Origin of the sequence: Pantoea dispersa (genome assembly GCF_014155765.1) — a bacterium.
Lineage (GTDB): Bacteria > Pseudomonadota > Gammaproteobacteria > Enterobacterales > Enterobacteriaceae > Pantoea > Pantoea dispersa.
The window spans coordinates 547,145-603,856 of the sequence record NZ_SCKT01000003.1 but is presented as its reverse complement, the minus strand read 5'-3'; the positions used below and the strand labels follow the sequence as shown (position 1 = coordinate 603,856).

Sequence of the window (56,712 nt, the reverse complement as noted above, 5' to 3'; positions counted from 1 at the left end):
CGTGATGCCGGAAGTAGAGAATATCGGTCAGGTGCAGGCGCTGGCGCAGCGCATCATCACCGCGCTGGGCGAGCCGTATCAGCTGGTGGGCAACGAACTGTGGGTTGGCGTCAGCATTGGCCTGGCGCTGGCACCCCGCGATGGCATTGACCGGCTGGAGCTGATGCGCAAAGCCGACATAGCGCTGTACGAGGCGAAAAATGGCGGACGCGGTCAGTATCGCCAGTTTGAAAAGGTGATGGATGAATCGCTGCGTACGCGGCAGCAGATAGCGGCGGATCTGCGTCAGGCGCTGGTCACGTACGACGGTCTGGCGGTGTGGTATCAGCCGCTGATGGAGATCAGCGGCCAGCGGATTGTCGGACTGGAAGCGCTGCTGCGCTGGCATCATCCGCAGCGCGGCGATGTGTCGCCTGCGGACTTTATCGCCATCGCCGAAGAGACCGGCATGATTATTCCGCTGGGCGAATGGGTGCTGCGCGAGGCCTGCAAAACCGCCCTGAAGTTACCGCAGGTGATTGTGGCGGTGAACGTTTCGCCGGTGCAGTTCCGCGCCAGCGGGTTTGTCGAACGCATGATTGAGATTGTGCAGTCGGAAGGTGCCGATCCGCAGCGGCTGGAGCTGGAAATCACCGAAGGCGTGTTGATTGAGGATGAACACGAAGCGCGCAACAGCATTATCGCGCTGCGCGACGCCGGGTTCCGTATCGCGCTGGATGATTTCGGCACCGGCTATTCGAGCCTGAATTATCTCAGCACGTTTCCGGTCGACAAGATTAAAATCGACCGGTCGTTTACCCAGTCGCTGGGCGTGGCGGAGAACTCCACCGCGATTGTTGAATCCGTGGTACGCCTCGGCCACGCCATGGGCCTGACCGTCACCGCCGAAGGCGTCGAAACCGAGGGCCAGAAAAACGCGCTGGCCGATGCCGGGTGTAATGAGCTGCAGGGATATTTGTTCAGCCGGGCGGTGCCGTTGAGCGAGATTGAGCGGATGGTGTGAGGATGCAGAAGAGACGCGATAAACTGCGTCGCTACGATTTGTGCGGGAATGTATTTACGTGCAGATCTATGACGGACATCGTAGCGGCGTTATTTGTCGCGCTTTTCTGAATCTGGATCGGAGAAGTTGAAAAAAAATCTGAAAAATTGATTCGGATAGCAGATGCTCTGTGAAAGGAGGCTGTTATGCAATTCAGAAAACAATTACGACTGTTGCATTACGATTACGCTGCAGCGGGAGCTTATTTCATTACCCTCGTTACGCGACAACGGTTATGTCTGTTTGGCCGTATCAGGCAGGCGCAACTGATTCCCAGTAAAACAGGGAGTGTTGTATATCAGGAATGGCTTAATCTGTCGTTACGTGTTCCAGGATTGATGACAGATGCATTTGTTGTGATGCCAAATCACCTACACGGCATTTTGTGGCTGTGTGGCGAGAACAATAATTCCTTAAGCAGAATCGTATCTGGTTATAAGGCAGGCGTTAGTCGGGTTATCGCAAACAGAGTGTGGCAACACAATTTTTATGAGCGGGTTATACGCAATGAAAAAGAGCTGTTTTTCGCACGGCAATATATTGAGCAAAACCCGTTGAGGTGGGAGCTGGATCATTATTATCAACAAGAGTGATGCCGGTTATAAAGCGCAATGAATTGCGCCGCTACGATTCGTGCGGCATTGTATTTCTGCGCCGCCATCCTGCACACATTGTAGCGGCGCGATTTATCGCGCTGAGTTAAACACTGCACACCTGCCCGAATGCGCAATGAATTGCGCTGAGTTAAACACTTCACAGTTGCCAGAATGCGCAATGAATTGCGCCGCTACGATCCGTGCGGCATTTTATTTCTGCACCACCATCCTGCACACATTGTAGCGGCGCGATTTATCGCGCTGAGTGAAACACTGCACAGCTGCCCGAATGCGCAATGAATTGCGCCGCTACGACTTGTGCGGCATTTTATTTCGGCACCACCATCCTGCACATATTGTAGCGGCGCGATTTATCGCGCTGAGTTAAACATTGCACAGCTGCCAGAATGCGCAATGAATTGCGCCGCTACGATGCGTACGGCATTGTAGTTCTGCACCACCATTTTGCACACATTGTAGCGGCGCGATTTATCGCGCTGAGTGAAACGCTGCACAGCTGCCCGAATGCGCAATGAATTGCGCCGCTACGATTCGTGCGGGATTGAATTTTTGCACTACTATCCTGCACACATTGTAGCGGCGCGATTTATCGCGCTGAGTGAAACACTGCACTGTTGCCAGAATGCGCAATGAATTGCGCCGCTACGATTCGTGCGGCATTGAATTTTTGCACCACCATCCTGCACACATTGTAGCGGCGCGCTAACTCTTGCTGTGCAGCAACTGGCTGGCGGTGTCGCTAATCACCTGCGCCATGCCGCGGTCGCCCTTCGCCATTGACGACATAAAGGCTTTGGCCTGCTTAAGCGTGATATGCGGCGGCAGTGGGGCCACTTCCGGATCGGTTTTCACCTCCAGCACTACCGGTCGGGTGGCGCTGAGCGCCTGCTGCCACGCCGCCGCCAGATCCTCCGGCCGGTCGACATAGATGCCCTGCAAACCGAGGCTGTCGGCAAAGCGCGCATACTGCACATCCGGCAACTGCTGCGAAGCTTCAAAGCGCGGATTGCCTTCCATTACCCGCTGTTCCCAGGTGACCTGATTAAGATCCTGATTATTGAACACGCAGACAATCAGGCGCGGATCGGCCCACTGCTGCCAGTATTTCTGAATGGTGATCAGTTCGGCGAGGTTGTTCATCTGCATCGCCCCGTCGCCCACCAGCGCCACCACTGGCTGAGTGGGAAAGGCAAATTTCGCGGCGATGGCAAACGGGACGGCGGCGCCCATACAAGCCAGCCCACCCGACAGCGTGGCGCGCTGACCCTGCTTCACCCGATAATCGCGCGCAAACCAGTTGGCGCAGGAGCCCGAGTCCGAGGTGACAATCGCATCTTCCGGCAGCTGCGGGGACATCTCCCACACCACGCGCTGCGGATTGACCGGGTTGGCGGGCGCCATGGCGCGCTGTTCCATCAACGCCCACCAGTCGCGCACCTGCACCGCGATCTCCTCCTGCCAGCGGCGATCCGCTTTATGCGTCAGTAACGGCAGCAGCGCGCGCAGGGTCTCTGCCGCGTCGCCGTGCAGGTTGACCTCGCACGGATAGCGCAGCCCCAGCATCGCCGGATCGATATCGATTTGTACCGCGCGCACTTTACCTTCCGGCGGCAGAAATTCGGTCCACGGAAAACCGCTGCCAATCATCAGTAAAGTGTCGCAATTCTGCATCAGCTCCCACGACGGTTTGGTGCCGAGCAGGCCGATCGAACCGGTGACAAAAGGCGCATCGTCCGGCAGCACGTCTTTGCCCAGCAGCGCTTTGGCCACGCCCGCGCCGAGCACATTGGCAATCTGCACCACTTCAACCGCAGCACCGCGCGCACCGGCGCCAATCAATACCGCAACTTTTTTGCCGGCGTTAAGTACCTCAGCGGCACGGCGCAAATCCTCGTCGTAGGGCACAATCTTCGGCCGCTGATAGCCCGGCCCGGAATGGGTAAATCCGTGCGCATGCTGCGGTGGCTGCCAGTTCTCATCCTGCAGATCTTTCGGCAGGATGATCACCGCGACGCCGTTCTGCGCTTTGGCAATGCGCACGCCGCGATCGACCAGATGCTGGACCTGCGCCGGGGCTGCCGCTTCCTGCACAAAGTTCGCCACATCGGCGAAGATGCGGTCTAAATTCATCTCCTGCTGGTAGCTGGCGCCGCGCGCGGTGGTTTCCGCCTGGCCGGCAATCGCCAGCACCGGCGCGTGATCCATTTTGGCATCGTACAGGCCGGTCAGCAGATGGGTGGCACCGGGGCCGCCGGTCGACAGACAGACGCCGAGCTCCCCGGTAAATTTGGCGTGACCGGCAGCCATAAAGGCCGCCATCTCTTCATGCCGCACCTGAATAAATTCGATGCCTGCACCGGCTTTATTGGCTCGCTGGATAGCGCCCAGCACGCCGTTGATGCCATCGCCCGGATAGCCATAAATGCGCGTGACGCCCCATGCCTGCAGGCGTTCAACAAAGAAATCGCTGGTTTTCTTGCTCATGACGGGCTCTCCCTTAGACGTTTGCAATAAACGTTAAGGGTAGCCGACGAAATGGAATGTGACAGATTACGCCTGTTCGGCGACGTTCGCCGCGTCTGGCTTAGAAATCACCGCCGTTACGCTTAGTTAACCCAGCGCAGGCGAGACCAGCGCAAAGGTCTGCGGCCCGTTCGGTGCCGCCCGCCACGGTATGCCGTGTACCATCGCATAAGGCGCATCGACCTGCGCCAGCCCAAGGTTGAGCAACCACGCGCCGAGCCGGGCATCGGGCGTGTCCAGCCGGACAAACTGCTGCGTCAGATCCTGCATCAGCTGCGACACCAGCGCCTGCGCCGCCGCAACATCGGCAGCAATCACCGGGCCGATGGTCCAGCCGTGCCCAAAGCGGCGGCGACTGGCAAACCCCTGCAACCTGCCCTGTGCATCCTGCAGCACCACGCTTTGCGCCAGCAGCTGCTGGTGCAGACGCGTTCGCCGCAGCCCGTTCGCCTGATAATCCAGTGCGTCGATGGCGGCCGCATCCGCTTCAACGGCCGGCCGCAGCGTCAGGCCATCCGGTACGATTACCGCAGGCTGCTGCGCCAGCGCGCGCGTCTGATGCTGCGCCACGCGATCGCAGGCCTGGAAGCCGAGCTTCTCATACAGCACCTGCCCCATATCGGTGGCGTGCAGCCGCACGTTGCAGCCGGAGAATTTTTCCAGCATGGCCTGCATCACCTGGCGGCCAATACCGCGTCCGCGCGCCTGTTCGCTCACAATCACCAGACCAATAGTGGCGGCATCCGGTCCCCAGCGCCAGCCAATCGCCCCGCCGAGATAGTCGCCCTGCGCCTCAACCACCACGCCTTCACCCAGGGCGATGAGCTGCTGCCAGTCTTCGCGGCGGTGCGCCCAGCCCAGTTGCTGAGTCAGGCGATAACCCGCTTCGGCGTCCGCGAGGGTCATGGCGCGCAATATCGTATTCATTCTGTTCTCCCTGAGAGGCGTTCTGCCCGCCAGCTTGCCACGTCCGTTTGCGGAAGCAAATAAAAAAGGCCCGCACCGGGCCAGAGAGGAAACTCAGATTTGGAAATCGATGGCGGGTTCGTCGTCGGTTTCGTAAGAGAGCGCCTGCCGTTTGATCTCTTCCAGTGACAGGTTAGCGTTACACAGTTCAAGGAACTGCCAGACGTAGTTGCGCTGGAGCTGGCCGCGCTTCAGTCCGAGCCACACGGTGTTGGCATCAAACAGATGGTGAGCATCGATCTTCACCAGGTCTTCGCCATCGTAAATATCGCATGCCTGATCGGCGAGGATACCGACGCCCAGCCCGAGTTCGACATAGGTTTTCACCACGTCAGAATCCTGCGCGCTGAGCACGATATCCGGGCGAAGGCCAGCAGCCTGGAATGCACGGTCCACGCGCGAGCGACCGGTGATCCCCTGACGATAGGTGATCAGCGGATGGCGGCTGAGGCTGGCGAGCGTGACCGGCTGATTCGCCAGCAGCTCGTGATCGTGCGGCACCAGCAGCGAGTGGTGCCAGCTGAACCACGGGAATGCCGCCAGGCTGGTGTTATTTACCAGTTGCTCCGAGGCGATGCCGACATCGGCCTCACCGGCCAGCAGCATGGCGACTATTTCCTGCGGTGAACCCTGATTGAGTTCCAGCCGCACGTTGGGATAGAGCTGGCGAAACGCTTTGATGACGCGCGGCAGGCTATAGCGCGCCTGGGTGTGCGTGGTGGCGATGGTCAGCACGCCGCTGGTCTCATTGGTAAACACATCCGCCAGCCGGCGCACTTTGCCGGCCTCATCAAGGATGCGTTCAGCAATGGTCAGCAGCGCTTTGCCCGGTTCGGTCATGCCTAACAGCCGCTTGCCACGACGAATGAAGATTTCCACGCCCAGTTCATCTTCCAGATCGCGAATATGCCGGCTCACCCCCGATTGTGAGGTAAACAACGTATTGGCGACTTCTGTCAGGTTGAATTCGCAACGGGCCGCTTCGCGTATAATTTTAAGTTGCTGGAAATTCACACCCTTTTCTCCTGTTTCCTGCCCCTGTTTCGTCCATGTTATGAAGTTGGTGTGATTGCAACAAATAATAAAAAACGGTGTGTTATGCGGAATAGTAATAAGCGTGAGGTTGGGGATGGGTGCGATTTGCCGCCCTCACCCCGGCCCTCTCCCATAGGGAGAAGGAGTGGATCGCGCGCAGGAGCGGATAAATGTGATGCGATTTGCTGCCCTCACCCCGGCCCTCTCCCATGGGGAGAGGGAGTGGATCGCGCGCAGGTGCGGATAAATGTGAAGCGATTTGCTGCCCTCACCCCGGCCCTCTCCCATAGGGAGAGGGAGTGGATCGCGCGCAGGTGTGGGTAAATGTGCTGCGATTTGCCGCCCTCACCCATGAGGAGAGAGCGGATCGCGCGAGATTGAGATGGCGTGCCGGGATAGATGGCCGCGCCAGACGGTTCCCTCTCCCGCAGGCGGGAGAGGGTTAGGGTGAGGGAAAAAACCTCTCTATCACCCCACTAACATCAGTTCGCGCTCCTCCACCATCGGCTTATTCAGCAGCGACAGCAGAATATTTTTGACCGCCTGCGCCGATGGCGACAGCGGCAGGCGCGCTGAGACGTTCAGCGACAGCGGCAGATTCAGCGACGGACTGTTAATGCGTGCCATCCACGCATGCGTTGAACTCACCAGTGCGCGTGCCGCCGATTCTGGCAGTACGGTAACGCCCATGCCGCTCGACACCGCCGCGGTTAAGGTTGAGATCGACTCAATTTCACCGATGATTTTCGCGCTCAGACGACGCAGCGAGAACGCTTCGTCCACGCGTTTGCGCACTGCGCTGTAGTCACGCGGCAGGAACAGGTTCATCTGCGCCACGTCAGCCAGATCCACCGTAGCACCCGGACAGGCCGTCGCCCCTACCAGATACAGCTCCTCTTTCATCAGCGGAATGCTGTTGATACCGGCAGTCGGCGCGCGATCGTACAGCACGGCCATATCCAACTGGCCATTCATCACTTTCTCATTGAGCGAAGTGCCGCTGTTCTCGTGCAGATACACCAGCACGTCAGGATACTGCTCGCGTACCGTTTGCAGCAGCGGCATGGTGAGCGAAGAGGCTGCCGTGCCCGGCGCGAGGCCAATCGATACCTGACCATTGAGCGCCTGGCCAGCGTTGATCACTGCTGTCTGGGCCTGTTCGCACTGGCGCAGGATGGTGCGTGCGTGAGCATAAAGAATTTTACCGGCTTCGGTTGGCGTTACGCCGCGCTTGGTGCGGATCAGCAACTGCTGGTCGAGTTCGTTCTCCAGCGTCGCCACCTGTTGGCTGAGTGCAGGTTGTGCGATATGCAGGACTTCTGCTGCCTGCGTCAGGCTGCCGATATCGACGATTTTTACAAAGTATTTCAGTCGTCTTAAGTTCATATTGCCTCCGTCACGGATCCCCGAATGCCCAAATGATGAGTTCTCAGCCTGCTGGCTTGTGACAAGGAAATTGCAATATGCAGGCCAGGTTTGATCTTTACCCGGCGGGCACTGACCAGAATTTTCCTAACGAACGGGAAAATAAGCGTTTCTGATTACCCCAAATGGGTTAATAAGTGCCGCACATGACCCATAACGTTTATCCGCTGGCGATGGCGCACCCTGATGGTGCAGCATTTGCGAGGCAGATGTGCAAAAAAGTGATGACTGCGCGTGCTGCTGTGGTGCAAAACGGGCAGAAAATGCACGGATTGCGGGGGCAGAAAGGAGAATAAAGAGAAATTGCGCGGTGGCTATCAGTGGGAAAACTTATTGTGTCTGACGATGCCGGCAGTCCGGCAGCGTGCAATTACCGCCTTTACCCTGCTCCTCTCCCGGAAGAGAGGAGCAGAACGGGTTAGCGTTTTTTGCGGTTGCGGTGCATATCGATTGAAACCGCCGCGACAATGATCATCCCTTTGATGATGTCCTGCACGTAAGCATCGACGCCAACAAAGGTAAAGCCACTTTTAATTAAGCCGAGGATCACTGCGCCGATCAGCGTGCCGGTAATCCGCCCGACGCCGCCCATCAGGCTGCTGCCACCGATAACTGCGGCGGCGATGGCGTCGAGTTCATACGCCATGCCCATGCTCGACTGGCCGCTGCTGACGCGCGCCGCCAGCACCACTCCCGCCAGACCCGAGAGCGCCCCGGCGATGGTATACACGATGATCAGGTATTTATTAACGTTGATGCCCGACACTTTGGCGGAGGTCATGTTGCCGCCAATCGCATAGACATATTTGCCGTAGCGGGTGTGTTTGAGTGCGATGTGGAACAGGAAGGCGACCACCAGGAAGATAATCACCGGCATCGCGCCCTGACCGATGGAGGTGAAACCGTCCGACAGGAAGCTGATCGGGTTGCCCTGGGTGTAATACTGAGCCAGACCGCGCGCCGACACCATCATACCGAGCGTGGCGATAAACGGCGGAATACCGGTTTTGGTGATGAGCACGCCGTTGACCACGCCGCACAGCAGGCCGACGCCGATGCCGGCGACGATTGGGATGGCGGCGGGCAGATTGACCAGCGACGGATACATCGGCGACAGGCTGTCAGACGTCTGCGCCAGGCTGGCGGCAACCACCGCCGTCAGGGCGATAACCGAACCGGACGACAGGTCGATACCGGTAGTAATAATCACCTGAGTGACGCCGACGGCGATGATACCGATGATCGCCACCTGCAACACAATCAGCACTAAACGGTTGGTGTTGAGCAGAAATGACTGGTCACGCACGTACCAGCCGGCTATTTCAAAAATCAGCGCAATGCCTAACATCACGACAAAGATGCCGGTGTCTTTCGGCAGTTTATGGCGCAGATTGCCGAAGAAGGAGCTCTGTTCGGTGGCCTGCGGGGCCGTTACTTTTACGTTACTCATAGGGGTCTCGTGCCTCACTCGGATGCCAACGACAAAATGGTTTCCTGGTCGGCCTCTTCTTTATCGAGGATGCCGGTTATACGTCCGCCGTGCATCACCATCACCCGGTCGCTCATGCCGAGAATCTCCGGCAGCTCAGAGGACACCATGATGATGGCCACGCCACGGTTAGCCAGTTCACTGATCAGGCGGTAGATTTCGGCTTTGGCGCCAACATCAATGCCGCGGGTTGGTTCATCGAGGATCAGAATCTTCGGTTGCGCCAGCAGCCAGCGCGCAATCAGCACCTTCTGCTGGTTACCGCCGCTGAGGTTATTGATGATCTGATCCATGGTCGGCGTTTTAATATTGAGTTTGCGGATCTGCTCCATACAGTCCTGCGCCATCTTCATGTGGCTAACGAAACCGCTTTTGCCGATGTAATCGGGCATATTGACGATGCTCATGTTCTCCAGCACCGACAACACCAGAAACAGCCCGGACTTTTTGCGATCTTCGGTGAGGAACGCCATGCCCTTCTCAATCGCCGTTGACGGCGAATCGATTTTCACCGGCACACCATCAATCAGCACTTCACCGCTGTCGAAGCTTTCCATGCCGAACAGGCTCTCCATCACCTCGCTGCGTCCGGCACCCACCAGCCCGGCCACGCCGAGGATCTCGCCTTTGCGCACGCTGAAGCTGACATCGGTAAAGCGATCTTTGCAGGTCAGATTGCGCACCGTCAGCACTTCTTCGCCGATGGCACTGTTGAATTTAGGGAACAGCTGCGTCAGTTCGCGTCCCACCATCTGGGTGATCAGCGACTGACGGGTAAAGGCGGTGGTGCTGTTGCTGCCGACCCAGGTGCCGTCGCGGAAGATGCTGATCTCATCGGTGATGGCGAAAATTTCATCCATTTTATGGCTGATATAGATGATGGCTTTGCCCTGGGCACGCAGGTCGCGGATGATGGTGAACAGATGCGCCACTTCGGTTTCCGTCAGCGCCGAGGTCGGTTCATCCATAATCACGATGTCGGAGTTCCACGACACCGCTTTGGCAATTTCCACCATCTGCTGGGACGCAATGCTGAGCTCGCCGACCAGCCGATCGGCTTTCAGACGGATATTAAGTTTGTTAAGCAGTTCCTGCGTCTGCTGATTGAGCTTGCCGTGATCGACAAAGCCGTATTTCATCGGTTCACGACCGAGCCAGATATTCTCCGCCACGGTCATGTAAGGCACCAGATTCAGCTCCTGGTGAATCATGGAAATGCCGGAACGCAGCGCGTCCATGGTGTCCTGAAACTGCACTGGCTCCCCTTTAATGCGGATGGTGCCCTTATCGGGACGATACATCCCGATAAGGCATTTCATTAAAGTGGATTTGCCCGCGCCATTTTCACCCATCAGGGCATGTACCGACCCCGGCTTAATACGCAGTGAGACATTGTCGAGTGCCTTCACTCCGGGGAAGAACTTGCTGATGCCTTCGGCTTCAAGCGCAAAAGCGGTCATACATCACCTCCGTACGGCTTAAGGGGGAGCGATTATTTCTGGTTACGGTTTTCGAACTGCGCCATGTTGTCTTTGGTGATCAGCTGGTAAGGGATGTTGATGATTTTTTCCACTTTTTCGCCGTTCGCCAGTTTCACCGCAGTCTGTACGGCACCTTCGCCCTGACCTTTCGCATCCTGGAATACGGTGGCAACCATTTTGCCATTCTTCAGCATTTGCAGCGCATCAGGCGTACCGTCCACGCCGGCAATCAGGATGTGGTTCGGGTTTTTACCCAGCGCCTGCAGCGCACCAATCGCCATTTCATCGTTGTTTGAGGCAATGGCCTGGATATCGTCACCGGCGGTCATCCAGTTGCTCACCACGTCTACCGCATCGTTACGCGTAAACTTGGCGGTTTGCTTCTGTACCACCTTAATGCCCGGATATTTGGCGACCACCGCTTCGACGCCTTTAGTACGGTCACGGGTTGATTCGTTCGCCAGGTCGCCCATCAGGATCGCCACGTTGCCTTTGCCGTTCATCGCTTTGGCCAGTGCTTCCATCTGCAGACGGCCCGCCAGTTCAGAGTCGGAGCCGACGTACGCCATCTTGTCGGTCAGCTGACCCGCCGGTTTGCGGTTGACGAATACCAGTGGAATACCGGCTTTGGTCGCGGCATCCATGATCGGCTTCACCGCGTTAGTATCGACCGGGTTAACGACGATGGCGTCGACGCCCTGGCCGATGAAGTTTTGTACCTGCTGCAGCTGCTGAGAGACGTCGCCTTTGGCATCTTCCACCTGGCCTTTCACGTTGTCTTTTTGCATCTCTTTTTGCATGGCTGTGCGCAGGATGGTGAGGAAGTTGTCATCAAACAGCGCCATAGAAACGCCCACCTGGATATCTTTTGCCATCACAGCGGCAGGTAACATGCAAGCTAACAGGGAAGTCACTAACGCTTTTTTGAATTTCATAGGTAACCCTTCTTATTTGTTAACGTGCTCAGGTTGGCTGAGTCCGCGAATGAAAAATATCTTTTACATTCACTCAACGTCGCTGGCGTTTTTTTTCTGTTCGTAGAGGTAAGGCTTCTGGTCTGACGCTATCGGTACCGTGCTGCTCCTTTTTTCAACATCTTCCTTATCAATATGTTACTTTCGCAAGAAGCGTTGAGCGGACAAAACTCGTTTCGGGCGTGATGATAAGCAGTTCATTTGTTTCATCATATCTTCTTTTGAAATTTTCATCATAAAAGCACTGAAACGATTGTTTTAAAATCGGCAAATAACAAAACTTTGACCCGCATCTAACATCTCAAAGGAAATGCCTTTAAAGTGAGATCTTGCTGGCAGTTTGAAATCTGCCCATTCAAGGCAGAAAAGCAGCAATCCGCTGCTTTTACGCGCACTTAAACCAGAAGTGTGCGATCGGGCTTTGACAACGGGGATCGGCATCGCTAATATTCGCCTCGTTCCAACGATTCCTCTGTAGTTCAGTCGGTAGAACGGCGGACTGTTAATCCGTATGTCACTGGTTCGAGTCCAGTCAGAGGAGCCAGATTTAAAGAAGCCCGCTTAGGGAAACCTGAGCGGGCTTTTTGTCTTCTGCGTCCCCCCCCTTCTCCACACCACCATCCTGCCATGGCTTGCTGGCTGACCAGCGCTGTATTCGCCCTGTCCTCAGTCGCAGGCATGTGCTCCCCGGGGATGCTCCGCAAAAACTCTGTGCCGCTTACGGAATTTAATGACCATTTTTTGTTCTGGCACCAGGCAGTGAGGCGGTAAAACCCGCAGCATGGGCAAATCTGCGCATTCATGTGTGTTTCAACAGGGACAAACACCAGCAAGGGAGCACTTTCTATGAGTGATGCTGTATTTCCAGCAACGGTTTTCACCACCCAGCGGCGTTTTAATGATTACTCTTCTGACGACATGCGTTATGGGGATATCCCGGAAGAGAGGCTGAAAAGAGAGTTTGGACTGGTCAACATATCAAACGTGGTGGATCCTTACACCCTGACCCGATTGACTGCCTTTGATACTCCGCAATCGAGGTTCGCAGGGGCATACAATGGCATACACCGTGGTGGCAAACTCAGCGTTGAACAATGTGCGCAACTGCTGTTTGAAGAGATGCAGGTAACCTCTCTGCCTTACTCTTTCATCGGTCCGCACAGATATCTTATCAATCAAATGCTGAGGCATTTTCAGCTTTCACGCGGTTCAGCATTCTATAACGCTCAACTCAATTTAGCGTACCGTGATAAGTTACATTCTGATTATGATGCCAGAAAAACAACGTCGATCATGCGTGAGACCATTGGGTTATTTATTGACTATAACAGCATGGGATTTCCTCAGGAAAAATTAGAGCAATTAACTTCAGCCATTAAATTGTCAATTCTACCGAAATTTGACTCGATGCTACTTGATAAAATCAATGGCATGGGGATTACTGTGCATGATGTCCATGCAACGAAAATAGAAATTATCCGTCTTAATGTTAACAACGCTGGATGGCATGCGAGTATCAAATTTTCCGGGCAGGATCATTTTGGGCTTGACGCCCGTGATATAGGTAAGCAAAAATTCAGCCAGTTCCAGTTTTTCAAAATCTGGTTTGTCTTGCAACATTTTGACAGATTCGGCTTCCGTCCATTTCTCACTAACATGGAAGCGGTGGTCGATATCGAGGGAAAGCGATGATGCGTAAGTTAGTTATTCCAGCCCTGGTGATAGCTTTATGCAGCCTCATTTATCTTTTTTTCGGAAATGATAAAGTTTCTGTTATTGATGCTCATTATGATGGCAACACTGCACAGATTATTGTTAATAATTTACCTTCCGCTGAATCCAGAAAAATTGAGTGGTGGACAAATAATCGTGAAAAAATACTGGATAAATATAATATTCCATCTGGAAAGAACACGCCGTTCCTGATTGCTATCTATGCATTGGGAAAAGGCTATCAAGCGCAAGGTAACGAAGACAGGCTTTGCTTCTCTGATATGAAACCGCCAAAAAATTGTATCGACAAAAATATTCTTATGATGATTTGGCGTACCCGCGAAGGCGGCGTTAAATATCAATTTTAATATCCGGCCAGATTTAAAGAATCCCGCTCAGGGAAACCTGAGCGGGCTTTTTGTTTGTCGGTGGTCGGCGGGAAGATGAAGGGAGATACGCGCCTTCAAGAAAAACCCGCCAGACTGATGGCAGCTAATCGCGCAGTTAAAGTGTCTTACCCAGGCAAATGGCCTCTTCCCGGCCGCGGTAAGGCCCGTAATTTTCAATTTGCCGGTAACCCTGCTTCAGATAAAAATCCACGGCACGCTGATTAACATGCCGCGTTTCCAGCCACAGTTCACGATATCCCAGAGTTTTTGCCGCGGTTTCCAGAAACGCCAGCAAAGCGCGTCCGATGCCCGGTAAACTGCGGTCGGAGAACATTCTTTTCAGTTCGGCGATCCCGGGTGCCAAAGGCCGTAATGCGCCGCAGCCGACGGCACTGCCCTGCGCATCTCTGGCGATCACCCACAATGCGCCTTCACCCTGGAGGGTGTCCACGCTGGCGCGGCTGTTCCCGCCATCGCCAGTAATAGCCGCAAGCTCGGCGGAGAGTTTTTCAATCAGCAACTGTGATTCCGCCGAGCGCGGGTCTGCATGTTCAATCTTTACCATCGTGATACCTGTATAGCAGGAGGCTGCTGGGCCGTTAGTGGGTTGACATATCTTGTGCTGCGGGCCAGTCAGGCCACCCAGGCTTTTATACGCGGTGCTTTTCTTCCTTGCCGGCCTGCGCTTCCTCGCTCTCAATCATGGCAAAAAATAACTCCAGTTGACCCAGCATCATTGACGCGGCGACGGATAACTGGCGTTGGGGTGCCACACACAGCGACAGGGTAAAGGGTTTTAATACCGTGTCGATCAACGGAATGAATTTCAGTTCACCGCGACGATATTCGTCCACGATATCCAGCCAGCACATCAGGCTGATCCCGACATCATCACGCACTAACGATCGCAGCATATGAATGTTATTGGTGCGTCCCACTTCCTTCAGGCGTATGCCGGAACTGTTTACCAGCGCGTCCAGTGGATCGGCCAGCATTAACGGCGCAGCGGGCACAATAAACGGCCACGGCTCGCAATGGCTGAAGCGAATAGATTCCAGCGCTGCCAGCGGATGGTGACGGCTTACCACAATTCCCAGACGAAGATCGGCGAAGGATTTCACCAGCAGTTCACGCGAGCTTTGCGGATTTAGCATGATGCCAAAATCCGCATCGCCGGCGGTCAGCGCATTGGCGATATGGATGTTACTCATGGTAGTGAGGGTAAACGAAATGCCGGGATAATCTTCACGTATGCGCTGCAGGATGGATGAGAAGAAGCCACGATTTATGGCATCAATGGTGGCGATATGCACATGGCCATGTCGCAAACCACGCAGATCCTCTAATTGCGTACAAACCCGGCCAAAATCACGTTGCCAGTTTTTAGCCGCATTAAACAGGATCTCCCCCGCTGCCGTCATACATAAACCTGATGGATGACGTTCAAACAACGGCATATCCAGCTGTTCTTCCACACGTAAAATCTGCCGGTCAATTGAAGAGGCTGAGACGTGTAACACCTCGGAAGCCTTACGGAGCGAACCCTGACGGGCCACTTCGGTGAAATAAATCAGAAAACGGGAGAAGGCAAACATAGTGGGTGCTCTCTTTTTTGCAACGCATCATGCGAATTAAACAGATGGACGCTTACACAACGGCAAAATAATAATCGCCTCCATGATAAAGACAAGGGCATGCGCGGCATTAACGCTGATGACAGCCCTGTAAAGACAGGCTGATTATGAAATCATCACACCTGGCCGCCACCGTCATCGCAAAGCAGTCCAACGGTGCTGGCAATCTGTTACTGACGCTGGAAAGTGCCAGCGGCCAACCGCTCCCGGCCTTTACACCGGGCGCGCACATTGATGTCCATCTGCCAGCCGGCGGGGTGCGCCAGTACTCCCTGTGTTCGCCAGCCAGTGCGGCTGGCTATGAAATCTGCGTGCGTCTTGATCCCGCCTCGACGGGCGGTTCCCGCTGGTTGCATCAACAGCTGAATGTCGGCGATACCTTAACCCTGTCGGCACCGCGCAACCATTTTCCCCTGCCGGATGCACCGCGCACCTTACTCTTTGCGGCCGGTATTGGCCTCACGCCGCTGCTGGTGATGGCGGAAGCCCTGGCCGCGCGGCAGGCGGCGTTTACGCTGCATCTCTACCTCAAACGTCATGATGAACTGGCGTTTGCACCGCGTCTGGCGCAACTCGGTGATCGTGTCGTTATTCACTACAGCAGCGAAGGTGACAGCCTGCGCACCCGTATACCTGACGATCTGGAAACATCAGCCAATAGCGCGCTGGTAGCCTGCGGCCCGGCTGGCTTTATGCAACATCTGCAGCAGCGGGCGCTGGAACAGGGCTGGCAGCCAGAACAATGGCACAGCGAACGTTTCCATGCTGATGCGGCAATCCCCCCTGCAGGCGACAGCTTCGAGGTGGAGATTGCTTCTTCCGGCGCGCGTTTTCACGTCGGGAAGACGCAAAGCATTGCCGGGGTGCTGGCAGCGGCAGGCATCGACATCGAACTCTCCTGCGAACAGGGCATGTGCGGTGCCTGCATTACCGGGGTGTTAGCGGGTGAACCCGACCACCGTGACGAGGTGTTAAGCCAGAAAGAGCGTGCCGCGAATGACTGCATCGTGCTGTGCTGCTCACGTGCGCGATCTCCGCTGCTGGTGCTGGATTTATGAAAATCTATCCGGGCGCGACCGGCGCACGCTTACCCCGCTGGCTGCTGCCAGACAACTGGCCGATGCAGGGCCATCAGCCGCAGCTGGCGACGTTACATTTTCACCCTGACGGGCTGAAATTCGCGCCCTGTGAAGGAGCATGTGCCGATTATCTGCCGCTCAATGGCGCGCTGGTGCTTCCCGCACTGATCGAACCGCATGCGCATCTGGATAAAACGTTCACCTTTGAGCGTAGCCCGGCACGCCAGCCCGGTTTACTGGCTGCGATTTCCGCGATGCATCAGGATCGCGTGCACTGGAGCCGTGAGGATTTGCAGCAGCGCGCTGAGCAGGCGTTGCGCTGGGCGGTGGGGAGTGGCGTAGGTGTATTGCGCACCCACGTCGACTGGTTCAGCCCTGAAGCGCCGCTGGCGTGGCAGGTGATCGGTGAGTTACAGCATCCGCTGTGCCGTATTGAACGCGTGGCGCTCGCCCCGCTGAGCTTTTTTGCCCGCCAGGATGATGCGCAGCATATTGCCGCCCAGGTGGCCGTCAGCGGTCCGGGCGCGCTTCTCGGCGGTTTCATCCACAGCAGCAACTGGGATGCAGTCGCCTTCGCCAATCTGCTGCACGCGGCCGAACAGTGGCAGCTCGATATCGACCTGCACATAGATGAAGAGTTGAATGCCGATGCGCAGGGCATGCGCTGGCTGGCGAACTACCTGCAACAACATCCGTTCAGTGGCCAGATTACCTGCAGCCACAGCTGCGCGCTGTCGCAACAGGAAGATGCCCTGCAAATTCTTGACCGGCTGGCCCTGCACCGCGTGACGCTGATCGCCCTGCCCCTGACCAACCTGCTGCTGCAGGACGCGGTGCCTGATCGCACACCGCGTCAGCGCGGATTGACGCTGGTGAAAGAAGCGCAGGCGCGGGGGCTTTCACTGCTGCTGGGCGCTGATAACGTGCAGGACGCTTTCTGCCCCCTCGGCAGTTATGACCCGCTCGATACCCTGTTCAGCGGCGTATTGAGCCTGCAGCTGGGTTCTGCCTTTGATGAAGCCTCTCAGCTCATCTGCCAGCCCGATGCGCTTTATCACAACGATGTGGTGATTTTTCCGTCTGCCGATGCGGCAAGCTGGCCGCTGCGCCAGCGCCAGCGCTATCGGCTCAAACAGGGTGTGCGTTATGGAGACGAAACAGATGACGCTTGATGATGGCGCGGGTAAACCGCTGGCCAAATATGCGGCGTGGCGACGCGTCGGCGACTTTATTTTTCTCTCCGGCATTATTCCGGTGAATCCGCAAACCGCGACGATCGTGCGCGGTTACAGCGATATCCCCGAAGCAGCGCAACGGCTGCTGGGACGCAGTGGTGAATTCTCTACCGATTTCAAAGAAGGTCCAATCCTGGCACAAAGCTGGTATGTGCTGGAGAGCATCCGCACCACCCTTGAAAGCGCCGGTGGGCAGATGAGTGATGTTTTCAAACTGGTGCAGTACTTTCGCAATCTGGACCATTTCCCGCACTACAGCCGGGTGCGCAAGCAGTTCTTCCCGGACGAACCGCCTGTGTCAACCGTGGTGCAGGTCAGTGAAATGCTGCCGAGCCCGGACGTACTAATTGAAGTTGAAGCCACGGCGTGGTTGCCACAATAACGCGAGGAAACAGTATGTTGCATGGTTATATCCCGGCAAACCGCTTTTTGCCGTACCTGAGCTGGACCGACATCGCCACACTGGATAATAAAGCCAACACGGTGATTGTGTTACCGACCGGCGCCATCGAACAGCACGGTCCCCATCTGCCGTGTGCCGTCGACAGCGTCATTTCATCGGGCGTGGTCGGGCATGCCCTGGCACGTTTACCCGCGGATATCCCGGCTTATGCCATTCCGCCGATCACCTATGGCAAATCCGATGAGCACCTGCACTTTCCCGGCACGCTGACGCTGACCGGGGAAACCTTGTTACATACCATTCTGGAGATTGGTGAATCTCTTTATCGCGCCGGTTTCCGCAAGTTTTTAATGGTGAATGGCCATGGCGGGCAGCCACAGCCGCTGCAGATGGCCGCACGCGAACTCCGTCTGCGACACGGTGACATGATCATCATCATGCAAGACACCTTCAAAGTGCCCAACTGTGCCGAAAGTTTTATGGACGACAAAGAGCGTCAAATGGCGATGCATGCCGGTCATGCGGAAACCGCACTGATGCTGGCACTCGCCCCCGACACCGTGCAGATGAGCAAAGCCGTGGCGAATTATCCGCCTGCCTTCCCCTGCCCGACACTCTCGACCAGTAAACCCATGGCGGCATGGGCTTCTTATGATTTCGGCCCCAGCGGCGTGATTGGCGATCCACAGCCGTCCACGCCCGAACAAGGCGCGGCGATTCTGGATTCGCTGGCGGAAAGTTGGGCACAGGTGATCACCGAAATGCATCAAATGAGCTGGGTAACCCGCGCTGAACCGGCATGGGGCACAGGTCACTGGCAGGGCAAAGTATTAGACCACAACGACGCTGCATCACTCTTAACACCGCGCTAACCGGGGGATCACGATGAATAAAAAATTAAACATGATTGCCGCACTGTCGCTGGCGCTGTCGGCCCAGAGCATGGCGGCGGAGAAATTCACCTTTATGACCAACTGGTATGCGCAAGCAGAGCATGGCGGTTTTTATCAGGCACTGGCGCAGAACCTGTATAAAGATGCCGGGCTGGACGTCACCATTAAAATGGGTGGTCCCCAGGTTCACACCATGCAGCTGATGGCGGCGGGTCAGGCAGACTGCATCATCAGCGATAACATGCAGGCGCTTGAATCCTGGCAGCAGGGTGTTGAAGCCGTGCCCGTTGCCACTACGTTCCAGCACTCGGCAATTGCTTTTCTCACCCATCCTGATGTGAAAGATAAAGCGGATCTGCAGGGTAAAACCTTCCTGCTGGCGGCGGAAGCTTATACCTCCTACTGGCCGTGGGCGCAGAGTGCGCTCAGCCTGAAGAATGCGCGCGTGCGCCCGTACACGTTCAGCATCCAGCCATTCCTCGCAGACAAAACGCTGGTGCAGCAGGGTTATATCACCTCGGAACCTTTTGCTGTGCAGAAAGCCCATGCGCAAGCCAATGTCTACCCGATCAGCGAATGGGGTTACCCGCCCTACGGCAACAGCATTGTGTGCATGAAATCAACCATTGAGAAACGTCCGCAGGCGGTAGCCGCATTCGTTAAAGCCTCAATGCAGGGCTGGAAAAACTATCTGCAGGATCCGAGCGCTGGCAACGTCCTCATCAGGAAAGAGAATCCCCAGATGAGCGAGGAGCAGATCGCCTTCGGTATCGCTCAGATGAAGAAATACCAGATGGTGACGGGCGGCGACGCGCAAACGGCGGGTATCGGTATTATTACCGAGCCACGGCTAAAACAGACATGGCAGTTGCTGGTGGATAACAAGCTAATCGATCCGGCCAAAGTGCCGTTTGCGGGTAGCTACACGCTGCAGTTCATCAAAGACGTTAAGGTCATGCCATGAACACCGCCAGCAACATAACGCCGATCAATCCGGACAGCCAGCCACGGCCTGCCGCGCCGCCGGCGATTGAGGTGCTCTCCGCGGAGAAAATCTATCCCAACGGGACGCGGGCACTGCTGCCGGTGGAACTGACCGTGCGCCAGGGCGAGTTTGTTTCACTGCTCGGCCCTTCCGGCTGTGGCAAAAGTACCTTGCTGAAAATGATCGCCGGCTTAATTGAACCCAGTGATGGCAAACTGATGCTATTTCGTCGCGATCGTCGGGAGAATCAACGCGATCTGCCGCTTTCCTTTGTGTTTCAGGAAGCCACCCTGATGCCGTGGAGCACCGTGCATAAGAATGTACGCCTGCCGTTGGATCTGGCGGGGGTACCACGCGGTGAAGCCGACACCCGGGTGCGCGAGATTCTGGCACTGGTTGGCCTGGGCCAGTTTGGTCATGTACTGCCACGCGAGCTTTCCGGTGGCATGCAGATGCGGGTGTCAATTGCCCGTGGTTTAGTGACGCGTCCCCGGGTGCTGTTAATGGATGAACCCTTTGGCGCGCTGGACGAAATCACCCGCAACAAACTGGACAGCGACCTGCTCGATTTGTGGCAGGAGCAAAAGCTTACAGTAGTTTTTGTGACCCACTCGATTCAGGAAGCCGTATTCCTGTCGCAGCGTGTGATTATGATGGCCGCGCGTCCGGGTCGCGTTGTTGATGATATTCGCATTGAAACCAGCCTGCCGCGTGATGATGCGTTTCGTGTCAGTCAGCCGTTTACCCATTATGCGCAGCTGTTGCAGCGCGGCCTGCTCGCAGCCAGTCAGGAGAGCAAAGCATGAAACCGCTTGCAGCAAACCGTAAATTTCAACAATGGCTGTTTCCGGCGGTGGTCGCCATTGCCATGCTGTTACTGTGGCAGTTTCTGGTCACCGCGTTTAAGGTGCCCGCCTTTCTGGTCCCTTCTCCACTCGTCGTGGCGCAAAGCCTGGCGCAAAACTTTCCGGCGTTGTTTATGTCCTTACTTTACACGCTGAAAATCACGGTGATCTCGTTTGTGCTGGCGACGGTTATTGGCTCCATCATTGCGTTTTTACTGGTGCAGAATCGGTTTATCGAGACGGCGTTATTTCCTTACATCGTCTTTCTGCAAGTCACGCCGATCGTGGCCATTGCACCGCTGATCATTATCTGGGTGAAAGACACCACCGCATCGCTGGTGGTGTGCGCCACCCTGATGGCGGTGTTCCCGATCATCTCCAGCACCACCCAGGGTTTACGCAGCGTGTCGCCGGGTCTGCTGAGCTACTTCAGGCTGAACCATGCCTCGCGGCTGCAAATTTTACTCCGCCTGCGCATTCCATCTGCATTGCCCTACTTCTTTGGCGCGCTGCGTATTTCCAGCGGTTTGTCACTGATTGGTGCCGTGGTGGCGGAGTTTGTGGCGGGCACCGGCGGCACGGATACCGGGCTGGCCTACCAGATTTTACAGGCTGGCTATCAACTCAATATCCCGCTGATGTTTGCCGCATTGTTACTGATTTCTCTGGCCGGCTTTCTGCTGTTTGCCCTGATGTCGTGGCTGACGCGCCGCGTATTAGCCGCCTGGCACGAGAGTGAGTTAAGCCCGAATTAATGCCAAACGGGCGGAAAACCTCCGCCCTGCGCCCCCTACGAACAGGAGCATTACATGTCTGAACCCGATCGCCAGTCTGCCCTGGCGGCGCTGGTCGCGGCGTTGCCGGAACTGGAGTGGATTAAAGAAGCGCCGAAAGTGAAACGTCTGTCACGCGACTTTCACTGGTTCAGCCCGGTGCTGAAATCCCAGCTGGAAGAGAAATTTGCCGAGCTGGCCGTGCGTCCTCGCGATGAAAACGAGCTGCTGGCGGTGGTGGCCGCCTGTGCAAAAGCCCGTGTGCCACTGAACCTTCGCGGTGGCGGTACCGGCAACTATGGCCAGCTGATTCCGCTCAATGGCGGTGTGATAGTCGACATGACACGCCTGAACAGCGTCACCGCGCTGGGCACCGGTACGGTGCGCGCGCAGGCGGGTATTCGATTAGGCGATCTCGAAGCCCACACGCGCCCGCACGGCTGGGAGTTACGTTGCATGCCCTCAACCTGGAAACTTGCCACACTTGGCGGGCTGTTTGGCGGCGGTTTTGGCGGGGTGGGATCGATTAACTACGGTCCACTGGCCGCGCCAGGCAACGTGCTGTCGATTCGGATGATGACCATGGAAGAGACGCCGCGCATCATCACTTTACAGGCACCGGATGCGCTGCTATTGCATCATGCCTATGGCAGCAATGGCATCGTGCTGGAGATCGAACTTGCGCTGGCGCCCTGCCATGACTGGATCGAACGTCTGGATACCTTTGCCGATTTTCCCTCCGCGATGGCTTATGCCGATGCGCTGGCGCGGTCGCCGGGCATCGTTAAACGCCAGATTGCCGTGTTTGCCGCACCGGTACTGGATTATTTCAGCGATTTAGCGGATGCGCAGGTTAAGGGGCAACACGGTGTCATTTCGGTAACAGGAAGCGAGAGTGATGGTCTGCTGCCCGCCCTTGTGGCGCAACACCATGGCCATAATGCATTGCACTTTGCCGAAGGTGAAAATAGCGGCCACTCCCTGATTGAATATTGCTGGAACCACACGACCTTGCAGGCATTGAAGATCGACAAGACCCTGACCTATCTGCAAACCGCGTATTCCCCGGATAATTATTATCAACAGGCACTGGCGATGGAAGCCGAATTATCGGATGAGGTGATGTCACATATTGAATTTCTGCGCGACATGAACGGTGCGCTCACCTGTAGCGGCCTGCCATTAATCCGTTACAGCAGCCCGGAACGGCTCAACGCCATTATGGATATTTATCGTAGCCATAATGTGAAAATAAATAATCCGCATGTCATTCATATTGAGGATGGCAAACAAGGTATGGTGCGGCCTGATGTGGTTGCCCTAAAATCCGCCTGCGATCCTTACAACTTATTAAACCCCGGCAAGCTACGTGGCTGGGAAGTACGTGAAACCTTGCCGGCGGTACATATTCCCGGCGTTAATTGATCATCACTTTTTATTTACGGCATAACTCACCGCCGGGTGATCCTCTCACCCGGCTGGCATCGTTACGCTTTCCTCATCGGGTGTGTTTATTCAGGGATCATGCAATGAGAGCACTAAAACGTGTCGGTTTACTTGCGCTGTTTTTCCCCTTCGCGCCAGCAACACTGGCTGCGACACAAAGTAATATCAGCGACTGTCATTACGATGCCAGCGGTGTAGACAGCTTCAGCGATATATTCACCTGCGGTACCGTTAGCGGCAGTTTACGTACGCTCTACTACTCCACGCACAATGCCTATTTTTCCAAAGGCTTTAATCAGGACACCACCAGTTACGGCGGCAGTGTGAAATATGAAACGGCTCCCGCGTATGGTTTTCGTGCTGGCGTGAGCGCCATCTTTTTGCGGGGGATTGATCACCCGGATGAAGCGCATACCATCAGCGACATTGGTGATAATCAGACCAATATCGGGGAAGCTTATTTAAGCTGGCAACAGGATGATTTTAAAATTACTGCCGGCGATCAACGCATTAACATTCCCTTCGTCGGTGACTATGACTGGCGTATTACACCGATACTCTTCAGGGGCGTTGATGCCAATTATGGCGACAGCACCCAGTATTTACATGCGACCAAAGTCTGGCGCTACAAGCCCTGGGGCGACGATCAGTTCCTGGATACCACGGCCTATTCGGATATCGATGAGCGCACTAACGGCATGTGGGCGATTGGTGGCGGACAGGGCACGCAGTGGGGTAACAAAAAACTTACCGGACAAGTGTGGTATCAGGAATATGCTGATTATTCCCGCGTTGTCTATGGCGAAAGTCATGTGCAGTGGCAGGATACATTGTTGCAGCCGGATGTGGCTCTGCAGTTTATTCGCGGTACCAGCTTAGGGAAAGCGCTGGCCGGAGAGGTCAATAGCACCTCTTACGGTGCTCAGCTCGCGCTGAGTTTCACTCCTGCACTGAACTGGAAATTGGGCTACGACCATATTGCTGCCAGCCCCAATAGCTGGGGTAACGGTTCACTGGTGGTGCCTTATGCCCACAACAGTTCATCGGGTCCCTATTTCGCCCAGCCGTTTTTCACCAGTACCCAGGATCTTGGCAGTGGCAATGCATATATGACCAACCTGAACTACGTGCTTAATGAGCATCTTTCTCTGGGTACACAATATTCGTTTATGGATTTAAAACCCTCGGCACAGTCTGCCAGCATTAATCAGTCGGAATATCTGGTGTATTTCACCTGGGCGTTCAGCGGTGTATTAAAAGGATTAAGCGTGACCGATTTTGCCGGCGTGCAGACATCGCCTCTGTACGATTCACATTTCTGGCAGAATCGTTTGAGTTTGCAATACGACTTTTAATCATTCATTCCATCAGAATTAACTGTCTTTACCTGCTGCCCAGGATGGATGAATTGCTGATTAACCCATAGGCCCCTTTAACAGGGGCCTGTTGAGTTTTTGTACAATATTCACCGCCAGCGCCTGATGCGAAGCATTTGTCTGCAGGAGAGCGTACTGGCGCAGACGTTTTTCTCAGTGCCGCCTGTCAATGCGCTGCACCAGCCGATCGCCGAGCCACTGGATACCGCACACCAGCACGACAAGCACGGCGATCACCGCCACCATCACCGCCGTGTCAAAACGCTGATAACCGTAGCGAATTGCCAGATCGCCCAGACCGCCCGCCCCGATGGCACCCGCCATTGCCGAGGCGCCAATCAGCGCCACCAGCGTGACGACAAAACCGGAAAGAATGCCCGGCAGCGCTTCAGGAATCAGCACCTCCCAGACAATACGTAATTTGCTGGCGCCCATGGCACGCACCGCATCAATCAGCCCGCGATCGACATCGCGCAGTGACACTTCCGCTACCCGGGCAAAATAGGGCGTGGCGGTGATCGATAACGGTACAATTGCGGCCCAGGTGCCCAGAGAGGTGCCGACCAGCAGACGGGTAAAGGGAATCAGCGCCACCAGCAGAATAATGAACGGCAGCGAGCGAAAGCCATTGATCACTACGCCCAGCAGACGATTGATGCTCCGGTTTTCAGCAATGCCGCCGGGGCTGGTGGTCACCAGAATCAGTCCCAGCGGTAATCCGGCCAGCAGCGAAAACAGGCCGGCCACCGCCGTCATCAGCAGCGTTTCACCCAACGCATTGAGCAGTAAATCAATCATCACTGGCGACATAACCGACCAACTCCACCTGTGCCTGCTGCGTACGCAGCCAGCTGAGAACCTGATACTCATCGGCAGCGTTGGCGGCCGGGAGCGCAATAAAGAAACGCACTACCGCGTAGTGCTGAATGTGGTCGATGCCCCCCTGCAGCAGGCGAAATTTACCGGGCAGAGCGCTGGCAAACTGCGTCAGCAAATCCCCCTGCGCCGCCACACCAGCAAAGTGAACGCTATAGATCGCCTCACCTTCACGCTGTTCGCTGAGCCGCGCTGCGAGATTCTCCGGCAGCTGCGGCAGCAGCCCGCGCAGCAGCGTGCGCGTCAGCGCGGATTGCGGATGGGCGAACACCTGCCACACCGGGCCCTGCTCGACAATCTCCCCGGCGTCGATGACGGCCACGCGATGCGCCACGGATTTGATCACCTCCATCTCATGCGTGATCAGCAGAATGGTGATACCAAGCTGCTGATTGAGCGATTTCAGCAGCGCGAGAATCGAACGGGTGGTTTCCGGATCGAGCGCCGACGTGGCTTCGTCACACAGCAGCAGCGCCGGGCTGGCGGCCAGCGCGCGGGCAATGCCGACGCGCTGTTTTTGTCCACCGGAGAGCGCCGCCGGATAGTGTCCGGCCTTGTCGCTCAACCCCACCAGCGCCAGCAGTTCCGCTACGCGCTGGTTGCGCTGTGTCTTTTCCATGCCAGCTATTTTCAGCGGCAGCGCCACATTCTGCGCCACGGTTTTTGCCGACAACAGATTGAAGTGCTGAAACACCATGCCGACGCGACTGCGCACCGCCTGCAGCTGCTGTTCTGACAGACCGGTAATACGCCGCCCTTCAATCTCGATTACGCCTTCGTCGGGCTGCTCCAGCCCGTTGAGACAGCGAATCAGCGTCGATTTTCCGGCGCCGCTGCGCCCAATCAGGCCAAGGATTTCGCCTTTTTGCACTGTCAGTGAGACATTGCGCAGCGCCTGTGTCTGGCCGAAACGGCGCGACACGCCCTGCAAACGCACCACGTTGCTGTGCTGCGCCACGCGATCGCGTACTGTTGCCTCTTCGATCACGCCGCGCGCCACGGCGGTCAGGGGCACAGTGGCCTCGGAAAATAGCGTCATGGATGGGTTCCTTACCAGGCGGTTTCGCCCGTGCCTTTGTAGACCTTGTCGAACACCGTTTTGACGGCATCGTTCTGGTACGATGCCACCAGGGTTTTCACCCACGGGGCGCTGGCGTTCTCTTTTTTCACCGCGATAAAGTTGTTGTACGGATTGTCTTTCACCGGCTCCTGCGCGATACGATCCGACGCGGTCAGGCCGCTTTTCAGCGCCCAGTCGGTATTGACCACTGCTGCATCAAGATCCGGCACCGAGCGACCAATGATGCCGGAATCCAGCTCTTTGATTTTCAGGTGATGGGGATTGTCAGTGATGTCGGCCGTGGTCGCGGCAATGCCGACGCCCGGTTTGAGTTTGATCAGCCCCTGTTGCTGCAGCAGCACCAGACCGCGTGCCTCGTTCGACGGATCGTTAGGCACGCCGATTACCGCTCCGTCTTTCAGAGCGGCGGCGCTTTTCACTTTCTTCGAATAGAGACCGATCGGCCAGACGGCGGTATCGCCGACGCGCACGATATCGTAATGATTGACCTTGATTTGATTATTCAGGAACGGCTGATGCTGGAAGGCATTGGCATCCACTTCACCATTCTGTAACGCTTCGTTGGGCTGATTATAATCATTGAAAATCACGGTTTTCACCGTCAGCCCTTTCGCGGCGGCCTGCTTTATTACTTCACGCCAGACGTCTTCGTCCTCGCCGCTCATGATACCGACCTTCACCACGGTTTTATCCGCCGCCTGCGCCACTGAAAACGGCGCGACCACGCTGCCAGCAACCAGTAACGCGCCGACGGTTAACAACAATTTATTTTTGGCTGATACAAAGCGTGTGTGCATAAATTATTTCCTGAGTGTTATTATTACGCGAGTCAAAATAAGCTGCCGTGATCGACAGATACGCGCAGTATACGCAGTTGCTTATTCCAGCATTATGATTTATCCGGGAATGCTATTCCTGAAATGAATAAAGCCATGCCGCCGCTCATCGCGCCAAAAGGCCCCGGGCGGCTGTGCTACCATGCCTGTTTGATTGACCGTTATTGAGCGCTATGTCGGATACCACACCCAAACGTAAAAATGACCCGGAAGGGTTGAAAAAACGCATCCTGGCGGGTGCGCTGCAAACCTTCGCCGAATACGGTATGCAGGGCGCGCGAATGGAGCAGATTGCTGAACTGGCACAGACCACCAAGCGCATGGTGGTATATCACTTCATCAACAAAGAGAAGCTGTATATTGAGGTGCTGGAGCAGGTGTATCAGGCGATCCGCCAGCATGAAACCGGCCTGAATCTTACTACGCTGGAGCCGGAAGAGGCGATGATCAAACTGGTGGAAGCCAGTTTTGACTATCACGTCACGCATCCCGATTTTATGCGCCTGGTGTGTACAGAAAACCTGCTGCGCGGGCGTTACATCATGCAGTCGGATCGCATCAAAGCGATGAACAAAAGTACCCTCGATTTGCTGGATGACATCCTGTCCCGCGGCCAGCGTCAGGGCATCTTTATCGACGGCCTGGATACCGTGGACGTACACCGCCTGCTCAGCAGTATTTGTGTGCATCACGTCTCCAACCGCTACACCTTCCACACGCTGTTTACCCCCCACGACAGTGAAGAGGACAGTATTCGCCGCAACCGTCAGCTGGCGGTGACGGCCACGCTGCGCTATATCCGCAAAGCCCCGTAATCTGCGGGTTCGCTGTGATGGTCTACGCTTGATCAAATAAACGGGACCGTGACAGACCTCAGATTAAGGAACGCTGTAGTGAAGAAAGATGCTCTCCTCTATCCGTTACGCAACACGCAACATACCGATGACACGCCTGCGCTCTGGAACTGGGCGCAGAATTCGGTAGTTGGCCAGCGCCAGCAGTTGCATCAGCCGCGCAGTGAAGCTGAGTTGCAACAGCTGTTGCGTGACTCGCACGGCAAAGTGCGCGTGCTCGGCAGCCGTTTGTCGCCCGGTCGCATGCTGTGCGTACAGCCGCAGGACGTACTGCTGGATCTCAGTGCGCTGCACGGCATCCTCGCTCAGGATGAAGAGAGCGTCACGTTTGCCGCGGGCACGCCGCTGCAGCAGGTGTATGACAGCCTGACAAAGATGGATCGCATGCTCGCCTCCTCGCCCGGCGTGATAGCGGTGCAGACGCTGGCCGGCGCGCTGGCAACCGGCACCCACGGTCAGGGCCTGGCACAGAGTTCGCTGGCGGACGAAGCGCTGCATATCCGCATGGTGCTGGCCGATGGCAGCGTGCGCGAGTTTCAGCGCGGTGACGCCGATTTCCCGGCGGCGATGGTGTCACTTGGCGCGCTCGGCATCGTCACCGCCATTACCTTGCGCACTCAGCCATTTCGCCTGTTTACCTGCCATAAATTCGCCGCGTCTGCCGATTCACTGGAGCAGGATTTGCTGACGTGGAATGAGCAGCACGAACTCAGCAAAGCCTGGTGGTTTGTCGATGACAACCTGATGCATGTCTGGAACGCCGATGTCGCCAGTGCCGAGGACAGCCAGGCGTGGTACGACCATCAGCGCGAAGTGATTGAGCACGGCGATCAGGCCGACAGCAGCCTCAACGACACCATTGATCAGACGCTGGAACACATGCATCGCGACACGCAGATTCACGGCAAAGGCGGCAAACAGTTCCGTACCGTCACCCGCTTCCGTGATTTCACCGACATCAGCGGCGATATCTACCAGCTGTTTTGTCGGGGCATCGCCGTACCGCAGATCAACGTTGAGATTGGCGTGCCGCTGGCCAAAACGCCGGAAATTATCAGCAAGATCAAAGCATGGTACGCACAGAATCGTCCGCACATGCACTATCCCATCATCCTGCGCTGCACCGGCGCTTCACAGGCGTGGATGAGCCCGGCGCATCAGCAGCCGACCTGCTTTTTTGGTTTCGTGGTGTATTACGCGGATGACGGCTCGCTGTCGCAGGACGGACTGCATTTCCTCACCGAAGTGGAAAAATTGCTGGCGGCGGAAGGTGGACGTCCACACTGGGGTAAATATTACGATCCGCAGCGCTATCAGTGGCGCGCCATCTATCCGCAGTGGGATGCGTTTCGTGCAGTGCGTGAACAGCTGGATCCGACGCACCGCTTTAGCAATGACTATGTCACGGCTTTGTTTGATTGAGTTTGATGGGGAGAATCTATGTACGCCTGGGTAACGCTGTTAACGCAGCCGGAATATTATGTCGGGGTGAAAGCGCTGCATCGCTCACTCAAACGCAGCGAAACGCGCTGGCCGCTAATTGTGATGGTCACCGATGCCATCGACCTGAGCATGCGCGAAGCATTACAGGCGCTGGGCTGTGTGATCCATCCGGTCCAGCCGCTGATGCCGGACGCCGCGCTGGAGCAACATTATGCCTCGGCACAGTTTGGTGAAGTGTGGAGCAAGCTGCGCGCCTGGGAGCTGACCGGCTGCGAGCGCGTGGTGTTTCTTGATGCCGATATGCTGGTGCTGCGCAACATGGATGAGCTGTTTACGCTCGACCTCGGCAAGCATGCGCTGGCGGCCTGTCACGCCTGCCGCTGCAACCCGAATCAAATCGCCAGCTATCCAGACAGCTGGCAGCCGGAGCATTGTCACTACACCTGGCAGGCGCGCGGTGAAACGCCTCCCGCCGATCTTGATAACTATCTCAACGGCGGCTTTCTGGTGCTGCAGCCGGATCAGGCGGTATTCGACTGGCTGCAGCAGAAAGTGGCTGAGATTGACGACCTGCGCCGCTATCCGTTCTCCGAACAGGATTTGCTCAATGAAGTGTTTGCCGGGCGCTGGCTGCCGCTGCCGTACATTTATAACGCGCTGAAAACCCTGCCGTTCCAGCATGCCGGCTTATGGCATGACGATGAGGTGAAGAATCTGCACTACATTCTCGCCAAACCGTGGAAGCGCGACCTGAACCAGCCAGAGGCGCAGCGCGACCGTTATTACGCGCTGGATAAGCTGTGGTGGGAGCTGGGCGCAGATTAATGGCTGTTAACGGCGCGATTTATCGGGCAATAGTTGGTCGCCATGAATGGCGACCCTACAGAATCTAAAACGGGTTAAAGCCTTTGCTGAATTTCCCAGGGTGCGCATTTATGCGCACCTGGTCGCGGCGCGATTTATCGCGCAATGGGTTGGTCGCCATAAATGGCGACCCTACAGGGTCGAATGCGGGTTACAAGGTCTGGGTGCGTTCGTGAAGGACGCATTGTCGCCATCAATGGCAACCCTGCAGAATCTGATACACGTCAAAAGACCTTGCCGCATTTCCCAGGGTGCGCATTTATGCGCACCTGGTAGCGGCGCGATTTATCGCGCAATAATTGTGCGCTTCCCTGCGCACTGTGGCTTAACGCCAGCCGAGCTCTGGCGCGACGTGGGTCAGAATGCTGTCGATCACGTGCGCACAATAATCCACGCCAAGCTGATTAGGGATAGTCAGCAACAGGGTATCCGCTTCCGCGATCGCTTCATCCTGTGCCAGCTGTTTGATCAGCTGCTCCGGCTCTGCGGCATAGCTACGCCCAAAGATGGCGCGGGTTTTCTCATCGAGGAACCCGACGGAATCCTGCTCCTGTCCGCTGCGACCGAAGTAAGCGCGGTCGGTGTCGTTCATCAGGGCAAAAATACTGCGGCTGACCGACACGCGCGGTGCACGCTGATGCCCTGCCGCCTGCCAGGCTTCTTTATAGGCGCGAATCTGCTTCGCCTGCTGCACATGGAACGGTTCGCCGGTCTCGTCATCCTTCAGCGTCGAACTCTGCAAATTCATCCCCAGCTGGGCTGCCCAGATCGATGTGGCGTTCGAGCCAGAGCCCCACCAGATACGCTCGCGCAGGCCTTCGGAATATGGCTCCAGGCGCAGCAGCCCCGGTGGATTCGGGAACATCGGCTGCGGATTGGGTTTGGCAAACCCTTCGCCACGCAGCACTTCCAGCAGCTCTTCGGTGTGACGACGTCCCATATCCGCATCGGTTTCCCCTTCGCGCGGATTAAAGCCAAAGTAGCGGTAGCCTTCAATTACCTGCTCCGGCGAGCCACGGCTCAGGCCGAGCTGCAAACGGCCGTTGGCGATCAGGTCCGCTGCCCCGGCGTCTTCCGCCATATACAGCGGATTTTCGTAACGCATGTCGATCACACCGGTACCAATCTCGATGCGGCTGGTTTTGGCACCGACCGCCGCCAGCAGCGGAAACGGTGAACTCAGCTGGCGGGCAAAGTGGTGTACGCGGAAATAGGCACCGTCGGCACCCAGTTCTTCGGCGGCGACAGCCAGGTCAATCGACTGCAGCAGCACATCCTGCGCCGAACGGGTGGCCGAGTGTGGTGACGGGGTCCAGTGACCGAAAGATAAAAAGCCAATTTTTTTCATGCTAAATGCTCCTCGCGGGCCAGAACGGCGCCGGCGTCATCAATCAGAATTCGATGAGGTAAGGTTACGCCTGTGCGAAGAGGACTGATAGCCAATAGTTTTCGCGCGCTTCTTCAACTTTTTTGCATAACAAAGCAATTTTCCGTCTTTGTGTTTATCACGCGTATCGCGCATCGTGAGCGCATCTTTTCCCGTCTCGCTGACTGAACACATGAACATGGTCAAAGGAACCTCCGCCTACCTCAGTGCGCAACAGCGCGAAGTGGTGCATCAGCTGGCGCGCAGCTGGCTCTGGCGCAGCGAATTGCCGACCTGGCTGTTAATCATTACCGTTTATAGCGGCTGGTTCGCCAGCGTGCTGTACTGGCAAACGCTGGGCCTGCCCCTCGCCACGCTGCTGCTGATCCTGTTCACCACCTGGTATTTGTCGCTGCAGCATGAGTTGATTCATGGCCATCCGACGCGCCTGCCGCGCCTTAATCAGCTGTTTGGCACGCTGCCGCTGGCGGTGTGGTATCCGTATGGTCTGTACCGGGATTCGCACCTGGCGCATCACCGCAACCACACCCTGACCGATCCGCATGATGATCCGGAAACCTATTATCTGTCGCCGGCGCACTGGGCTCGGCTCAAACCCTGGCAGCAGCGCGTTATCCATCTGCGCAACACCTTTCCGGGACGTCTGCTGCTGGGACCGCTGCTGGATATCCTCGCCACGCTGCGCGCGCTGACGCAAAGCGTGGTGCAGCGCGACGTGCCGGCGATGATGATGTGGCTGGTGCACCTGCTACTGCTGGCCGGACTTTTTTACTGGCTCAGCCTGCACGGCTTTTCCCCGCTGTGGCTGGTGCTGGCGGTGAGCTATCCGGCGCTGATGCTGACCAAGGTGCGCTCATTTTACGAACATCGTGCCGATGAGGCGCCGCTGGCGCGCTCGGTGAATAACGAAGCGGCCTGGCCGTGGCGCCTGCTGTTCCTGAATCTCAACTATCATTCTGTACATCACGATCTGCCCGGTTTACCCTGGTACGGTCTGCGCAAAGTCTATTTGCTCTACCGCGACGGCTACTATCAGCGTAATCAGGGTTTTCGCGTTGCCGGTTACGGCGAATGGATGAAGCGCTTCTGGCGTCAGCCGATCGACGTTAACGCCCACCCGGGACACCACAAGGACGCACAGAATGCACATCATCTCTTTACCGATGTACGACATCGACCACCCGAGCACGCTGGCCATGACCTCAGTGCTGACGCGGCTGCTGGCGAAGCGCGGCGTGCAGGCTGAGGTGCAGTGGCACGACGACCTGCTGCCACACTGGCGTGATGACAATCTGCTGCTGAGTCAGACCTGCGGCTATCCGCTGGTCGCGCTATTGCCTGACGTGCAACTGGTGGGCACGTTTCAGTCCAATGCGCCTGGCTGCCATGATCTGCGCTATCGCAGCTGGCTGGTGGCACGGCAGGAAGATGAGAACCTGAGCCTCGCCGATTTCCGCGACCGTCGCGCAGTGTGCAACAGCAATGACTCACACTCCGGATACAATTCGCTGCGCTACGTGGTCGCGCCGCTGGCCCAGGACGGCAAATTCTTCGCCACTACCCGGTTCAGCGGCAGCCACCGCCAGTCGCTGGCCGCGCTGCGCGCCGGACAGGCCGACCTCGCCGCCATTGATTGCATCACCTGGGCGCTGCTGCGCAAATACCGGCCGCAGGAGCTGCAGGGCTTAGCCATTATCGGTGAAACCCCGCTGTGTGCCGCGCTGCCGCTGATAACCTCGGCGAAAACCGACAGTCTGCTACTGGAAAAGCTGCGCAGCACGCTGTTTGAGCTGGCCAATGTGGAGGATTACAAGGATGTGATGAAGGCCAACCTGCTGGCGGGCTTTTCTGTGCCGCAGCGCGACTGGTTTGACGAGGTTAAACGCTGGGAAGATGACGCCGCCGCGCTGGGCGTGACGGCGCTGTAAATAAAGCACTAACCGGCGGCATCCCTGCCGCCAGCGGACTTACTGTGCGCGAGCCGCGATAATCGCCTCTGCGACGTTACGCGGTGCTTCGGCGTAGTGGGCAAACTCCATGCTATACGTGGCGCGGCCCTGAGACATTGAGCGTAGCGTGGTGGCGTAGCCAAACATCTCGGCCAGCGGCACTTCAGCACGGATAATGCGCGCGCCGAAACGCTCGTCCATGCCCTGCAGCGTGCCGCGCCGGGATGACAAATCGCCCATCACGCCGCCGGCATACTCTTCCGGCGTCTCCACTTCCACTTGCATCACCGGCTCAAGTATCACCGGATCGGCCTGCTTCGCTGCCGCTTTGAAGCCAAAGATCGCCGCCATGCGGAACGCCATCTCGGACGAGTCAACGTCGTGATAAGAGCCAAACGTCAGCGTGGCTTTGATGTCGACCACCGGATAACCGGCCAGCACGCCGCTGTTGAGCGCTTCGCGAATGCCCTTCTCCACCGAAGGAATGAATTCGCGCGGCACCACGCCGCCTTTGGTCGCGTCTTCAAAGGCGAAACCGCTTCCAGCCGCCTGCGGCTCCAGCGTCAGCACCACGTGACCATACTGGCCCTTACCGCCTGACTGACGCACGAATTTCCCTTCCACCTCGCGCACCGTTTTGCGGATGGTTTCGCGGTAGGTTACCTGCGGCCGGCCAATATTGGCTTCCACGCCGAACTCGCGTTTCAGACGGTCGACGATGATCTCCAGATGCAGTTCACCCATGCCGGAGATGATGGTCTGACCGGACTCCTCATCGGTGTGCAGCCGGAACGACGGATCCTCTGCCGCCAGCCGCTGTAGCGCCAGCCCCATTTTTTCCTGGTCGCCTTTGGTCTTTGGCTCTATCGACAGCGAAATCACCGGATCGGGAAATTCCATGCGCTCCAGCGTGATTACCGCATCAGGATCGCACAGCGTTTCGCCGGTGGTGACCTCTTTCAGCCCGACGCAGGCGGCAATATCGCCGGCGCGGATCTCATCAATTTCGATGCGATCGTTAGCCTGCATCTGCACGATGCGGCCAATGCGCTCTTTACGCCCTTTCACCGCGTTCCACACGCTGTCACCCTTGCGCAGCACGCCAGAATAGACGCGCACAAAGGTCAGCTGACCGACGTAAGGATCGCTCATCAGCTTGAACGCCAGCGCCGAGAAAGGTTCCTCATCGTCAGCATGGCGTTCGTCGTGTTCGCCGCGCTCGTTGATGCCGGCGACCGGTGGCACGTCGAGCGGTGAAGGCATCAGTTCGATGACCGCATCGAGCATGCGCTGCACCCCTTTGTTTTTAAACGCGCTGCCGCACAGCATCGGCTGGATTTCGCCCGCCAGCGTGCGCTGCCGCAGCCCGGCAATCACCTCGTCTTCACTGAGATCGCCCTGCTCCAGATAGCGATCCATCAGCGTTTCGCTGGCTTCTGCCGCTGCTGCCACCATGTTTTCCCGCCACTCCGCCGCCTGCGCCTGCAGCGCGTCCGGAATCGGCGCATAGCTAAAGCTCATGCCCTGGCTGGCGTCGTCCCAGTAGATGGCGCGCATTTTGTTGAGATCGATGACCCCGCTGAACTGCTCTTCAGCGCCGATGGGAATGACAATCGGCACCGGATGCGCCTGCAGGCGATCTTTCATCATCTGCACCACGCGGAAAAAGTCCGCGCCCTGGCGGTCCATCTTGTTGACGAACGCAATGCGCGGCACGTGGTATTTATTCGCCTGCCGCCACACGGTTTCTGACTGCGGCTGAACGCCACCGACCGCGTCGTACACCATCACGGCACCATCCAGCACGCGCATTGAGCGTTCCACTTCAATGGTGAAGTCAACGTGTCCGGGCGTATCAATGATGTTGATACGGTGCGGCGTGAAGCTGCCGTCCATGCCCGGCCAGTAGCAGCTGACCGCCGCCGAGGTGATGGTAATGCCGCGCTCCTGCTCCTGCGCCATCCAGTCGGTGGTTGCCGCGCCATCGTGCACTTCACCCAGCTTGTGGCTCATTCCGGTGTAAAACAGGATGCGCTCAGTGGTGGTGGTTTTACCGGCATCGATGTGCGCGGAGATGCCGATGTTGCGATAACGTTCGATGGGGAGGGGTCGGGGCATGATGCGTCCTTAGTCTGTTGACGAAAAAAACCGGCAGGCACCATTGCCCGCCGCTGTGCCCCAGCATAAACCCATTGTACGAATGAATACGAACAGTTTGAGCTTTTTTTGCTCATCGCTGAGATTGTCACGGTTTTCCGCATTTGCGGTGTGGCGCAGTGACGCGCAGCGTTTTAAGGTAAGGCTTTCATGCTTAACGGGAAAACAGTCCATGCGTATTCTGATTGTGGGAGCCGGTGCCACCGGCGGGTACTTTGGCGCGCGCCTGGCGCAGGCCGGCCGTGATGTGACCTTTCTGGTGCGCGAGCGCCGCCAGCAGCAGCTGCAACAGACCGGACTGGTGCTGCAAACGCCGGAGGGCAGCACGGTGCTGCAGCCGCAGCTGGCGCTGGCCTCGACGCTGACCGGTGATTACGATCTGATCATCCTGACGGTGAAAAGCTTTGCGCTGGAACAGGCGATGGAAGACATCGCCCCGGCGGTTGGGCCGCAGACGCTGATCATGCCGATCCTCAATGGTATGCGTCACATTGATACGCTGCGCGCACGTTTCGGTGACAAGGTGATTGGCGGGCTGTGTAAGATTCACGCCACGCTGGGCGAGCACGGCGAAGTGATGCAGCTGTCGCCGCTGCACGTGCTTTACTACGGCGCGCTGGACGGCAACAACGATGCCCATCTGGCGCGCGTGGATGCCGCGCTGCGTGACGCGCAGTTTGACAGCGTGTTCGCCGATAACATTATCAGTGAGCTGTGGGAGAAGTGGCTGCTGCTGAGCACGCTGGGCGCCGTGTGCTGTCTGGCGCGCGGCAATACGCAGCACATCCTGCGTTCAGCCGGTGGTGAAGCGCTGCTACAGGGCATTTTCGCTGAGGTGCTGGCGGTGATCACCGCCGATGGCTACCAACAGCGTCCGGCCGTGACGGCGAAGATTTATGAGACGCTGAACAATCCTGATGCGGCGATGACCTCATCCATGTACCGCGATTTAACCCAGGGCTACGATATCGAAGCCGATCAGATCATCGGCGATTTGCTGGTGCGCGGCGCGCGCCATGCGGTGGCGACGCCGCTGCTGAACGCGGTGTATGTGAATTTGCAGGTGTATTTGCAGACGCGGTGATCAGTCCGGTGCGTGGCGTGCCAGGTGCGCATGAATGCGCATCCTGTTATTTGTGCGACATGTCATTGCGGCACCAGCCAGTCGCACAAACCGTAGCGGCGCGATTTATCGCGCAATGTGCATTTCCGCACCGCGGCCGGTTGCGCAATAAATTGCGCCGCTACGGATAAGGCAGAATATTCTCTTTACTCAATCACATATGCTTTTGGTGACGGCTCAACCCAACCGCGACTGCACACCGGGCAGCTGCATCAGGCGCTGCCAGGCTGCTTCGACCGCGTCGGGTACATCAACGTGACCGAAGAACCCCTTGCCGTTCGGGCCATAGCCGCTGGCGTCGTCACGCAGGCGCTGCACCTCGCCCATCAGCAACGACAGGAAACGCTCCACTGACCACAACCCCTGCGGCGGCGCGCCAACGATGCGCAGCATGCCCGCATCCATCATCACCTGCGGCACAAACACCGGCCAGCTGATGAATTCCGGCGCATGCTCGCGATCGCGCCACTGCCAGCGGAAGGTTTCCCAGCTGCGGCGCTGCATCAACGGATCCTGCACCAGCAGCACGCGCTGCGGCTGCCACTGCTGCTCATCCAGCAGGCGCTGGCTCAGGACGGCGTTTTCGCCACAGTTGCGTGAGGCGGTTTCCAGCAGCAGCTGATCGTCAGGCAGCTCAGCGAACACGCGCGCCATCTCGCCCAGCAGCTGCGCTTCGCCCTTGCCGGCGGTGTCGATCTGGCGGTAGAGCGGATGGCTGGCAATCATCGCGGCCAGCAGCGCGGTTGAGTGACCGATGCCGCCGCTGATCAGCAACGGCAGCTGATATTTCTTCGCCAGCGCAATCACCGCTTCGACGTTCGGCAGCACCGCATGTCCGGCAAGTATGGCTAAATCGACCTCCAGCGTACCGTCCTTTGGCAGCTGATCGAGCGCCAGCCAGGCGGCAATGGTGTTGATATCCTGAATTTGATGGTCATTGAGCTGCATCACTTTCTCCTTGCGTTATCACTGGCAGTGTAACGCCTTAATACCGCGACGGCAGGGAAAAATTTGCTACACTCGCCGCATTCTCATCAGGAGGGATCAATGACAGCGCGTTCCGTAACGCTTGACGATGTCGCCCGGCTGGCTGGCGTCTCCTATCAAACGGTTTCCCGGGTGCTGAACCATTCGGCGCAGGTGTCACCCCGCACCCGCGCGCGGGTGGAAGCCGCGATGCAGCAGCTCAGCTACGTGCCAAACCGGGTCGCGCAGCAGCTGGCCGGCAAGGCCACGCGCACGCTCGGTCTGGCGACCAGCGATCTGGCGCTAATGGCGCCAGCGCAGATTGCTTCGGCGATTCAGCAGCGCGCGGCGGCGCAGGGCTATCATCTGGTGATCGCCATGGCCAATGCCACCAGCCACGCGCAGGACACGGTGCATGAACTGCTGGCGCAGCGCGTCGATGCTCTGCTGATCAACCTGCCGCTGGATGCCGCGCAGGCGGCGCAGATTCAGCAGCAGTGCGGCAGCAAACCGACGCTGTTTTTAGATGTGGAGCGCAGCGCGGCCGTGGCGCAGTGTCAGTACCGGAGCACCAGCGGTGCGCAGCAGGCGGTGGATCATCTGGTGGCGCTCGGCCACCGGCAGATTGGCGTGCTGAACGGGCCTGCAAGCTCCGCGTCAGCGCGGGCGCGATTTAGCGCCTGGCAACAGGCGCTGGCGCGTCATCAGCTGGTGCCGGACTGCGTACTGAGCGGCGACTGGAGCGCAGCGTCCGGCTATCAGGCGCTGCTGACCCGGCTGCCCGACCAGCTGCCGCAGGCGCTGCTGGTGGCTAACGATCAAATGGCGCTGGGCGCGATGCGCGCGCTGCATCAGCATGGCGTACGAATTCCGGCGGAGATGTCGATCATCGGTTACGACGATACGGCGGAGAGCGCGTGGTATCAGCCACCGCTGACCACGGTGCGCCAGGATTTACAGCAGTTAGGCACGGTGAGCGTCGATCGTCTGCTGGCGCAGCTGGAGGGAGAGATACCGGACAGTCAGCCGCTGGAGACCGAACTGGTCCTGCGCGCCACCACGGCGGCGCCGTTGCAGCAGCAGGTGGATGTGGCGGAGATTGCGCAGCAGTTACAGCAGCTGGCGCGGGCATTAAAAAGGTCGCCGTAAAGGGCGACCCTGGAGCAAAACGCGGCTATCAAGCCCGTGAGGCTTACTGCCCTTTTGGTTCGCCCATCGCTTTGAGCTTTTTCGACAGCTCGCGACGCTCTTTCGACAGATCGGCGTTTTTGATGATGTACTCGTCCACGCGATCTTCATAATCCACGCGCATGCTGGCGATGATTTCCTGAATCGCTTCCACGCTCATACCAGGTTTGATGTACTCGCTCAGGTTGTCCAGCAGCAACACACGTTTCTGGTTATCACGGATTTTCTTTTCGTTGTCCGTAATTTCGCGCTGCAGTTTGTTTTTACGACGAAACATACGCACAAACTCCAGTACGTCCTGAAATGATTGCTTGGCATTTTCCATGTTGGCACCTTTCTTGTGGCCTGCCGCGGCAGGCAAAATAGTCATAAACCGGGAAGACATTTAGCTTAGCGGCTTATAAGCCGGGTTCGCAATTTTCACCGCTAAATTCGGACTGGCACTTATCTTAGCGCAAAGAAAGGGCAATTCGCACTAAGTCATTGCCTGAGAAAACTATTTGCGCAGCGCCAGACGCACCAGGTCTGTCATGCGCTCCAGCTGACGCGCCTGCTCCAGACTCAGCCAGACGTAACCGTAAATCGCGGTGGTCTCCAGCCGCGCGCTGCCGTTGGCGATCAGCGCTTCCAGCTCCTGGGTGATGGCTTCCAGCTCGTGGCTGTTGGCAATCACCTGTTCAGTCTCGCCTTTTACCATCAGCGCTGACAGCGCGTTCAGGGTGTTCTCGGTCATCTGTTGCGTGCGGCGCAGCGTCGGCGCGTTAAGTAAAATCAGATGGCTTTCGCGCGACGCCCACCAGGCTTCAATCTGCATCTGCATGGTGTTAACCATATTACGGTTAATGGTCTGAATGGCTTCAAACACCGATTTAGGGATGCGCGTCTCTTTGCTCGCCGGCTCCAGCAGCGCGCGCATTTTGATCACGCTGGTAAGCAGCTTCTGGAAGCGCGGATTGAGGCGCGGCTTCTCCACCAGATTGGCAGAAAAGCCGGCGTGATGAATCTTCGCCATGTTGATAAAGGCGTCCGACAGCTGAATGCGCCAGTGAGTATAGGCGCGCTGCGCCCAGATGGCGCTAAACAGTAAAGCCATCAGCGAGCCGAGGATCACATCGCCGCCGCGCCACAGCGCCACGGTGAAATCGCCGGCCGGCGCGCCGACCACCACGCCGAGCGTAATGCCGATCAGCAGTGCCATATACGGGTGTTTGCCCAGCGTCAGATAGCCGCAGACGATCATCACGATAAAGCACCACACCAGCATCAGCGGCAGTGACAGCAGCTCCAGCTTCAGCGCGATCAGCCCTGATATCAGCCCGGCAAAGGTACCGCTGATACGCTGCACCACGCGTGGCAAAACATTGCCCCAGGTGGAGATCGGTCCCATCACCACCACCAGCGTGATCAGCGGCCAGGTGCCTTCCGGAATATCGGTGAGACGGACAAACAGAAAGCACAGCACAAAGGCGATAGCAATGCGTACGCCGTGCACGGCGCGGTAGTGGCGGTAAAACCAGAACTCAATCGGAGAGATGGGCTTGTCAGCGCGTAACATGGTGGTCCGGGTGCGAAAAAAATTTGCGCGCTATGTTACCCTGGCGCAGCACGAACATTGAGGGGCTGGCGCAACTTTTTGCGCAATAATACAACTGCGCTACATCTTGTTTTCTCAGTGCACACAAGGATGTAACGCAGCGGTTGCTTATTGCCCGACGGCTTACAGTTTCTGTTTCACGTAATCGCTGATGCGCGTGATGATGCCTGCTTCATCGACCGACTGCAGCGCGTACAGCGGATAGCTAGCCAGCTGCTTGTCTTTATCCAGCACCTGAATTTCGCCCACCTGCTCGCCAGCTTTGAGTGGCGCTTCGAGGTCTTTACGATTGATCACGTACTTCGCCATCACGTTCGACACTTCGCTGCGCGGCAGTGACAGATAGATATCGTCGGTGGTACCGACGTCCACTTTGTGCGGGTTGCCGTACCAGACGTTTTCGCTGCCGATCTTTTTCCCGGCGTGGAACAGCTGCACGGTGTCGAAGTTGTTCTGTCCCCACACCAGCAGCTTACGCGCCTGCTCTTCACGTCCCTTCGAACTTTTCCCGCCCATGATCACCGCAATCAGACGATGGCGACCGACGATGTTCGAGGCGACGATGTTGAACCCGGCGCTCTCGGTGTGGCCGGTTTTCATGCCGTCGACGTGCAGATTCTGATCCCACAGCAGGCCGTTACGGTTGTTCTGGGTAATGCCGTTGAAGCTGAGGGTTTTCTCGCTGTACATGGCGTAGAAATCCTGCTCACCGTTGATGATGGCGCGCGACAGCACCGCCAGATCGCGCGCGGTGGTGTGCTGCCCCGGTGCATCAAGACCGTGCACGGTTTCGAAGTGGGTGTGCGTCAGACCGAGCTTCTGCACGTAGCTGTTCATCATGTTGACGAAGCTCTCCTGACTGCCGGCCACATAGTCGGCCAGCGCCACGCAGGCGTCGTTGCCGGAATCGATGATCACGCCGCGCATCAGATCGCGCACGGTGACTTTATCGCCCGGCTTAAGAAACATCAGCGACGAGCCTTTAAACACCGGATTGCCGGCGGCCCACGCATCTTTGCCCACCGTGACCACATCGTCGCGGGTGATTTTCTTCTGATCGACCGCGCGATCGACGACATAACCAGTCATCAGTTTGGTCAGGCTGGCCGGGTTGCGCTCCGCGTCCGGGTTGCCCGCGGTGAGGATCTGCCCGGTGGTGGCGTCCATCAGCACCCAGGACGCGGCATCAATGGCCGGCGGCGTCAGGGGAAACGGCATGCTGTCATCCGCGTGCGCCAGCGATGCCCAAACAATCATTCCAGATACAGTTACCAACAGACGCCTTTTCAACACTTCTTCCTCAACATCAAATAAATGAATTTACCGCCGCACGTTTTACGGCAAATAGCGCTTTGATATCTGAATAAATTGAAAAAAAGTATGAACCGCGGACAAATGCTGCGCGCCCGCTCGCAGCGATGGCGATCGAGGTTGTGCTGTACCGGGCTGACGACTATTCTGTGCGTTGATTTTCCATAGCCAGGATAACGCCGTGCCCGCCTCTGAGTTCACTTTTCTGTTCCACGATTATGAAACCTTCGGCAAAAGCCCGTCGCTGGATCGTCCGGCGCAATTTGCAGGCCTGCGCACCGACAAAGCCTTTAACGCCGTGGGCGAACCGCAGGTGTTTTACTGCCAGCTCGCGGACGATTACCTGCCGCAGCCAGAAGCGGTAATGATCACCGGTATCACGCCGCAGGTGGCCAACGCGCGCGGCGTGCCGGAAGTGGAGTTTGCTCAGCGCATTCACGCGCTGTTCAGCGAACCGCAGACCTGTGTGATCGGTTACAACAACGTGCGCTTCGATGACGAAGTGACGCGCAATATCTTCTACCGCAACTTTATCGACCCGTATGGCTGGAGCTGGCAGAACGGCAATTCGCGCTGGGATCTGCTCGACGTGATGCGCGCCTGTTATGCGCTGCGCCCGGAAGGCATCGTCTGGCCGGAGAACGACGACGGTTTCCCGAGCTTTAAGCTGGAGCATCTCACCCAGGCTAACGGCGTGGCACACGAACAGGCGCACGATGCGATGTCCGATGTGTACGCCACGCTGGCGATGGCAAAGCTGGTGCGGGAGAAGCAGCCGAAGCTGTTTGAGTTTCTGTTTACCCATCGCAACAAGCAGAAACTGATGACGCTGACTGATATTCCGCAGATGAAGCCGCTGGTGCACGTTTCCGGCATGTTCGGCGCGGCGCGCGGCAATACCAGCTGGATTGTGCCGCTGGCGTGGCATCCGGATAACAAAAACGCGTTGATCGTGGCCGATCTGGCCGGCGACATGACGCCGCTGCTGACGCTGTCGCCGGACGAGCTGCGTGCGCGGCTGTATACGCGGCACAGCGATCTGGGCGATTTGCCGGCGGTGCCGATCAAGCTGGTGCACATTAATAAGTGTCCGGTGCTGGCCCCGGCCAACACGTTGCGCCCGGAAGATGCCGAACGGCTGGGTATCGATCGTCAGCACTGTCTGGCGAATCTGGCCCTGCTGCGCCAGCATGCCGAAGTGCGGGAAAATGTGGTGACGCTGTTTGCCGAAGCGGAGCCGTTCACGCCGTCGGAAGATGTCGATGCGCAGCTGTATGACGGTTTCTTCAGCGACGCCGATCGCGCCGGCATGAACATCCTGCGCCAGACGCCGCCGCAGAACCTGCCGGCGCTCGATTTGACCTTTGAGGATAAACGTATCGCGAAGCTGCTGTTCCGCTATCGCGCCCGCAACTTCCCTGGCACGCTGGATGATAAAGAGCAGCAGCGCTGGCTGCAGCATCGCCGCGAGCAGCTTAATGCGGAGCGGGTACAGGCGTTTTTGCTGGAGCTGGAGTCGCTGGCCAGTTTACATGAGGGCGATGCAGAGAAGATGGCGCAGCTGAAAGCGCTGTATTTGTATGCGCAGGAGCTGGTGTCGTAGCAGGGTTTCGTGCGGGCTGATGCCCTCACCCCGGCCCTCTCCCACGGGGAGAGGGAGAGGTATAGTGCGTTTTGGTGCAGCTACTGGGCTGATACCTGAAACACGCTCGGACGGTTCCCTCTCCCGCGGGCGGGAGAGGGTTAGGGTGAGGGAAAAGCCTTACACCTCTTCGCTAAACTGCGGTACCGGATTGCGGAACGTGCGGGTCACAAACGCCAGGTAAACAATACCAATCGCCGCCCATACCAGGCCGAGCACCATCGAGGTCTCTTCCAGGTTGATCCACAGCGCACCCACCGTCAGCGCACCCATGATGGGCAGCACCAGATAGTTGAGGTGATCTTTCAGCGTTTTATTACGCTTCTCACGAATCCAGAACTGGGCAATCACCGACAGGTTCACAAAGGTGAACGCCACCAGCGCACCGAAGTTAATCAGCGCCGTTGCGGTGACCAGGTCGAAGTTGATCGCCAGCAGCGCTACCGCACCAACCAGCAGCACGTTCAGCGACGGCGTGCGGAATTTCGGATGCACGAAACCAAAGAAACGCTGCGGGAACACGCCGTCACGGCCCATCACGTACATCAGACGCGAAACGCCGGCGTGTGCCGCCATGCCGCTGGCCAGCACCGTCACCACCGAGAAAATCAGAATGCCGATCTGCAGCGCTTTACCCGCCACGAACAGCATGATTTCCGGCTGTGAAGAGTCCGGATTCTGGAAACGCGAGATATCCGGGAAGTACAGCTGCAGGAAGTACGAGACGCCAATAAAGATCACCCCTCCAATCAGCGCGGTCAGGAAAATCGCGCGTGGAATGGTGCGCTCGGCATCTTTGGTCTCTTCCGACAGCGAGCTGATACCGTCAAAGCCAAGGAACGAGAAGCACAGAATGGTCGCACCGGTAATCATCGGCACCACCTGCGCATTTTCAGACCAGAACGGCTTCGTACTGGTCAGCGTACCGGCGCCAATACCGTGTGCCACACCATACACCACCATACCGGTGATCACCGCCATCACCACTACCTGCAGCACCACAATGACGCTGTTGAAGTTGGCCACGGTTTTGATCCCACGCAGGTTGGAGATGGTCATAAACGCCACCAGCAGCACCACGAAAATCCACGACGGAATGCCCGGCACCAGCGACTCAAAGTAGCTTTTCGCCAGCAGGATGTTGATCATCGGCATGAACAGATAGTCCAGCAGTGATGACCAGCCCACCATAAAGCCGACGTGCGGACTGATAGCCTTCTGAGCATAGGTGTAAGCGGAGCCCGCAGATGGGAAGCGGCGTACCAGCTTGCCGTAGCTCACGGCAGTAAACAGTATCGCGATCAGCGCGAAAGCATAAGCGGTGGCGACGTGACCGTCGGTGAGGCCTGACACGATGCCGAAGGTATCAAACAGGGTCATTGGCTGCATATACGCCAGGCCCATCATGACGACCGGGATCAGAGTCAGAGATTTTTTCAGATGTGCACGCTGTGGTGCGGCAGAGGTATTAAGCGACATTGTTCAGGCCCCCTACAGCAACAACTGAGTTCAGTTGTACCACAGGGATACTGCGCAATGTGCTGCAGTGAGAAGTGATATTAGTGTTTGCGATTGTCGCCGCGCCATAATCATCACGGAAGCGAGAACCAGCCTGCGCTGGTGCAATTGTAAACAGTCCCATCTTTGTTCCTCAAATCTCACGCACAAGCGTGTTTCAGTGTCTATCTATCCGGATGCGTGTCCGGCCTCGTTCATGTAGTGAAAGCACCATGCAAAAAAATAACCGACGTAATAAGCGTCGGTTATGTTTTGTCTTTTGCAGGGCGCGTATTTTGCCCCAACTTAGGCCATCGACACAAGATGTTGGATCAATTCTTCTGTCGGTCAGGCGTTCTTTAACATCCAGTCAATTTCCGTGGCGGTGATCAGCCGTTCAAACTCGCGCAGCTCATACTGTTTGCAGCTGTACCACACGCCGCTGAAACGCTCGCCGAGCAGCTTTTGCAGCGGATAGCTGTTTTCAAACTCATACAGCGCATCGCTCTGGCGAATCGGCAGTTCCAGCCCTTCCGCCTCGTGGCCATTGCCCTTCACCGGATGCGGTAAGGGTAGCTGATTATCCAGACCGTGCAAGATACCGGCAATAATTGCTGACACCACCAGATACGGATTGGCATCGGCACCCGCCACACGGTACTCGACGCGATGGTTTTCTACATCGCCGCAGGGAATGCGCAGCGCCACCGTGCGGTTATTATGTCCCCATGACGCCTGCAGCGGCACAAACGCCTCCGGCAGGAAGCGACGAAACGCGTTGACGTTAGGTGCCAGCAGCGCCATTGATGCCGGCATCAGATCGATCATGCCAGCCAGCGCGCGCTTCAGCAGCGGCGAATCGCTGCCATCATCCAGCGCAAAGGCGTTGTGGTCGGCGGCATCCAGCATACTGATGTGTACGTGCATGCCGCTGCCCGCATACTCCTCATACGGCTTGGCCATAAACGTGGCGGTCATGCCGTGATTTTCTGCTACCTGACGCACCAGCCGCTTCAGCAGAATGGCGTCGTCACAGGCTTTGAGGATATCGCGCGTATGGTGCAGGTTGATTTCGAACTGGCCCGGCGAGGCTTCCGCCAGCGCGCCGTCGGCGGGGATATTCTGCAGTTTCGCCAGCGCGTCGATATCGCGCAGTACATCGGCGAAATGGTCGAGATTATCCAGCGAATACACCTGACTCTGCATGTTGCGCTCTTCGCTACCCGGCGCACACGGCGGCTGAATATAGCCTTCGGCATCGCGCTTTTTGTCCACCAGATAGAACTCCAGCTCTACCGCTACCACCGGAAACAGACCGCGATTGCGCAGCTGTTGCCACAGCCGGTTCAGCACGTTTCGGGGTTCAACGTCAAAGGGAGTGCCATCTTGGTCGCACATGGTCAGCAGCAGCTGGGCGATGCGTTGCGGGTCAGAGGCGGAAGGAATTAAGGTCCCGGGGACCGGTATGCAGAGGTTATCAGGTTCGCCGAGCGCCTGTCCGAGGCCGGCTTCCTCGACGGTGTTGCCGAGAATGTCCATGGCGAAAACCGAGGCCGGAAAGTAACACCCTTTTTCCAGCTTAGCTAACGCGGATACGGGAATGCGTTTACCGCGAAATACCCCGTTGAGATCGTTTAACAGAATATCGACATACTGCGTTTCCGGATGGCGTTCCAGCCAGGTTTTCACCTCCAGCTGGAACGCGCTGGTTCGTTTTTCTTCACTGTGTCGCGTGAAGTCTTCTACTTCCACGAGGTTCGTCATCTTCCCACCCGCCCTATACCGTTTAAGATGGTTTGCACATGCTCAAAATAACAGCCACACCTCTAACATAGCTCTAACGCAAATGGTGTGCAAATGTAACAATTCTGTTTGAAGAACAACCAGACGGTTGCTAGATTGACAATATATTGCACACTTTTTCTACTTAGCGCGCAAAACCGGCGAAAATATTGAACAGCAGCGTGGAGACGTAATGGGCATTATTTTTGACAAGCCTTTGATTGGCGTAGTGATGTGCCAGAACCCCATCGGCAACCATGTTGGGCAGACCGTGCATAACAAATACCTCGACGCCGTGGTGCTCGCCGGTGGCGTGCCGCTGCCTTTGCCGCATCAGCTGATGCACGCGCCGCAGCTATTAGAAAACAGTATGACGCTGCTGGACGGCATTTTGCTCACCGGCAGTCCAAGCAATATTGAACCCTGGCATTACGGTGAAGAGGGTCATGAGGCGCATGCCGATCCATCGCGTGACCGCTTATCCTTTGCGCTTATCACCCACGCCAGCGGGAAAAAAATGCCGATGCTGGGCATCTGCCGCGGTTTGCAGGAGCTGGTGGTCGCCAACGGCGGCGCGCTGCATCGCCAGCTGCATCAGACGCATCTGTTTCAGGAGCACCGCGAAGATGACAGCCAGCCCCTGGAGCAGCAGTACGCGCCGGCACATCTGGTGCAGCCCGAACCCGACGGCCTGCTGAGCCAGCTGCTGGGCAGCGCTGCCGCGTTCGCGGTCAATTCGCTGCACGGCCAGGGCATCCGCGAGCCTGGCCCGCAGTTACGCATTGAAGCCCGCGCGCCGGATGGCCTGATCGAAGCCGTCAGCCTGCGCCAGCATCCGTTTGCGCTGGCGGTGCAATGGCATCCGGAGTGGCAATCCGATCGCGATCCGGTCTCGCGCCGTTTATTCGAGGCCTTTATCCACGCCGCAGCACGTTATCACAAGGAAAAGCAGCCATGAATGATGCCACTCTGGCGCCCGGACGACGCTTATCGCAAATCCGGCAGGAGTTGGGATTGTCTCAGCGTCGCGTCGCTGAGTTGTCAGGTTTAACACACAGCGCTATCAGCACCATTGAGCAGGATAAAGTCAGCCCGGCAGTCAGCACGTTACAAAAGCTACTCAAAGTGTATGGGCTGTCGCTGTCGGAGTTTTTCTCTGAGCCGAAAGTGAATGCCACGCCGCGCATCATCGTACGGCCGGATGATTGCGTTGAGATCGGCAGCCTCGGTGTTTCTTTACAGCTGATTGATAACGGTGCGGCGAAGCGCGCGCTGGCGATGCTGCTGGAGCGCTACGAGCCGGGGGCCAGCACCGGTGAAAAGCTGCGCCATCCGGGGGAAGAGACCGGCACGGTGCTGGAGGGGGAAATCACCCTGGTGGTGAACGGTCAGAGTTATCACCTTAACCGCGGCGAAAGCTACGTGATTGATACCGGTTTGCCGCACAGTTTTACCAATACGTCAGATCAGCCGTGTCGCATTGTCAGCGCGCATACGCCCGCCAATTTCTGAGTTCACGCGCTACAGGAGGTTAAGATGCACCACGTGCAAAGTTATTACGCCGCGACCGCCAACGCGCACGCGCCGTGGCCGCAGCTGCAGGAGAGCATTCAGTGTGACGTCTGCATCATCGGCGGCGGGTTTACCGGGCTCTCTTCCGCGCTGTTTCTCACCGAAGCCGGTTACGATGTGGTGGTGCTGGAAGCGGCCCGCGTCGGCTTCGGCGCCAGCGGCCGCAACGGCGGCCAGGTGGTGAATTCCTACAGTCGCGATGTCGATGTCATTGAGCAGCGCTACGGCAAACAGACTGCGCAGATGCTGGGCAGCATGATGTTCGAAGGGGCGGAGATTATCCGCGACCGCATCGATCGTTACGCCATCGCCTGCGACTATCGTCCCGGCGGCATTTTCGCAGCCCTCAATCAGCGCCAGATGGGGCATCTGCGCAGCCAGCAGGCCAGCTGGGCGCGTTACGGCAACAGCGATCTGGAGCTGCTGGACGAGCGCGGCATCCGCCGTGAAGTGGCCACCGACCGTTACGTCGGCGGCCTGCTGGACCGGCGCGGTGGCCATCTGCACCCGCTCAATCTGGCGTTAGGTGAAGCCGAAGCGATTCGCCGGCACGGCGGCCGTATATATGAGCAGTCGGCGGCGCTGGCAGTGACCTACGGCGCACCCAACCGGGTCAAAACCGCGCAGGGTGAAGTCAGCGCCACCTTTGTGATTTTTGCCGGCAACGCCTATCTGCCGTCACAGCTGGAACCGCGACTGGGGCGCAAAAGCATGCCGTGCGGCTCGCAGATCGTCACCACCGAGCCGCTGAGCCGCGATCAGGCGCTGGGGCTGATGCCCAATAACCACTGTGTGGAAGATTGTAACTATCTGCTGGATTACTTCCGCCTGACCGCCGACAACCGCCTGCTGTACGGCGGCGGCGTGGTGTACGGTGCGCGCGAACCGGAAGACATCGAGGCGTTGATCCGGCCCAAGCTGCTGCGCACCTTTCCGCAGTTGCGCGACGTGAAGATTAGCCATCTCTGGAGCGGTAACTTCCTGCTGACGCTGTCGCGCATGCCTCAGTTTGGTCAGCTGGAGAAGAATGTGTTCTTTATGCAGGGCGATAGCGGACACGGTGTGACCTGCACGCACCTCTCCGGCAAGCTGATTGCCGAAGTGCTGCGCGGCCATGCAGAGCGGTTTGATGCGTTTGCAAAGCTGCCGCACCTGCCGTTTCCCGGCGGAAGACGCTTTAAGGTGCCACTGACGGCAATGGGTGCGGCCTGGTATGCGTTAAGGGATCGGCTGGGGGTTTAGGTAGGTGCGGTTTGCTGCCCTCACCCCGGCCCTCTCCCACGGGGAGAGGGAGAAGGATGGTGCGTTCATCTGCAGGGAGAGGGAGAAGGATGGTGCCTTTATTTAAGCCGGGAGCAGTACCTGGAATGCGCGCTCGGGCGGTTCCCTCTCCCGCGGGCGGGAGAGGGTTAGGGTGAGGGCAACCCCGCACCGCCCCTACTCCAGCGGCATCTTCATCGGGTCATCGTAGCTGTACTCAAACCCCAGCTCGTGACAAATCTTCGAACCGTCAATCACCTTGCCGCTGGCGCGCACCGGCTCGGCAACAAACGTCGGTGGCACCAGGCCTAACTGCTTCGACACGCTCGGGTAGAAGCTGTCGCGTGATGGATGTTTCGGGGCGCACAGGTTGTAAACGTGCCCGCCTTTTGGCGTTTGCAGCAGCAGCACAATCGCGTCGACCACATCATCAAGATGCACCAGGTTCACCGCATGCGCGCCGTTTTCCAGGTTGGTTTTACCGGCGAGGAAACGTCCCGGATGGCGGTTCGGGCCGACCAGTCCGGCGAGACGCACGATATCCACACTGGTGCCCGGCAGGTCATGCAGCCAGTTTTCCAGCTCCACCAGCGTTTTGCCCGCTACCGTCTCCGGCTGCAGCGCACTGCTCTCTTTTCTTACGCCGTCGCCGCTGCCGTATACCGAGGTAGAGCTGGTAAAGATGATGCGCGGCACTTTATTCGCCAGCGCGGTATCAACCACGTTCTGCACCGCCTGCATGTAATCTTCGCCGCCCTGCACGGTGCGGCTGGCAGGCAGCGTCACCACCAGCGCATCCACCGCCATCAGCGCGGCCAAATCGTCTGCTTCACACTCCAGCTCCGGTGACAGCACCAGCTGAAACGCATCAATACCACAGCGGCGCGCCGCATCGACACCATCCGGTGAAGTTTTGCTGCCGGTCACCTGCCAGCCGCGCGCTGACAGCGCCATCGCCAGCGGCATTCCCAGCCATCCCAGACCTACAATTGCCACCTTTTTCATATCGACTCCTGCTCTCCCGCGCTAAGACACCCCATCTTAGTGCCAGCGCGTCAGCCAGACCAGCGCAAACTGTTGCCGAAGGTTGCGAAAACTGACGTTAAAAAAGGGTTGCCAAGCGCCGCCATCTTCGTTAGGTTAATCAGCACGCAAATGAATACTCATTCAGCAACGGAATTTTTTATGACACGCGTTCAGTTCAACCACCATCATCACCATCACCCTGACTAGTCTTTCAGGCGATGTGTGCTGGAAGACGTTTAGGATCTTCCAGTGGTGCGAGCGCAAAGAGAGCCCCCGGAAGATCACCTTCCGGGGGTTTTTTTATGGGCGAACGCAACCAAAAACGCTTCAGACAGGATTGAATAAGAGGACAGGAACCATGTTAGATAACACCCGTTTACGCATAGCTATGCAGAAATCCGGCCGTTTAAGTGATGAATCACGCGAACTGCTGGCACGCTGCGGTATTAAAATTAACCTTCAGCAGCAGCGTCTGATTGCGTTTGCGGAGAACATGCCGATCGACATCCTGCGCGTGCGCGATGACGATATCCCTGGCCTGGTAATGGATGGCGTGGTCGACCTCGGTATCGTTGGCGAAAACGTGCTGGAAGAGGAGCTGCTGACGCGCCGCGCGCAGGGCGAAGACCCGCGCTACTTTACGCTGCGCCGCCTCGATTTCGGCGGTTGCCGCCTGTCACTGGCAATGCCAGTCGATGCCGAGTACACCGGTCCGCAATGCCTGAATAATGCCCGTATCGCCACCTCTTACCCGCACCTGCTGAAAAAATACCTCGATAAACAAGGCATCGCGTTTAAATCCTGCCTGCTGAACGGTTCCGTTGAAGTGGCTCCACGCGCCGGTCTGGCCGATGCCATTTGCGACCTGGTGTCTACCGGCGCCACGCTGGAAGCTAACGGCCTGCGTGAAGTTGAAGTGATCTACCGCTCTAAAGCGGTGCTGATTCAGCGCGATGGCGAACTGCCAGCGGCGAAACAGCAGCTGGTGGACACGCTGATGACGCGCATCCAGGGCGTGATTAAAGCGCGTGAATCCAAATACATCATGCTGCACGCGCCGAGCGAGCGGCTGGAAGAAGTTATCGCCCTGCTGCCGGGTGCCGAGCGCCCTACCGTGCTGCCGCTGGCCGGTGAAGTGAGCCGCGTGGCGATGCACATGGTGAGCAGCGAAACGCTGTTCTGGGAAACCATGGAAAAACTGAAGGCGCTGGGCGCCAGTTCGATCCTCGTGCTGCCAATTGAAAAAATGCTGGAGTAACCGATGAGCGCAATCATGCAACCTATCGACTGGCAGGCGTGCAGTGCCGAACAGCAGCAGGCGCTGCTGCAGCGTCCGGCAATCTCGGCATCGGCCAGCATCAGCGCCACCGTGCAGGACGTGCTGGTGCAGGTAAAACAGCAGGGCGACGCGGCACTGCGGGCGTTCAGCGCGCGCTTCGACAAAGCTCAGGTGGAGAATCTGCGCGTGTCCGCCGCTGAGATGCAGGCGGCCGGCGAGCGGCTGAGCGACAATTTAAAGCAGGCGATGGCAGACGCCATGGCGAATATCGAAACCTTCCACAACGCGCAGATTCTGCCGCCGGTGGACGTGGAAACCCAGCCGGGCGTGCGCTGCCAGCAGATCACCCGTCCGGTGAAATCGGTCGGCCTGTATATTCCTGGCGGCTCGGCGCCGCTGTTCTCCACCGTGCTGATGCTGGCAACGCCAGCGCGCATCGCCGGCTGTGGCCGCGTGGTGCTGTGCTCGCCGCCGCCAATTGCCGATGAAATTCTCTACGCGGCGCAGCTGTGCGGCGTGCAGGAAGTGTTTCAGGTCGGCGGCGCGCAGGCGATTGCCGCCCTCGCCTTCGGCACAGAAAGCGTACCGAAAGTAGACAAGATTTTTGGCCCGGGCAACGCGTACGTGACCGAAGCAAAACGCCAGGTCAGCCAGCGTCTCGACGGCGCAGCGATCGACATGCCTGCCGGTCCGTCTGAAGTGCTGGTGATTGCCGACGAAGGCGCGACGCCGGCGTTTGTCGCCTCCGATTTGCTGTCGCAGGCCGAACACGGTCCGGATTCCCAGGTAATCCTTCTGACGCCTTCACTGCAGCTGGCAGAAGGCGTGGCGCTGGCGGTTGAACAACAGCTGGCGCAGCTGCCGCGTGCCGCTACGGCCCGTCAGGCGCTGGAGAGCAGCCGCCTGATCGTGGCGCAGGATCTGGCGCAGTGCGTTGAGATTTCCAATCAGTACGGCCCGGAGCACCTGATTATTCAGACGCGCCAGCCGCGCGCGCTGGTTGAGGAGATCACCAGCGCCGGTTCGGTATTCCTCGGCGACTGGTCGCCGGAATCCGCCGGTGATTATGCCTCCGGCACCAATCACGTGCTGCCGACCTATGGCTACACCGCGACCTGCTCCAGCCTTGGGCTGGCCGATTTCCAGAAACGCATGACGGTACAGGAGCTGACGCCGCAGGGCTTCCTCAACCTCGCCGCCACCATTGAAACCCTCGCCGCCGCGGAACAGCTGGACGCGCACAAAAATGCCGTGACCCTGCGCGTCGCCGCCCTGAAGGAGCAAGCATGAGCAACAACGTTGAAGATTTAGCCCGCGCTAACGTGCGCGCGCTGACGCCCTATCAGTCTGCTCGTCGCCTCGGTGGCAACGGTGACGTATGGCTGAATGCGAACGAATTTCCGCTGCCGGTGCCGTTTGAGCTGTCGCAGCAGACGCTGAACCGCTATCCGGAGTGCCAGCCAAAATTAGTCATTTCGCGCTACGCCGCCTATGCCGGCGTTCAGCCGGAGCAGGTGCTGGTGAGCCGCGGGGCGGATGAAGGGATTGAGCTGCTGATGCGCGCCTTCTGCGAACCGGGCAAAGACGCCATTCTGTTCTGCCCGCCGACCTACGGCATGTACAGCGTCAGCGCCGAAACCATCGGTATTGAGTACCGCACGGTGCCGGCACTGGACAACTGGCAGCTCAACCTGCCCGCGATCGCGGACCAGCTGGACGGCGTGAAAGTGGTGTACATGTGCAGCCCGAACAACCCGACCGGCAATCTGATTGATCAGGATGACATCCGCCAGCTGCTGGCGATGACCGCCGGCAAAGCGCTGGTCGTCGCCGACGAAGCCTATATCGAGTTCTGCCCGCAAGCAACGCTGGCCGGCTGGCTGCAGGAGTTCCCGCATCTGGTGATTCTGCGCACGCTGTCGAAAGCCTTTGCGCTGGCTGGCCTGCGCTGCGGCTTTACGCTGGCCAACAAGCCGGTGATCGATCTGCTGCTGAAGGTGATTGCACCTTACCCGCTGGCGACGCCGGTGGCCGACGTGGCGGCGCAGGCGCTGAGCGAGCAAGGCATCGCGCTGATGCGTCAGCACGCGCAGCAGCTTAACGACAACCGCGCCTGGCTGTGCGAACAGCTGCCGCAGCTGAGCGTAGTGCAGCAGGTCTTCCCGAGCGAGACTAACTATATTCTGGCGCGCTTCACCGACTCGCCAAAAGTGTTTAAAACGCTGTGGGATCAGGGCATTATTCTGCGCGACCAAAACAAAAACCCTGGCCTGGCGGGATGTCTGCGCATCTCCATCGGCACCCGTGAAGAGTGCGAGCGCCTGATCGCCGCGCTGCAAGCCTTATCTGTGGAGCAAGCATGAGTCAGAAGATCCTTTTTATCGACCGCGATGGCACCCTCATCTCTGAGCCGCCGACGGATTTTCAGGTGGACCGTATGGAGAAGCTGGCGTTTGAGAAGAACGCCATCCCGGCCCTGCTGGCGCTGCAGGAGGCGGGTTATCAGCTGGTGATGATCACCAACCAGGACGGCCTGGGCACTGAGCGCTTCCCACAGGCCGATTTTGACGGCCCGCACAACCTGATGATGCAGATCCTGCGCTCACAGGGCGTGAACTTCAGCGACATCCTGATCTGCCCGCATCTGCCGGAAGAGAACTGCGACTGCCGCAAGCCAAAGACCAAAATGGTTGAAGCCTGGCTGGCCGACGGCGCGTTGGATACCGCCAACAGCTATGTGATTGGCGACCGTATGACCGACATCCAGCTGGCGCAGAACATGGGCATTCAGGGCCTGCGCTACGGTGCGGAAGGCGAAGACTGGGACGCGATTCAGGCGCGCCTGACCAAACGCGACCGTCACGCGCTGGTTAACCGCAACACCAAAGAGACGCAGATTAAAGTGGAAGTGTGGCTGGATCGCGAAGGCGGCAGCAAAATTAACACCGGCGTCGGCTTCTTTGATCACATGCTGGATCAGATCGCCGTGCACGGCGGCTTCCGCATGAACATCGAGGTGAAAGGCGACCTGTATATCGACGATCACCACACGGTAGAAGATACCGGCCTGGCGCTGGGCGAAGCGCTGCTGAAGGCGCTGGGCGACAAGCGCGGCATCGGCCGCTTCGGCTTCGTGCTGCCAATGGATGAGTGCCTGGCGCGCTGCGCGCTGGATATCTCCGGCCGTCCGCACCTCGAATACAAAGCCGAGTTCAGCTATCAGCGCGTTGGCGACCTGAGCACCGAAATGGTCGAGCACTTCTTCCGCTCGCTGTCGTACGCCATGATGAGCACGCTGCACCTGAAAACCAAAGGCCGCAACGATCATCACCGCGTAGAAAGCCTGTTCAAAGCCTTTGGCCGCACGCTGCGTCAGGCGATTCGCGTTGAGGGCAACACCCTGCCGAGCTCGAAAGGAGTGCTGTAATGAACGTGGTGATTCTTGATACCGGCTGCGCCAACCTCTCTTCGGTTAAGTGGGCGATTGAGCGCCTTGGCTACACGCCCGCGGTGAGCCGCGATCCGGACGTGGTGCTGCGCGCCGACAAACTGTTTCTGCCCGGCGTCGGTACTGCGCGGGCGGCGATGGACCAGCTGCAGGAGCGCGAGCTGATCGAGCTGGTAAAAGCCTGCACCCAGCCGGTGCTCGGCATCTGTCTCGGCATGCAGCTGCTCGGACGCGGCAGCGATGAGAACGGCGGCGTCAGCACGCTCGGCATCGTTGATGAGCCGGTATCGCTGATGGATACCCGGGGTTTACCGCTGCCGCACATGGGCTGGAACCAGATCACCGCGCAGGCCGGCAATCACCTGTTCCGCAACATTCCGGACGGCAGCTACTTCTACTTTGTGCACAGCTACGCCATGCCGGTGAATGCCGCCACCATCGCCCAGTGCGACTATGGCCTGCCGTTCACCGCCGCCCTGCAGAAAGATAACTTCTTCGGCGTGCAGTTCCACCCGGAGCGCTCGGGTAAAGCCGGCGCGCAGCTGCTGAAAAACTTCCTGGAGATGTGATGATTATCCCCGCATTAGATTTGATTGACGGCAAAGTGGTGCGCCTGCATCAGGGCGACTACAGCCAGCAGCGCGATTACGGCAACGATCCCCTGCCGCGCCTGCAGGATTATGAACGCCAGGGCGCGGAAGTGTTACATCTGGTGGATTTGACCGGGGCGAAAGATCCGGCAAAGCGCCAGATCCCGCTGCTGACCACGCTTTTACGCGGCGTCAGCGTGCCGGTGCAGGTTGGCGGCGGTATTCGTCATCGTGACGATGTGGCCGCCCTGCTGGCAGCCGGCGCCACGCGCGTGGTGGTTGGCTCCACCGCAGTGAAGCAGCCGGAAGAAGTGAAAAGCTGGTTCAGCGAATTCGGTGCCGACGCCATTGTGCTGGCGCTTGACGTGCGCATTAACGCCAGCAATCGCAAAGACGTGGCGATCAGCGGCTGGCAGGAAGCGGCAGGCGTGACGCTGGAAGAGGTGATTGGCTGGTATCAGCCGGTGGGCCTGAAACATGTGCTGTGCACCGATATTTCGCGCGACGGCACGCTGAGCGGTTCCAACGTGGCGCTGTATCAGGAAGTGTCCCAGGCGTTTCCGGACATCGCGTTCCAGTCTTCCGGCGGCATCGGTTCACTGGACGATATCGCTGCCCTGCGCGGCAGCGGTGCACAGGGTGTGATTGTCGGTCGCGCCCTGCT

Annotated in this window: 53 protein-coding genes, 1 tRNA gene and 1 other annotated feature (2 of these 55 only partly in view); of the genes, 33 read left to right on the top strand and 21 right to left on the bottom strand. The window is 57.7% G+C overall.

The window, feature by feature from the left end; genetic code table 11:
• On the top strand, positions 1–1,003 hold the end of the coding sequence (locus H7K56_RS12800) for a putative bifunctional diguanylate cyclase/phosphodiesterase (protein WP_150360840.1). 1,163 nt of this gene lie to the left of the window's left edge; the window shows 1,003 of its 2,166 coding nt (coding positions 1,164–2,166); its start codon lies beyond the left edge, outside the window; it ends in the stop codon at positions 1,001–1,003.
• Between the two features lie 185 nt (positions 1,004–1,188).
• Positions 1,189–1,635, top strand: a complete 447-nt coding sequence (locus H7K56_RS12795) for a transposase (RefSeq protein WP_150360839.1) — start codon at positions 1,189–1,191, stop codon at positions 1,633–1,635.
• 726 nt (positions 1,636–2,361) lie between these two features.
• Here the strand turns inward: H7K56_RS12795 and H7K56_RS12790 are convergent.
• From H7K56_RS12790 to nac, 4 genes are all read right to left on the bottom strand, one after another.
• On the bottom strand, positions 2,362–4,143 hold the full coding sequence (locus tag H7K56_RS12790) for a thiamine pyrophosphate-requiring protein (RefSeq protein WP_150360838.1): 1,782 nt from the start codon (positions 4,141–4,143) through the stop codon (positions 2,362–2,364).
• Between the two features lie 126 nt (positions 4,144–4,269).
• On the bottom strand, positions 4,270–5,109 hold the full coding sequence (locus tag H7K56_RS12785) for a GNAT family N-acetyltransferase (RefSeq protein ID WP_150360837.1): 840 nt from the start codon (positions 5,107–5,109) through the stop codon (positions 4,270–4,272).
• Between the two features lie 93 nt (positions 5,110–5,202).
• On the bottom strand, positions 5,203–6,162 hold the full coding sequence (gene cbl, locus H7K56_RS12780) for an HTH-type transcriptional regulator Cbl (RefSeq protein ID WP_021509789.1): 960 nt from the start codon (positions 6,160–6,162) through the stop codon (positions 5,203–5,205).
• A 489-nt stretch (positions 6,163–6,651) separates the two neighbouring features.
• On the bottom strand, positions 6,652–7,569 hold the full coding sequence (gene nac / locus H7K56_RS12775; protein WP_058757341.1) for a nitrogen assimilation transcriptional regulator NAC: 918 nt from the start codon (positions 7,567–7,569) through the stop codon (positions 6,652–6,654).
• Positions 7,570–7,754: 185 nt separating this feature from the next.
• On the opposite strand from nac, the gene H7K56_RS12770 reads away from it, so the two are divergent.
• The gene (locus tag H7K56_RS12770; RefSeq protein ID WP_165899376.1) at positions 7,755–7,904 is read left to right on the top strand and encodes a hypothetical protein; all 150 of its coding nucleotides are present in this window, start codon (positions 7,755–7,757) and stop codon (positions 7,902–7,904) included.
• Between the two features lie 122 nt (positions 7,905–8,026).
• Here H7K56_RS12770 and H7K56_RS12765 read toward each other — a convergent pair whose 3' ends face one another.
• The 3 genes from H7K56_RS12765 to H7K56_RS12755 are packed head-to-tail and all read right to left on the bottom strand — an operon-like array spanning position 8,027 to position 11,513.
• The gene (locus H7K56_RS12765; RefSeq protein WP_058777949.1) at positions 8,027–9,058 is read right to left on the bottom strand and encodes an ABC transporter permease; all 1,032 of its coding nucleotides are present in this window, start codon (positions 9,056–9,058) and stop codon (positions 8,027–8,029) included.
• 14 nt (positions 9,059–9,072) lie between these two features.
• On the bottom strand, positions 9,073–10,557 hold the full coding sequence (locus tag H7K56_RS12760; protein WP_021509786.1) for a sugar ABC transporter ATP-binding protein: 1,485 nt from the start codon (positions 10,555–10,557) through the stop codon (positions 9,073–9,075).
• Between the two features lie 32 nt (positions 10,558–10,589).
• Positions 10,590–11,513: a sugar ABC transporter substrate-binding protein gene (locus tag H7K56_RS12755; RefSeq protein ID WP_058757339.1), complete on the bottom strand. Its 924-nt coding sequence runs from the start codon at positions 11,511–11,513 to the stop codon at positions 10,590–10,592.
• A 507-nt stretch (positions 11,514–12,020) separates the two neighbouring features.
• Here H7K56_RS12755 and H7K56_RS12750 point away from each other — a divergent pair.
• The 3 genes from H7K56_RS12750 to H7K56_RS12740 all read left to right on the top strand — a co-directional run bounded on the left by H7K56_RS12750 (position 12,021) and on the right by H7K56_RS12740 (position 13,633).
• Positions 12,021–12,096, top strand: a tRNA-Asn gene (locus H7K56_RS12750).
• Between the two features lie 302 nt (positions 12,097–12,398).
• Positions 12,399–13,244, top strand: coding sequence for a DUF3289 family protein (locus tag H7K56_RS12745; protein ID WP_150360836.1), 846 nt, complete (start codon positions 12,399–12,401; stop codon positions 13,242–13,244).
• Complete coding sequence (locus tag H7K56_RS12740; protein ID WP_249042721.1) at positions 13,241–13,633, top strand: DUF943 family protein; 393 nt, start codon at positions 13,241–13,243, stop codon at positions 13,631–13,633. Before H7K56_RS12745 ends, H7K56_RS12740 begins: the two co-directional genes overlap by 4 nt.
• Before the next feature lie 136 nt (positions 13,634–13,769).
• Here the strand turns inward: H7K56_RS12740 and H7K56_RS12735 are convergent, their stop codons facing one another.
• Together H7K56_RS12735 and H7K56_RS12730 are read right to left on the bottom strand one after the other, a co-directional pair.
• Positions 13,770–14,219 carry a GNAT family N-acetyltransferase gene (locus H7K56_RS12735; RefSeq protein ID WP_150360835.1) on the bottom strand — a complete coding sequence of 150 codons (450 nt, stop codon included), beginning with the start codon at positions 14,217–14,219 and terminating at the stop codon, positions 13,770–13,772.
• Between the two features lie 85 nt (positions 14,220–14,304).
• The gene (locus H7K56_RS12730; protein WP_021509781.1) at positions 14,305–15,249 is read right to left on the bottom strand and encodes a LysR family transcriptional regulator; all 945 of its coding nucleotides are present in this window, start codon (positions 15,247–15,249) and stop codon (positions 14,305–14,307) included.
• A gap of 146 nt (positions 15,250–15,395) precedes the next feature.
• Here H7K56_RS12730 and H7K56_RS12725 point away from each other — a divergent pair, with 146 nt between their 5' ends.
• The 9 genes from H7K56_RS12725 to H7K56_RS12685 all read left to right on the top strand — a co-directional run bounded on the left by H7K56_RS12725 (position 15,396) and on the right by H7K56_RS12685 (position 24,302).
• A complete protein-coding gene (locus tag H7K56_RS12725; RefSeq protein WP_170264754.1) occupies positions 15,396–16,346 on the top strand; it encodes a PDR/VanB family oxidoreductase in 951 nt (316 codons plus the stop codon).
• Positions 16,343–17,539, top strand: a complete 1,197-nt coding sequence (locus H7K56_RS12720; RefSeq protein ID WP_150360833.1) for an amidohydrolase family protein — start codon at positions 16,343–16,345, stop codon at positions 17,537–17,539. The genes H7K56_RS12725 and H7K56_RS12720 overlap by 4 nt, the downstream gene beginning before the upstream one ends.
• Positions 17,529–17,984 carry a RidA family protein gene (locus H7K56_RS12715; protein WP_150360850.1) on the top strand — a complete coding sequence of 152 codons (456 nt, stop codon included), beginning with the start codon at positions 17,529–17,531 and terminating at the stop codon, positions 17,982–17,984. The genes H7K56_RS12720 and H7K56_RS12715 overlap by 11 nt, the downstream gene beginning before the upstream one ends.
• A gap of 14 nt (positions 17,985–17,998) precedes the next feature.
• On the top strand, positions 17,999–18,877 hold the full coding sequence (locus tag H7K56_RS12710; RefSeq protein WP_141495253.1) for a creatininase family protein: 879 nt from the start codon (positions 17,999–18,001) through the stop codon (positions 18,875–18,877).
• Positions 18,878–18,890: 13 nt separating this feature from the next.
• Entirely contained in the window at positions 18,891–19,862 is a 972-nt protein-coding gene (locus H7K56_RS12705; protein ID WP_150360832.1) for an ABC transporter substrate-binding protein, read from the top strand.
• Positions 19,859–20,689, top strand: a complete 831-nt coding sequence (locus H7K56_RS12700; RefSeq protein ID WP_141495252.1) for an ABC transporter ATP-binding protein — start codon at positions 19,859–19,861, stop codon at positions 20,687–20,689. Before H7K56_RS12705 ends, H7K56_RS12700 begins: the two co-directional genes overlap by 4 nt.
• The gene (locus tag H7K56_RS12695; protein ID WP_150360831.1) at positions 20,686–21,483 is read left to right on the top strand and encodes an ABC transporter permease; all 798 of its coding nucleotides are present in this window, start codon (positions 20,686–20,688) and stop codon (positions 21,481–21,483) included. Before H7K56_RS12700 ends, H7K56_RS12695 begins: the two co-directional genes overlap by 4 nt.
• A gap of 54 nt (positions 21,484–21,537) precedes the next feature.
• Positions 21,538–22,926 (top strand): FAD-binding oxidoreductase, encoded by a 1,389-nt coding sequence (locus H7K56_RS12690; RefSeq protein WP_021509773.1) that lies wholly within the window; start codon positions 21,538–21,540, stop codon positions 22,924–22,926.
• A gap of 104 nt (positions 22,927–23,030) precedes the next feature.
• A complete protein-coding gene (locus H7K56_RS12685) occupies positions 23,031–24,302 on the top strand; it encodes a TonB-dependent receptor (protein ID WP_021509772.1) in 1,272 nt (423 codons plus the stop codon).
• A gap of 174 nt (positions 24,303–24,476) precedes the next feature.
• Here H7K56_RS12685 and H7K56_RS12680 read toward each other — a convergent pair whose 3' ends face one another.
• Genes H7K56_RS12680 through H7K56_RS12670 form a run of 3 tightly spaced genes read right to left on the bottom strand, consistent with a single transcriptional unit; the run spans position 24,477 to position 27,077 of the window.
• Positions 24,477–25,133, bottom strand: coding sequence for a methionine ABC transporter permease (locus H7K56_RS12680; RefSeq protein ID WP_150360830.1), 657 nt, complete (start codon positions 25,131–25,133; stop codon positions 24,477–24,479).
• Positions 25,114–26,238, bottom strand: coding sequence for a methionine ABC transporter ATP-binding protein (locus H7K56_RS12675; RefSeq protein WP_150360829.1), 1,125 nt, complete (start codon positions 26,236–26,238; stop codon positions 25,114–25,116). The genes H7K56_RS12680 and H7K56_RS12675 overlap by 20 nt, the downstream gene beginning before the upstream one ends.
• A gap of 11 nt (positions 26,239–26,249) precedes the next feature.
• Positions 26,250–27,077 carry a MetQ/NlpA family ABC transporter substrate-binding protein gene (locus tag H7K56_RS12670; protein ID WP_150360828.1) on the bottom strand — a complete coding sequence of 276 codons (828 nt, stop codon included), beginning with the start codon at positions 27,075–27,077 and terminating at the stop codon, positions 26,250–26,252.
• 212 nt (positions 27,078–27,289) lie between these two features.
• On the opposite strand from H7K56_RS12670, the gene H7K56_RS12665 reads away from it, so the two are divergent.
• From H7K56_RS12665 to H7K56_RS12655, 3 genes are all read left to right on the top strand, one after another.
• Positions 27,290–27,931 carry a TetR/AcrR family transcriptional regulator gene (locus H7K56_RS12665; RefSeq protein WP_125310083.1) on the top strand — a complete coding sequence of 214 codons (642 nt, stop codon included), beginning with the start codon at positions 27,290–27,292 and terminating at the stop codon, positions 27,929–27,931.
• A gap of 78 nt (positions 27,932–28,009) precedes the next feature.
• Complete coding sequence (locus H7K56_RS12660; RefSeq protein WP_150360827.1) at positions 28,010–29,392, top strand: D-arabinono-1,4-lactone oxidase; 1,383 nt, start codon at positions 28,010–28,012, stop codon at positions 29,390–29,392.
• Positions 29,393–29,410: 18 nt separating this feature from the next.
• On the top strand, positions 29,411–30,238 hold the full coding sequence (locus H7K56_RS12655; RefSeq protein WP_058771104.1) for a glycosyltransferase family 8 protein: 828 nt from the start codon (positions 29,411–29,413) through the stop codon (positions 30,236–30,238).
• A 364-nt stretch (positions 30,239–30,602) separates the two neighbouring features.
• Here the strand turns inward: H7K56_RS12655 and H7K56_RS12650 are convergent, their stop codons facing one another.
• Complete coding sequence (locus tag H7K56_RS12650) at positions 30,603–31,625, bottom strand: LLM class flavin-dependent oxidoreductase (RefSeq protein ID WP_059012092.1); 1,023 nt, start codon at positions 31,623–31,625, stop codon at positions 30,603–30,605.
• A 217-nt stretch (positions 31,626–31,842) separates the two neighbouring features.
• On the opposite strand from H7K56_RS12650, the gene H7K56_RS12645 reads away from it, so the two are divergent.
• Positions 31,843–32,910: a fatty acid desaturase gene (locus H7K56_RS12645; protein ID WP_031280076.1), complete on the top strand. Its 1,068-nt coding sequence runs from the start codon at positions 31,843–31,845 to the stop codon at positions 32,908–32,910.
• Positions 32,807–33,592, top strand: a complete 786-nt coding sequence (locus tag H7K56_RS12640) for a phosphate/phosphite/phosphonate ABC transporter substrate-binding protein (RefSeq protein ID WP_245001405.1) — start codon at positions 32,807–32,809, stop codon at positions 33,590–33,592. The genes H7K56_RS12645 and H7K56_RS12640 overlap by 104 nt, the downstream gene beginning before the upstream one ends.
• Positions 33,593–33,631: 39 nt before the next feature.
• Here the strand turns inward: H7K56_RS12640 and fusA are convergent, their stop codons facing one another.
• Positions 33,632–35,731 carry an elongation factor G gene (gene fusA, locus H7K56_RS12635; protein ID WP_058771101.1) on the bottom strand — a complete coding sequence of 700 codons (2,100 nt, stop codon included), beginning with the start codon at positions 35,729–35,731 and terminating at the stop codon, positions 33,632–33,634.
• A 211-nt stretch (positions 35,732–35,942) separates the two neighbouring features.
• On the opposite strand from fusA, the gene H7K56_RS12630 reads away from it, so the two are divergent.
• Positions 35,943–36,854, top strand: a complete 912-nt coding sequence (locus H7K56_RS12630) for a ketopantoate reductase family protein (RefSeq protein WP_104093144.1) — start codon at positions 35,943–35,945, stop codon at positions 36,852–36,854.
• 216 nt (positions 36,855–37,070) lie between these two features.
• On the opposite strand, the gene H7K56_RS12625 is transcribed toward H7K56_RS12630, so the two are convergent.
• Entirely contained in the window at positions 37,071–37,841 is a 771-nt protein-coding gene (locus H7K56_RS12625; protein ID WP_104093143.1) for a YdcF family protein, read from the bottom strand.
• A gap of 99 nt (positions 37,842–37,940) precedes the next feature.
• On the opposite strand from H7K56_RS12625, the gene H7K56_RS12620 reads away from it, so the two are divergent.
• Complete coding sequence (locus tag H7K56_RS12620) at positions 37,941–39,008, top strand: LacI family DNA-binding transcriptional regulator (protein ID WP_125310091.1); 1,068 nt, start codon at positions 37,941–37,943, stop codon at positions 39,006–39,008.
• Between the two features lie 43 nt (positions 39,009–39,051).
• Here the strand turns inward: H7K56_RS12620 and tmaR are convergent, their stop codons facing one another.
• The 3 genes from tmaR to dacD form a co-directional block, all read right to left on the bottom strand.
• Positions 39,052–39,372 (bottom strand): PTS system regulator TmaR, encoded by a 321-nt coding sequence (gene tmaR / locus H7K56_RS12615; protein ID WP_021509369.1) that lies wholly within the window; start codon positions 39,370–39,372, stop codon positions 39,052–39,054.
• A gap of 171 nt (positions 39,373–39,543) precedes the next feature.
• Entirely contained in the window at positions 39,544–40,602 is a 1,059-nt protein-coding gene (locus H7K56_RS12610) for an FUSC family protein (protein ID WP_058757324.1), read from the bottom strand.
• A 162-nt stretch (positions 40,603–40,764) separates the two neighbouring features.
• Entirely contained in the window at positions 40,765–41,931 is a 1,167-nt protein-coding gene (gene dacD / locus H7K56_RS12605) for a serine-type D-Ala-D-Ala carboxypeptidase DacD (RefSeq protein ID WP_182689020.1), read from the bottom strand.
• Positions 41,932–42,133: 202 nt separating this feature from the next.
• Between dacD and sbcB the strand changes: the two genes are divergently transcribed.
• Positions 42,134–43,555: an exodeoxyribonuclease I gene (gene sbcB, locus H7K56_RS12600; RefSeq protein WP_150360826.1), complete on the top strand. Its 1,422-nt coding sequence runs from the start codon at positions 42,134–42,136 to the stop codon at positions 43,553–43,555.
• Positions 43,556–43,714: 159 nt separating this feature from the next.
• Here the strand turns inward: sbcB and H7K56_RS12595 are convergent, their stop codons facing one another.
• Both H7K56_RS12595 and H7K56_RS12590 read right to left on the bottom strand, forming a co-directional pair.
• Entirely contained in the window at positions 43,715–45,073 is a 1,359-nt protein-coding gene (locus tag H7K56_RS12595; protein WP_058757322.1) for an APC family permease, read from the bottom strand.
• Between the two features lie 366 nt (positions 45,074–45,439).
• Entirely contained in the window at positions 45,440–46,855 is a 1,416-nt protein-coding gene (locus H7K56_RS12590) for a glutamine synthetase family protein (protein WP_150360825.1), read from the bottom strand.
• Positions 46,856–47,066: 211 nt separating this feature from the next.
• On the opposite strand from H7K56_RS12590, the gene puuD reads away from it, so the two are divergent.
• From puuD to H7K56_RS12575, 3 genes are read left to right on the top strand one after another with little or no spacing between them, the layout of a single operon-like run.
• Entirely contained in the window at positions 47,067–47,831 is a 765-nt protein-coding gene (gene puuD, locus H7K56_RS12585) for a gamma-glutamyl-gamma-aminobutyrate hydrolase (RefSeq protein ID WP_021509363.1), read from the top strand.
• A complete protein-coding gene (gene puuR, locus H7K56_RS12580; RefSeq protein WP_031280073.1) occupies positions 47,828–48,385 on the top strand; it encodes an HTH-type transcriptional regulator PuuR in 558 nt (185 codons plus the stop codon). The genes puuD and puuR overlap by 4 nt, the downstream gene beginning before the upstream one ends.
• A 24-nt stretch (positions 48,386–48,409) precedes the next feature.
• Entirely contained in the window at positions 48,410–49,687 is a 1,278-nt protein-coding gene (locus H7K56_RS12575; RefSeq protein ID WP_150360824.1) for an NAD(P)/FAD-dependent oxidoreductase, read from the top strand.
• A 195-nt stretch (positions 49,688–49,882) separates the two neighbouring features.
• Here the strand turns inward: H7K56_RS12575 and H7K56_RS12570 are convergent, their stop codons facing one another.
• Entirely contained in the window at positions 49,883–50,710 is an 828-nt protein-coding gene (locus H7K56_RS12570) for an SDR family oxidoreductase (RefSeq protein ID WP_058757317.1), read from the bottom strand.
• A gap of 180 nt (positions 50,711–50,890) precedes the next feature.
• On the opposite strand from H7K56_RS12570, the gene hisL reads away from it, so the two are divergent.
• The 7 genes from hisL to hisA all read left to right on the top strand — a co-directional run.
• Positions 50,891–50,938: a his operon leader peptide gene (gene hisL / locus H7K56_RS12565; protein WP_100396937.1), complete on the top strand. Its 48-nt coding sequence runs from the start codon at positions 50,891–50,893 to the stop codon at positions 50,936–50,938.
• Positions 50,914–51,035: a sequence feature (His leader region), on the top strand. Its footprint overlaps the gene before it by 25 nt.
• 54 nt (positions 51,036–51,089) lie before the next feature.
• Entirely contained in the window at positions 51,090–51,989 is a 900-nt protein-coding gene (gene hisG, locus H7K56_RS12560; RefSeq protein WP_031280070.1) for an ATP phosphoribosyltransferase, read from the top strand.
• Between the two features lie 3 nt (positions 51,990–51,992).
• Positions 51,993–53,300, top strand: coding sequence for a histidinol dehydrogenase (gene hisD, locus H7K56_RS12555; RefSeq protein WP_058757315.1), 1,308 nt, complete (start codon positions 51,993–51,995; stop codon positions 53,298–53,300).
• On the top strand, positions 53,297–54,373 hold the full coding sequence (hisC, locus tag H7K56_RS12550; RefSeq protein ID WP_058757314.1) for a histidinol-phosphate transaminase: 1,077 nt from the start codon (positions 53,297–53,299) through the stop codon (positions 54,371–54,373). The genes hisD and hisC overlap by 4 nt, the downstream gene beginning before the upstream one ends.
• Positions 54,370–55,437, top strand: a complete 1,068-nt coding sequence (hisB, locus tag H7K56_RS12545) for a bifunctional histidinol-phosphatase/imidazoleglycerol-phosphate dehydratase HisB (RefSeq protein WP_150360823.1) — start codon at positions 54,370–54,372, stop codon at positions 55,435–55,437. Before hisC ends, hisB begins: the two co-directional genes overlap by 4 nt.
• Positions 55,437–56,027, top strand: a complete 591-nt coding sequence (hisH, locus tag H7K56_RS12540; RefSeq protein ID WP_141495236.1) for an imidazole glycerol phosphate synthase subunit HisH — start codon at positions 55,437–55,439, stop codon at positions 56,025–56,027. The genes hisB and hisH overlap by 1 nt, the downstream gene beginning before the upstream one ends.
• Positions 56,027–56,712, top strand: the 5' portion of a protein-coding gene (hisA, locus tag H7K56_RS12535; protein ID WP_150360822.1) for a 1-(5-phosphoribosyl)-5-[(5-phosphoribosylamino)methylideneamino]imidazole-4-carboxamide isomerase. 52 nt of this gene lie beyond the right edge of the window; 686 of the gene's 738 nt are visible here — the first part of the coding sequence; the start codon lies at positions 56,027–56,029; the stop codon falls past the right edge of the window. Before hisH ends, hisA begins: the two co-directional genes overlap by 1 nt.

What these genes read in the sequence shown, in the direction of transcription:
- H7K56_RS12610 (WP_058757324.1), bottom strand. Translation starts at nt 40,602, where the DNA reads ATGTTACGCGCTGACAAGCCCATCTCTCCGATTGAGTTCTGGTTTTAC.
- H7K56_RS12765 (WP_058777949.1), bottom strand. Translation starts at nt 9,058, where the DNA reads ATGAGTAACGTAAAAGTAACGGCCCCGCAGGCCACCGAACAGAGCTCC.
- H7K56_RS12795 (WP_150360839.1), top strand. Translation starts at nt 1,189, where the DNA reads ATGCAATTCAGAAAACAATTACGACTGTTGCATTACGATTACGCTGCA.
- H7K56_RS12665 (WP_125310083.1), top strand. Translation starts at nt 27,290, where the DNA reads ATGTCGGATACCACACCCAAACGTAAAAATGACCCGGAAGGGTTGAAA.
- fusA (WP_058771101.1), bottom strand. Translation starts at nt 35,731, where the DNA reads ATGCCCCGACCCCTCCCCATCGAACGTTATCGCAACATCGGCATCTCC.
- hisB (WP_150360823.1), top strand. Translation starts at nt 54,370, where the DNA reads ATGAGTCAGAAGATCCTTTTTATCGACCGCGATGGCACCCTCATCTCT.
- H7K56_RS12595 (WP_058757322.1), bottom strand. Translation starts at nt 45,073, where the DNA reads ATGTCGCTTAATACCTCTGCCGCACCACAGCGTGCACATCTGAAAAAA.
- H7K56_RS12695 (WP_150360831.1), top strand. Translation starts at nt 20,686, where the DNA reads ATGAAACCGCTTGCAGCAAACCGTAAATTTCAACAATGGCTGTTTCCG.
- H7K56_RS12570 (WP_058757317.1), bottom strand. Translation starts at nt 50,710, where the DNA reads ATGAAAAAGGTGGCAATTGTAGGTCTGGGATGGCTGGGAATGCCGCTG.
- H7K56_RS12675 (WP_150360829.1), bottom strand. Translation starts at nt 26,238, where the DNA reads ATGACGCTATTTTCCGAGGCCACTGTGCCCCTGACCGCCGTGGCGCGC.
- H7K56_RS12790 (WP_150360838.1), bottom strand. Translation starts at nt 4,143, where the DNA reads ATGAGCAAGAAAACCAGCGATTTCTTTGTTGAACGCCTGCAGGCATGG.
- hisG (WP_031280070.1), top strand. Translation starts at nt 51,090, where the DNA reads ATGTTAGATAACACCCGTTTACGCATAGCTATGCAGAAATCCGGCCGT.
- H7K56_RS12690 (WP_021509773.1), top strand. Translation starts at nt 21,538, where the DNA reads ATGTCTGAACCCGATCGCCAGTCTGCCCTGGCGGCGCTGGTCGCGGCG.
- H7K56_RS12720 (WP_150360833.1), top strand. Translation starts at nt 16,343, where the DNA reads ATGAAAATCTATCCGGGCGCGACCGGCGCACGCTTACCCCGCTGGCTG.
- hisD (WP_058757315.1), top strand. Translation starts at nt 51,993, where the DNA reads ATGAGCGCAATCATGCAACCTATCGACTGGCAGGCGTGCAGTGCCGAA.
- H7K56_RS12725 (WP_170264754.1), top strand. Translation starts at nt 15,396, where the DNA reads ATGAAATCATCACACCTGGCCGCCACCGTCATCGCAAAGCAGTCCAAC.
- H7K56_RS12575 (WP_150360824.1), top strand. Translation starts at nt 48,410, where the DNA reads ATGCACCACGTGCAAAGTTATTACGCCGCGACCGCCAACGCGCACGCG.
- H7K56_RS12770 (WP_165899376.1), top strand. Translation starts at nt 7,755, where the DNA reads ATGACCCATAACGTTTATCCGCTGGCGATGGCGCACCCTGATGGTGCA.
- nac (WP_058757341.1), bottom strand. Translation starts at nt 7,569, where the DNA reads ATGAACTTAAGACGACTGAAATACTTTGTAAAAATCGTCGATATCGGC.
- tmaR (WP_021509369.1), bottom strand. Translation starts at nt 39,372, where the DNA reads ATGGAAAATGCCAAGCAATCATTTCAGGACGTACTGGAGTTTGTGCGT.
- H7K56_RS12745 (WP_150360836.1), top strand. Translation starts at nt 12,399, where the DNA reads ATGAGTGATGCTGTATTTCCAGCAACGGTTTTCACCACCCAGCGGCGT.
- H7K56_RS12705 (WP_150360832.1), top strand. Translation starts at nt 18,891, where the DNA reads ATGAATAAAAAATTAAACATGATTGCCGCACTGTCGCTGGCGCTGTCG.
- H7K56_RS12785 (WP_150360837.1), bottom strand. Translation starts at nt 5,109, where the DNA reads ATGAATACGATATTGCGCGCCATGACCCTCGCGGACGCCGAAGCGGGT.
- H7K56_RS12740 (WP_249042721.1), top strand. Translation starts at nt 13,241, where the DNA reads ATGATGCGTAAGTTAGTTATTCCAGCCCTGGTGATAGCTTTATGCAGC.
- H7K56_RS12685 (WP_021509772.1), top strand. Translation starts at nt 23,031, where the DNA reads ATGAGAGCACTAAAACGTGTCGGTTTACTTGCGCTGTTTTTCCCCTTC.
- H7K56_RS12640 (WP_245001405.1), top strand. Translation starts at nt 32,807, where the DNA reads ATGCACATCATCTCTTTACCGATGTACGACATCGACCACCCGAGCACG.
- puuR (WP_031280073.1), top strand. Translation starts at nt 47,828, where the DNA reads ATGAATGATGCCACTCTGGCGCCCGGACGACGCTTATCGCAAATCCGG.
- H7K56_RS12620 (WP_125310091.1), top strand. Translation starts at nt 37,941, where the DNA reads ATGACAGCGCGTTCCGTAACGCTTGACGATGTCGCCCGGCTGGCTGGC.
- H7K56_RS12715 (WP_150360850.1), top strand. Translation starts at nt 17,529, where the DNA reads ATGACGCTTGATGATGGCGCGGGTAAACCGCTGGCCAAATATGCGGCG.
- H7K56_RS12625 (WP_104093143.1), bottom strand. Translation starts at nt 37,841, where the DNA reads ATGCAGCTCAATGACCATCAAATTCAGGATATCAACACCATTGCCGCC.
- H7K56_RS12630 (WP_104093144.1), top strand. Translation starts at nt 35,943, where the DNA reads ATGCGTATTCTGATTGTGGGAGCCGGTGCCACCGGCGGGTACTTTGGC.
- H7K56_RS12700 (WP_141495252.1), top strand. Translation starts at nt 19,859, where the DNA reads ATGAACACCGCCAGCAACATAACGCCGATCAATCCGGACAGCCAGCCA.
- H7K56_RS12710 (WP_141495253.1), top strand. Translation starts at nt 17,999, where the DNA reads ATGTTGCATGGTTATATCCCGGCAAACCGCTTTTTGCCGTACCTGAGC.
- H7K56_RS12735 (WP_150360835.1), bottom strand. Translation starts at nt 14,219, where the DNA reads ATGGTAAAGATTGAACATGCAGACCCGCGCTCGGCGGAATCACAGTTG.
- H7K56_RS12645 (WP_031280076.1), top strand. Translation starts at nt 31,843, where the DNA reads ATGGTCAAAGGAACCTCCGCCTACCTCAGTGCGCAACAGCGCGAAGTG.
- H7K56_RS12650 (WP_059012092.1), bottom strand. Translation starts at nt 31,625, where the DNA reads ATGAAAAAAATTGGCTTTTTATCTTTCGGTCACTGGACCCCGTCACCA.
- hisC (WP_058757314.1), top strand. Translation starts at nt 53,297, where the DNA reads ATGAGCAACAACGTTGAAGATTTAGCCCGCGCTAACGTGCGCGCGCTG.
- hisH (WP_141495236.1), top strand. Translation starts at nt 55,437, where the DNA reads ATGAACGTGGTGATTCTTGATACCGGCTGCGCCAACCTCTCTTCGGTT.
- H7K56_RS12590 (WP_150360825.1), bottom strand. Translation starts at nt 46,855, where the DNA reads ATGACGAACCTCGTGGAAGTAGAAGACTTCACGCGACACAGTGAAGAA.
- puuD (WP_021509363.1), top strand. Translation starts at nt 47,067, where the DNA reads ATGGGCATTATTTTTGACAAGCCTTTGATTGGCGTAGTGATGTGCCAG.
- H7K56_RS12755 (WP_058757339.1), bottom strand. Translation starts at nt 11,513, where the DNA reads ATGAAATTCAAAAAAGCGTTAGTGACTTCCCTGTTAGCTTGCATGTTA.
- H7K56_RS12760 (WP_021509786.1), bottom strand. Translation starts at nt 10,557, where the DNA reads ATGACCGCTTTTGCGCTTGAAGCCGAAGGCATCAGCAAGTTCTTCCCC.
- H7K56_RS12730 (WP_021509781.1), bottom strand. Translation starts at nt 15,249, where the DNA reads ATGTTTGCCTTCTCCCGTTTTCTGATTTATTTCACCGAAGTGGCCCGT.
- H7K56_RS12670 (WP_150360828.1), bottom strand. Translation starts at nt 27,077, where the DNA reads ATGCACACACGCTTTGTATCAGCCAAAAATAAATTGTTGTTAACCGTC.
- H7K56_RS12655 (WP_058771104.1), top strand. Translation starts at nt 29,411, where the DNA reads ATGTACGCCTGGGTAACGCTGTTAACGCAGCCGGAATATTATGTCGGG.
- H7K56_RS12680 (WP_150360830.1), bottom strand. Translation starts at nt 25,133, where the DNA reads ATGTCGCCAGTGATGATTGATTTACTGCTCAATGCGTTGGGTGAAACG.